The organism is Silanimonas lenta DSM 16282, assembly GCF_000429065.1.
GTDB classification, from domain to species: Bacteria; Pseudomonadota; Gammaproteobacteria; order Xanthomonadales; family Xanthomonadaceae; genus Silanimonas; species Silanimonas lenta.
In genome coordinates this window covers 166973-221112 of record NZ_AUBD01000008.1, presented here as the reverse complement: position 1 = coordinate 221112, position 54140 = coordinate 166973, and the positions used below count along the sequence as shown (strand labels likewise).

Annotated in this window: 56 protein-coding genes and 3 tRNA genes (1 of these 59 cut by a window edge); 37 read left to right on the top strand and 22 right to left on the bottom strand. The window is 70.9% G+C overall.

The features are described 5' to 3' along the window. Together feoB and G408_RS0105180 are read left to right on the top strand one after the other, a co-directional pair. Positions 1 to 514, top strand: the final stretch of a protein-coding gene (feoB, locus tag G408_RS0105185; protein ID WP_037412302.1) for a ferrous iron transporter B. It extends 1355 nt beyond the left edge of the window; 514 of the gene's 1869 nt are visible here — the last part of the coding sequence; the start codon falls outside the window, past its left edge; the stop codon is at positions 512 to 514. Positions 515 to 542: 28 nt separating this feature from the next. Next, entirely contained in the window at positions 543 to 833 is a 291-nt protein-coding gene (locus G408_RS0105180) for a DUF6587 family protein (protein ID WP_084628079.1), read from the top strand. On the opposite strand, the gene G408_RS0105175 is transcribed toward G408_RS0105180, so the two are convergent. From G408_RS0105175 to G408_RS15045, 6 genes are all read right to left on the bottom strand, one after another. Beyond that, positions 812 to 2434: a carboxyl transferase domain-containing protein gene (locus G408_RS0105175; protein ID WP_028770229.1), complete on the bottom strand. Its 1623-nt coding sequence runs from the start codon at positions 2432 to 2434 to the stop codon at positions 812 to 814. The two genes, G408_RS0105180 and G408_RS0105175, sit on opposite strands and share 22 nt — an antisense overlap. Before the next feature lie 134 nt (positions 2435 to 2568). Beyond that, positions 2569 to 2853 (bottom strand): hypothetical protein, encoded by a 285-nt coding sequence (locus G408_RS0105170; protein WP_037412300.1) that lies wholly within the window; start codon positions 2851 to 2853, stop codon positions 2569 to 2571. 157 nt (positions 2854 to 3010) lie between these two features. Beyond that, a complete protein-coding gene (locus G408_RS0105165; RefSeq protein WP_028770227.1) occupies positions 3011 to 4186 on the bottom strand; it encodes a thiolase family protein in 1176 nt (391 codons plus the stop codon). Positions 4187 to 4284: 98 nt separating this feature from the next. Beyond that, a complete protein-coding gene (locus G408_RS0105160; RefSeq protein ID WP_028770226.1) occupies positions 4285 to 5442 on the bottom strand; it encodes an isovaleryl-CoA dehydrogenase in 1158 nt (385 codons plus the stop codon). Between the two features lie 74 nt (positions 5443 to 5516). Beyond that, positions 5517 to 6614, bottom strand: coding sequence for a Glu/Leu/Phe/Val dehydrogenase dimerization domain-containing protein (locus tag G408_RS0105155; protein ID WP_028770225.1), 1098 nt, complete (start codon positions 6612 to 6614; stop codon positions 5517 to 5519). A 135-nt stretch (positions 6615 to 6749) separates the two neighbouring features. Then, a complete protein-coding gene (locus G408_RS15045; protein WP_169719206.1) occupies positions 6750 to 7829 on the bottom strand; it encodes a 2OG-Fe(II) oxygenase in 1080 nt (359 codons plus the stop codon). Positions 7830 to 7977: 148 nt separating this feature from the next. On the opposite strand from G408_RS15045, the gene G408_RS0105145 reads away from it, so the two are divergent. Continuing rightward, entirely contained in the window at positions 7978 to 11430 is a 3453-nt protein-coding gene (locus G408_RS0105145; protein ID WP_028770224.1) for a methylmalonyl-CoA mutase family protein, read from the top strand. A 51-nt stretch (positions 11431 to 11481) separates the two neighbouring features. Here G408_RS0105145 and G408_RS15255 read toward each other — a convergent pair whose 3' ends face one another. The 4 genes from G408_RS15255 to G408_RS14735 form a co-directional block, all read right to left on the bottom strand. Next, positions 11482 to 11832: a hypothetical protein gene (locus tag G408_RS15255; RefSeq protein WP_156890058.1), complete on the bottom strand. Its 351-nt coding sequence runs from the start codon at positions 11830 to 11832 to the stop codon at positions 11482 to 11484. Between the two features lie 65 nt (positions 11833 to 11897). Beyond that, a complete protein-coding gene (locus G408_RS0105135) occupies positions 11898 to 12578 on the bottom strand; it encodes a hypothetical protein (RefSeq protein ID WP_028770223.1) in 681 nt (226 codons plus the stop codon). A 345-nt stretch (positions 12579 to 12923) separates the two neighbouring features. Then, the gene (locus tag G408_RS0105130) at positions 12924 to 13424 is read right to left on the bottom strand and encodes a DUF456 domain-containing protein (protein ID WP_028770222.1); all 501 of its coding nucleotides are present in this window, start codon (positions 13422 to 13424) and stop codon (positions 12924 to 12926) included. A gap of 11 nt (positions 13425 to 13435) precedes the next feature. Further along, positions 13436 to 14587 carry an HD-GYP domain-containing protein gene (locus tag G408_RS14735; protein WP_028770221.1) on the bottom strand — a complete coding sequence of 384 codons (1152 nt, stop codon included), beginning with the start codon at positions 14585 to 14587 and terminating at the stop codon, positions 13436 to 13438. A 141-nt stretch (positions 14588 to 14728) separates the two neighbouring features. Between G408_RS14735 and G408_RS13265 the strand changes: the two genes are divergently transcribed. After that, on the top strand, positions 14729 to 15586 hold the full coding sequence (locus tag G408_RS13265) for an alpha/beta hydrolase family protein (protein ID WP_051282637.1): 858 nt from the start codon (positions 14729 to 14731) through the stop codon (positions 15584 to 15586). Here the strand turns inward: G408_RS13265 and G408_RS13260 are convergent. Both G408_RS13260 and G408_RS13255 read right to left on the bottom strand, forming a co-directional pair. Beyond that, positions 15568 to 15966, bottom strand: coding sequence for a cytochrome c (locus G408_RS13260; RefSeq protein WP_037412293.1), 399 nt, complete (start codon positions 15964 to 15966; stop codon positions 15568 to 15570). The two genes, G408_RS13265 and G408_RS13260, sit on opposite strands and share 19 nt — an antisense overlap. A 2-nt stretch (positions 15967 to 15968) precedes the next feature. After that, on the bottom strand, positions 15969 to 16451 hold the full coding sequence (locus G408_RS13255) for a YMGG-like glycine zipper-containing protein (protein ID WP_051282636.1): 483 nt from the start codon (positions 16449 to 16451) through the stop codon (positions 15969 to 15971). A gap of 75 nt (positions 16452 to 16526) precedes the next feature. On the opposite strand from G408_RS13255, the gene G408_RS0105105 reads away from it, so the two are divergent. Further along, positions 16527 to 17327 carry a tRNA threonylcarbamoyladenosine dehydratase gene (locus tag G408_RS0105105; protein WP_028770220.1) on the top strand — a complete coding sequence of 267 codons (801 nt, stop codon included), beginning with the start codon at positions 16527 to 16529 and terminating at the stop codon, positions 17325 to 17327. A gap of 24 nt (positions 17328 to 17351) precedes the next feature. Here G408_RS0105105 and G408_RS0105100 read toward each other — a convergent pair whose 3' ends face one another. Next, positions 17352 to 18113 carry a TatD family hydrolase gene (locus tag G408_RS0105100; protein ID WP_028770219.1) on the bottom strand — a complete coding sequence of 254 codons (762 nt, stop codon included), beginning with the start codon at positions 18111 to 18113 and terminating at the stop codon, positions 17352 to 17354. Beyond that, positions 18114 to 18413 carry a DUF6116 family protein gene (locus tag G408_RS13250; protein ID WP_245584260.1) on the bottom strand — a complete coding sequence of 100 codons (300 nt, stop codon included), beginning with the start codon at positions 18411 to 18413 and terminating at the stop codon, positions 18114 to 18116. Between the two features lie 145 nt (positions 18414 to 18558). On the opposite strand from G408_RS13250, the gene G408_RS0105090 reads away from it, so the two are divergent. The 4 genes from G408_RS0105090 (at position 18559) to G408_RS0105075 (ending at position 23758) form a co-directional block, all read left to right on the top strand. Then, on the top strand, positions 18559 to 19248 hold the full coding sequence (locus G408_RS0105090) for a glycine zipper 2TM domain-containing protein (RefSeq protein WP_028770218.1): 690 nt from the start codon (positions 18559 to 18561) through the stop codon (positions 19246 to 19248). A 78-nt stretch (positions 19249 to 19326) separates the two neighbouring features. Further along, the gene (locus tag G408_RS0105085) at positions 19327 to 20490 is read left to right on the top strand and encodes an acyl-CoA dehydrogenase family protein (RefSeq protein ID WP_028770217.1); all 1164 of its coding nucleotides are present in this window, start codon (positions 19327 to 19329) and stop codon (positions 20488 to 20490) included. A gap of 116 nt (positions 20491 to 20606) precedes the next feature. Continuing rightward, the gene (locus G408_RS0105080; RefSeq protein ID WP_245584259.1) at positions 20607 to 22838 is read left to right on the top strand and encodes a thiamine pyrophosphate-dependent enzyme; all 2232 of its coding nucleotides are present in this window, start codon (positions 20607 to 20609) and stop codon (positions 22836 to 22838) included. A gap of 29 nt (positions 22839 to 22867) precedes the next feature. Continuing rightward, entirely contained in the window at positions 22868 to 23758 is an 891-nt protein-coding gene (locus G408_RS0105075) for an adenylate/guanylate cyclase domain-containing protein (RefSeq protein WP_028770215.1), read from the top strand. 7 nt (positions 23759 to 23765) lie between these two features. On the opposite strand, the gene G408_RS0105070 is transcribed toward G408_RS0105075, so the two are convergent. Together G408_RS0105070 and ygfZ are read right to left on the bottom strand one after the other, a co-directional pair. Then, positions 23766 to 24629, bottom strand: a complete 864-nt coding sequence (locus G408_RS0105070) for a phosphate/phosphite/phosphonate ABC transporter substrate-binding protein (RefSeq protein WP_028770214.1) — start codon at positions 24627 to 24629, stop codon at positions 23766 to 23768. Positions 24630 to 24707: 78 nt separating this feature from the next. Then, positions 24708 to 25607, bottom strand: a complete 900-nt coding sequence (ygfZ, locus tag G408_RS13245) for a CAF17-like 4Fe-4S cluster assembly/insertion protein YgfZ (protein ID WP_051282635.1) — start codon at positions 25605 to 25607, stop codon at positions 24708 to 24710. 6 nt (positions 25608 to 25613) lie between these two features. Between ygfZ and G408_RS15040 the strand changes: the two genes are divergently transcribed. The 24 genes from G408_RS15040 to G408_RS13220 all read left to right on the top strand — a co-directional run bounded on the left by G408_RS15040 (position 25614) and on the right by G408_RS13220 (position 47430). Further along, the gene (locus tag G408_RS15040) at positions 25614 to 25793 is read left to right on the top strand and encodes a DUF1674 domain-containing protein (protein ID WP_037412289.1); all 180 of its coding nucleotides are present in this window, start codon (positions 25614 to 25616) and stop codon (positions 25791 to 25793) included. Between the two features lie 46 nt (positions 25794 to 25839). Then, positions 25840 to 26241: a succinate dehydrogenase, cytochrome b556 subunit gene (gene sdhC, locus G408_RS0105055; RefSeq protein WP_028770213.1), complete on the top strand. Its 402-nt coding sequence runs from the start codon at positions 25840 to 25842 to the stop codon at positions 26239 to 26241. Next, positions 26238 to 26621 carry a succinate dehydrogenase, hydrophobic membrane anchor protein gene (gene sdhD, locus G408_RS0105050; protein ID WP_028770212.1) on the top strand — a complete coding sequence of 128 codons (384 nt, stop codon included), beginning with the start codon at positions 26238 to 26240 and terminating at the stop codon, positions 26619 to 26621. Before sdhC ends, sdhD begins: the two co-directional genes overlap by 4 nt. A gap of 7 nt (positions 26622 to 26628) precedes the next feature. Then, positions 26629 to 28422 carry a succinate dehydrogenase flavoprotein subunit gene (sdhA, locus tag G408_RS0105045; protein WP_028770211.1) on the top strand — a complete coding sequence of 598 codons (1794 nt, stop codon included), beginning with the start codon at positions 26629 to 26631 and terminating at the stop codon, positions 28420 to 28422. A 15-nt stretch (positions 28423 to 28437) separates the two neighbouring features. Next, complete coding sequence (locus G408_RS0105040; RefSeq protein WP_028770210.1) at positions 28438 to 29226, top strand: succinate dehydrogenase iron-sulfur subunit; 789 nt, start codon at positions 28438 to 28440, stop codon at positions 29224 to 29226. Next, positions 29226 to 29651 carry an MAPEG family protein gene (locus G408_RS0105035; protein ID WP_037412286.1) on the top strand — a complete coding sequence of 142 codons (426 nt, stop codon included), beginning with the start codon at positions 29226 to 29228 and terminating at the stop codon, positions 29649 to 29651. Before G408_RS0105040 ends, G408_RS0105035 begins: the two co-directional genes overlap by 1 nt. An 83-nt stretch (positions 29652 to 29734) precedes the next feature. Continuing rightward, entirely contained in the window at positions 29735 to 29932 is a 198-nt protein-coding gene (locus G408_RS15250; protein WP_051282651.1) for an FAD assembly factor SdhE, read from the top strand. Then, on the top strand, positions 29892 to 30308 hold the full coding sequence (locus G408_RS0105025; RefSeq protein WP_156890056.1) for a hypothetical protein: 417 nt from the start codon (positions 29892 to 29894) through the stop codon (positions 30306 to 30308). The genes G408_RS15250 and G408_RS0105025 overlap by 41 nt, the downstream gene beginning before the upstream one ends. Positions 30309 to 30310: 2 nt before the next feature. Continuing rightward, entirely contained in the window at positions 30311 to 31555 is a 1245-nt protein-coding gene (locus G408_RS0105020) for a lipoprotein-releasing ABC transporter permease subunit (RefSeq protein WP_028770206.1), read from the top strand. 4 nt (positions 31556 to 31559) lie between these two features. Beyond that, entirely contained in the window at positions 31560 to 32246 is a 687-nt protein-coding gene (gene lolD, locus G408_RS0105015) for a lipoprotein-releasing ABC transporter ATP-binding protein LolD (protein WP_037412283.1), read from the top strand. Between the two features lie 4 nt (positions 32247 to 32250). After that, entirely contained in the window at positions 32251 to 34563 is a 2313-nt protein-coding gene (locus tag G408_RS13235; RefSeq protein WP_051282634.1) for a ComEC/Rec2 family competence protein, read from the top strand. A gap of 38 nt (positions 34564 to 34601) precedes the next feature. Then, complete coding sequence (locus tag G408_RS0105005; RefSeq protein WP_028770204.1) at positions 34602 to 35243, top strand: MotA/TolQ/ExbB proton channel family protein; 642 nt, start codon at positions 34602 to 34604, stop codon at positions 35241 to 35243. A gap of 2 nt (positions 35244 to 35245) precedes the next feature. Further along, complete coding sequence (locus G408_RS0105000; RefSeq protein ID WP_425423337.1) at positions 35246 to 35659, top strand: ExbD/TolR family protein; 414 nt, start codon at positions 35246 to 35248, stop codon at positions 35657 to 35659. Beyond that, complete coding sequence (gene msbA, locus G408_RS0104995; RefSeq protein ID WP_028770202.1) at positions 35656 to 37416, top strand: lipid A export permease/ATP-binding protein MsbA; 1761 nt, start codon at positions 35656 to 35658, stop codon at positions 37414 to 37416. The genes G408_RS0105000 and msbA overlap by 4 nt, the downstream gene beginning before the upstream one ends. Positions 37417 to 37420: 4 nt before the next feature. Continuing rightward, complete coding sequence (lpxK, locus tag G408_RS13225) at positions 37421 to 38425, top strand: tetraacyldisaccharide 4'-kinase (protein WP_037412280.1); 1005 nt, start codon at positions 37421 to 37423, stop codon at positions 38423 to 38425. Then, entirely contained in the window at positions 38412 to 39176 is a 765-nt protein-coding gene (gene kdsB, locus G408_RS0104985) for a 3-deoxy-manno-octulosonate cytidylyltransferase (RefSeq protein WP_028770201.1), read from the top strand. Before lpxK ends, kdsB begins: the two co-directional genes overlap by 14 nt. Positions 39177 to 39204: 28 nt before the next feature. Beyond that, positions 39205 to 40644 carry a hypothetical protein gene (locus tag G408_RS0104980; protein ID WP_028770200.1) on the top strand — a complete coding sequence of 480 codons (1440 nt, stop codon included), beginning with the start codon at positions 39205 to 39207 and terminating at the stop codon, positions 40642 to 40644. Next, entirely contained in the window at positions 40641 to 42512 is a 1872-nt protein-coding gene (gene uvrC, locus G408_RS0104975; protein ID WP_028770199.1) for an excinuclease ABC subunit UvrC, read from the top strand. The genes G408_RS0104980 and uvrC overlap by 4 nt, the downstream gene beginning before the upstream one ends. Further along, complete coding sequence (gene pgsA, locus G408_RS0104970) at positions 42509 to 43093, top strand: CDP-diacylglycerol--glycerol-3-phosphate 3-phosphatidyltransferase (RefSeq protein WP_028770198.1); 585 nt, start codon at positions 42509 to 42511, stop codon at positions 43091 to 43093. Before uvrC ends, pgsA begins: the two co-directional genes overlap by 4 nt. Positions 43094 to 43168: 75 nt before the next feature. After that, positions 43169 to 43244, top strand: a tRNA-Gly gene (locus G408_RS0104965). Between the two features lie 46 nt (positions 43245 to 43290). Further along, positions 43291 to 43364, top strand: a tRNA-Cys gene (locus G408_RS0104960). Positions 43365 to 43415: 51 nt separating this feature from the next. After that, positions 43416 to 43502 (top strand) — tRNA-Leu (locus G408_RS0104955). A gap of 116 nt (positions 43503 to 43618) precedes the next feature. Further along, complete coding sequence (locus G408_RS0104950; protein ID WP_028770197.1) at positions 43619 to 45010, top strand: cyclic di-GMP phosphodiesterase; 1392 nt, start codon at positions 43619 to 43621, stop codon at positions 45008 to 45010. Then, complete coding sequence (locus tag G408_RS13220; RefSeq protein ID WP_051282633.1) at positions 45007 to 47430, top strand: sensor domain-containing protein; 2424 nt, start codon at positions 45007 to 45009, stop codon at positions 47428 to 47430. Before G408_RS0104950 ends, G408_RS13220 begins: the two co-directional genes overlap by 4 nt. Here the strand turns inward: G408_RS13220 and G408_RS13215 are convergent. Continuing rightward, entirely contained in the window at positions 47391 to 48389 is a 999-nt protein-coding gene (locus G408_RS13215) for a bile acid:sodium symporter (RefSeq protein WP_051282632.1), read from the bottom strand. The genes G408_RS13220 and G408_RS13215 overlap by 40 nt on opposite strands. Positions 48390 to 48502: 113 nt before the next feature. Here G408_RS13215 and G408_RS0104935 point away from each other — a divergent pair, with 113 nt between their 5' ends. From G408_RS0104935 to G408_RS13210, 3 genes are all read left to right on the top strand, one after another. Beyond that, entirely contained in the window at positions 48503 to 49060 is a 558-nt protein-coding gene (locus G408_RS0104935; RefSeq protein WP_028770196.1) for a DUF3228 family protein, read from the top strand. Positions 49061 to 49171: 111 nt separating this feature from the next. Then, positions 49172 to 49477 (top strand): hypothetical protein, encoded by a 306-nt coding sequence (locus tag G408_RS0104930; protein WP_028770195.1) that lies wholly within the window; start codon positions 49172 to 49174, stop codon positions 49475 to 49477. Further along, entirely contained in the window at positions 49474 to 50421 is a 948-nt protein-coding gene (locus G408_RS13210) for a M14 family metallopeptidase (protein WP_051282631.1), read from the top strand. The genes G408_RS0104930 and G408_RS13210 overlap by 4 nt, the downstream gene beginning before the upstream one ends. Here the strand turns inward: G408_RS13210 and G408_RS13205 are convergent. The 4 genes from G408_RS13205 to G408_RS0104905 form a co-directional block, all read right to left on the bottom strand. After that, a complete protein-coding gene (locus G408_RS13205) occupies positions 50381 to 51325 on the bottom strand; it encodes a patatin-like phospholipase family protein (RefSeq protein WP_051282630.1) in 945 nt (314 codons plus the stop codon). The two genes, G408_RS13210 and G408_RS13205, sit on opposite strands and share 41 nt — an antisense overlap. Positions 51326 to 51405: 80 nt before the next feature. Continuing rightward, positions 51406 to 52266, bottom strand: coding sequence for a class I SAM-dependent methyltransferase (locus G408_RS0104915; protein ID WP_028770194.1), 861 nt, complete (start codon positions 52264 to 52266; stop codon positions 51406 to 51408). Positions 52267 to 52270: 4 nt separating this feature from the next. Then, positions 52271 to 52507 carry a DUF3297 family protein gene (locus tag G408_RS0104910; RefSeq protein WP_028770193.1) on the bottom strand — a complete coding sequence of 79 codons (237 nt, stop codon included), beginning with the start codon at positions 52505 to 52507 and terminating at the stop codon, positions 52271 to 52273. Between the two features lie 13 nt (positions 52508 to 52520). After that, positions 52521 to 53090, bottom strand: coding sequence for a hypothetical protein (locus G408_RS0104905; protein WP_028770192.1), 570 nt, complete (start codon positions 53088 to 53090; stop codon positions 52521 to 52523). A 75-nt stretch (positions 53091 to 53165) separates the two neighbouring features. Between G408_RS0104905 and G408_RS0104900 the strand changes: the two genes are divergently transcribed. Beyond that, positions 53166 to 53444 (top strand): SemiSWEET family sugar transporter, encoded by a 279-nt coding sequence (locus tag G408_RS0104900; protein ID WP_028770191.1) that lies wholly within the window; start codon positions 53166 to 53168, stop codon positions 53442 to 53444. Here G408_RS0104900 and G408_RS13200 read toward each other — a convergent pair. Then, the gene (locus tag G408_RS13200; RefSeq protein WP_084628069.1) at positions 53368 to 53985 is read right to left on the bottom strand and encodes a lipocalin family protein; all 618 of its coding nucleotides are present in this window, start codon (positions 53983 to 53985) and stop codon (positions 53368 to 53370) included. The two genes, G408_RS0104900 and G408_RS13200, sit on opposite strands and share 77 nt — an antisense overlap. Positions 53986 to 54140 lie beyond the last annotated feature (155 nt).

Below are 54140 nucleotides of genomic sequence, written 5' to 3'. Positions count from 1 at the left end.
TGCCGAGCGGGCCACGATCTTCCTGCGCCGCGTCGGCGGGATCCTGCTGGCCCTCACCGTGCTGCTCTGGTTCCTCGCCAGTTATCCCGCGCCCCCCGAAGGCGCGGCGACGGCGATCGACCACAGCTTCGCCGGCCGCATCGGCCACTTCATCGCCCCGCTGTTCGCCCCGCTCGGCTTTCCCTGGCAGGTCTGCGTGGCCCTGGTGCCCGCCATGGCGGCGCGCGAGGTGGCGGTCTCGGCCCTGGCCACGGTCTATGCCCTCTCCGCCACGGACGCGGATGCCGCCGGCGCCCTGGCGCCGCTGATCGCCCACGACTGGTCGCTGGCCACCGCCCTCGCCCTGCTGGTCTGGTTCATCTATGCCCCGCAGTGCATCAGCACCCTTGCCACCCTGCGGCGCGAAACCGGCAGCTGGCGCAAGACCGCGTTCGCGGCGGGCTACCTGTTCGCCCTGGCCTATCTCGCCGCCCTGCTCACCTACCAGCTGGCCGTGGCGCTCGGGGCCGGGTGAGGGCGGGGGGATGCCGGACGGACATGCCATGATCGCCACCGCCCCGGCCTCCGGGCCCCTGTGGCAACAGGTCCTGGTGGCGCTGGCGGTATTCGCCGCGGCGCTCCATGTGCTGCACGACCGCGCCCCCGGGCTGCTGCGGCGCCTGCGCCTCGGGCTGGCCCGCCGCCTGCTGGCAGGGCGCGCTCCCTTCGTGCGGATGCTGGGCCGCTGGGTGGCCCCCCCGCCGCCCGCCGGCAGCGGCGGGACTGCCTGCGGTGCCTGCCAGAAGGCCGGCTGCGCCCCGCGCCCCGCGGATCACATGCGGAACACGCCGTAGCGCTGCTCGGTGGTGGTGGTGCGCTCGATCGGGGCATTGAGCGCGGCAGAGAGGGCAAGTCCCAGCACGCGCCGCGTATCGGCAGGATCGATGATGCCGTCGTCCCACAGTCGCGCCGTGGCGTAATACGGATTGCCCTGGGTCTCGTACTGCTCGCGGATCGGCGCCTTGAAGGCCTCCTCCTCCTCGGCGCTCCAGGTCTTGCCGGCGGCCTCGAGGCCGTCGCGCTTCACCGTGGCGAGCACGCTGGCGGCCTGCTCGCCGCCCATCACGCTGATGCGGGCGTTCGGCCACATCCACAGGAAGCGGGCGCCATAGGCGCGGCCGCACATGGCGTAATTGCCGGCGCCGAAGCTGCCGCCGATCACCACGGTGAACTTCGGCACGTGCGAGCAGGCCACGGCGGTGACCATCTTCGCCCCGTCCTTGGCGATGCCGGCATTCTCGTACTTCCGGCCCACCATGAAGCCGGTGATGTTCTGCAGGAACACCAGCGGGATGTTGCGCTGGTTGCAAAGCTCGATGAAGTGCGCCCCTTTCAGCGCGCTTTCGGCGAACAGGATGCCGTTGTTGGCGACGATGCCCACGGGGTAGCCGTGCAGGTGGGCGAAGCCGCAGACCAGGGTGGTGCCGTAGCGCGCCTTGAATTCCTGGAACTCGCTGCCGTCCACGAGGCGGGCGATCACCTCGCGGATGTCGAAGGGCCTGCGGGTGTCCTTCGGCACCACGCCGTAGAGCTGCTCGGCCGGGTAGAGGGGTTCGCGCACCGGCTGCACCGCCACCGAGGGCGATTTCCTGCGGTTCAGGTGGAACAGCACGTCGCGGGCGATGGAGAGCGCATGGCGGTCGTCTTCGGCGTAGTGGTCGGCCACGCCGGAGATGCGGGTATGCACATCGGCGCCGCCCAGCGCCTCGGCATCCACCACTTCGCCGGTGGCGGCCTTCACCAGCGGCGGGCCGCCGAGGAAGATCGTGCCCTGCTCCCTGACGATGATCGACTCGTCGCACATTGCTGGCACATAGGCTCCGCCGGCCGTGCAGCTGCCCATCACCACCGCCACCTGCGGGATGCCAAGCCCGCTCATCCGCGCCTGGTTGTAGAAGATGCGGCCGAAGTGTTCCTTGTCCGGGAACACCTCGTCCTGCAGCGGCAGGAAGGCGCCACCGGAATCGACGAGGTAGACGCAGGGCAGGCGGTTCTCCAGCGCCACCTCCTGCGCCCGCAGGTGCTTTTTCACCGTCATCGGGAAGTAGGTGCCGCCCTTCACCGTGGCGTCGTTGGCCACCACCATCACCTGCTGGCCATGCACGTTGCCGATGCCGCAGATGATCCCGGCCGCCGGCGCCGCGCCCTCGTACAGGCCCTCGGCGGCCAGCGGTGCGATCTCGAGGAAGGGCGAGCCAGGGTCGAGCAGGGCCTCGATGCGCTCGCGCGGCAGCAGCTTGCCGCGCTCGGTGTGTTTCGCCCGTGCCTTCTCGCCGCCGCCTCGGGCCGCACGGGCCAGGCGCTGTTCGAGCTCGGCGACCAGGCCGCGCAGATGGGCGTCGTTGGCGAGGAAGTCCCCGGAGCGGGGATCGATCTGGCTTCGCAGCAGGGGCATGGGGCAGGGACCGGCGCGAGGGAAAGCGCCGATGGTAGCTGCTCGCGCCCCGCAGGGTCGTGGGCAGGGAGGCCGCAAAAACGAAACCGCCGGGTTTCCCCGGCGGTTTCGGGTGCAGCGTGATCGCGTGGCGATCAGGCAGCCGGGGTCTCCTCCGGCTTCGGCTCCTCGGCCGGAGCGGCCTCGGCGGGGGCAGCCTCGCCTTCGACCGGCGCGGCTTCTTCGGCCGGAGCCATCTCGCCCTCGGCGGGGGCAGCGGCCTCTTCGGCCGGGGCAGCCGGAGCAGCCTCGGCCGGCGCAGCTTCGGCCGGGGCGGCAGCGGGGGCGGCCTCGGCGGCCGGGGCCTCTTCGGCCGGCTTGGAGCAGGCGGCCAGGGCCAGGGCAACGGCCAGGGCGAGCAGCGACTTGTTCAGCGACATGGGAGTGCGTCCTCGTCAACAACAGGGTTGGGGAATACGAAAAACGTGCGGCGACCGCCACACGTTCCCGCCAATGATGACAAGAACGCGAAGGCAGTCAAGCCCCGTTCACCCCTGCCGACCGCCGGGCGGGGAAGCTGGGGGTTTGCTGGCGGCCTCAGGCCAGTTCCACCGCCACCGCCGTGGCCTCGCCGCCGCCGATGCAGAGGGCCGCCACGCCGCGCTTGCCGCCGGTTTTCGCCAGCGCGTTCAGCAGGGTGACGATCAGCCGGGCGCCGGTAGCACCGATCGGATGGCCGAGCGCACAGGCGCCGCCGTGGATATTCAGCCTGGCGTGCGCGATGCCCAGTTCGCGCATCGGCGCCATGGCCACCACCGCGAAGGCCTCGTTCACCTCGAACAGGTCGACCGAGTCCACCGTCCAGCCGGCCTTGTCCAGCACCTTCTGGATGGCGCCCACCGGGGCGGTGGTGAACCACTCCGGCGCCTGCGAATGGGTGGCGTGGGCCACGATGCGGGCCAGCGGCTTCGCGCCGAGGGCCTTGGCCTTCCCGGTCGAGGCCAGCACCAGAGCGGCGGCGCCGTCGTTGATCGAGGAAGACGCGGCGGCGGTGATCGTGCCGTCCTTCTTGAAGGCGGGCTTCAGCGTAGGGATCTTCTCGATGTTGCAGCGGCCCGGCTGCTCGTCCTGGTCGATGGCAACCTCGCCCTTCTTGCCGGCGACGATGACGGGGACGATCTCGTCCTTGAAGATGCCCGCCGCCTGCGCGCTCTGGGCGCGGCGCACCGACTCGGCGGCGTAGGCGTCCTGCTCCTCGCGGGTGAAGCCGTACTTCGCAGCGCACAGCTCGCCAAAGCCGCCCATGGGTTGCCGGTCGTAGGGGTTGGTCAGGCCGTCCCAGGCCATGTGGTCGAGCATCTCGGCGCTGCCGTAGCGGATGCCGGTGCGCGAGCCGTTCAGCAGATGCGGGGCGTTGGTCATGCTCTCCATGCCGCCGGCCACCACGACCTCGGCCGAGCCGGCGGTGATGAGATCGGCACCCAGCATCACGGCCTTCATGCCCGAGCCGCAGACCTTGTTGATCGTGGTGGCGCCCGCGGCGGCAGGAATGCCGGCCGCGAGCATGGCCTGCCGCGCCGGGGCCTGGCCGAGGCCGGCCGGCAGCACGCAGCCCATGATCACTTCGGAGACGGCATCGGCCGCCACGCCGCTCTGCTCGAGCGCGCCCTTGATCGCCGCCGCGCCGAGCGTGGGCGCCGGAACGCCGGTGAACTGGCCGAGGAGGGCGCCGAGGGCGGTGCGCTTGGCGCCGAGGATGACGATGTCCGACATGGTGGGGAGTCCCGGGGAGGAAAGGCCCGATTATCCGCCCCGGGTGGTTTGGGCTGCAAACGTATGCAGCCCCTGCGCCGGGGCTTCGGGCAGGGCGATCAGGCCTTGCCGGCGAACAGCTCGCGGCCGATCAGCATGCGGCGGATCTCGTTGGTGCCGGCACCGATGGCATAGAGCTTGGCGTCGCGCAGGATGCGGCCGGTGGGGTATTCGTTGATGTAGCCGTTGCCGCCGAGGGCCTGGATGGCCTCCAGCGCCACCTGCACGGCGGCTTCCGAGGCATGCAGCAGGCAGGCGGCGGCGTCGACACGGCTCTTGTGACCGGCGTCGTAGTCGCGGCCCACCTGGTAGGCGAAGGCGCGGCTGCTCTGCAGCGCGGTGTACATGTCGGCGATCTTGGCCTGCATGATGCCGAAGCTGCCGACCGGAGCATCGAATTGCCTGCGTTCGCGCACGTAGGGCAGGGCGATGTCGAGGGCCGCCTGCATCAGGCCGAGCGGGCCGCCGGTGAGCACGAGGCGCTCGGTGTTGAGACCGCTCATCAGCACCTTCACGCCCTGGTTCACCTCGCCCAGCACGTTTTCGTCCGGGATCTCGCAGTCCTCGAACACCAGCTCGCAGGTATTGCTGCCGCGCATGCCGAGCTTGTCGAGCTTCTGCGCGGTGGAGAAGCCCTTCATGCCCTTCTCGACGAGGAAGGCGGTCATGCACTGGCTGCCTGCTTCCTTGCCTGCGGTGCGCATGTAGACGATCAGCACATCGGCCTCGGGGCCGTTGGTGATCCACATCTTGTTGCCGTTGGCCACCCAGCGGTCGCCTTTCTTCTCGGCGCGGCAGGCCATCGAGCCCACCACGTCGGAACCGGCGCCCGGCTCGCTCATGGCCAGCGCGCCCACCCACTCGCCGCTGCACAGCTTCGGCAGGTACTTCGCCCGCTGCGCTTCGTTGCCATTGGCGTAGAGGTTGCTCACGCACAGGTTGGAGTGCGCGCCGTAGCTCAAGCCCACCGAGCCCGAGGCGCGGCTGATCTCCTCCATCGCCACGAGATGGGCAAGGTAGCCCATGCCGCTGCCGCCGAATTCGGGCGGCACGGTGATGCCGAGCAGGCCCATTTCGCCCAGCTTGCGCCACAGGTCGGCCGGGAACAGGTTGTCGTGGTCGATCTGCGCGGCGCGCGGCGCGATCTCGCTTTCGGCGAAGCGGCGCACGGCGTCGCGGAGGGCGTCGATGTCGTCGGAGAGCGGGAAGGGGCGCATGGGGATCTCGTTCGGGGAGCCGGAAACGACGGACCCGGCGAAGATGCCGGGTCCGGGGTGAAGCGCGGGTGGGGTCAGCCCTTGCGGCCCATGAACTGCGGGCGGGCCGAGCCGAGGTGCGGCAGCTTGAGCTTGCCGATGGCGTTGATGCGCTCCTCGGCCATGCGGTCGGCGGCGCGGAAGGTGGGGATGCCCTCGCGCTTGCTGATCTCGAAGATGCGGCCGAGGTTGTAGTAGATCGTCCGCATCATGCGCATGGCGCGTTCACGGTTGTAGCCGTCGATCTCCAGCGAGACGTTCATCAGGCCGCCGGCATTCACCGCGTAGTCCGGGGCGTAGAGGATGCCGCGCTTCTCCACCTCGAGGCCGATCTCGTCGTTCGCCAGCTGGTTGTTGGCGGCGCCGCAGATGATCTTGCACTTCAGGCGCGGCAGGGTATTGGCGTTCACCGTGCCGCCCAGGGCGGTGGGCGAGTACACGTCGCAGTCCACGTCGTAGATCTCGTCGAGACCCACGGCCTCGCAGCCGAACTCGTCCACGGCACGCTGCACGGCGTCCTTGTTGATGTCGGTGACGAAGACCTTGGCGCCACGCTCGCGCAGCAGCTTCACGAACTCCATGCCGACATGGCCCACGCCCTGCACGGCATAGCTGTACTTGCCCACCTCCTCGTTGCCGAACTTCACGTTCAGCGCCGCCATCAGGCCCTGCACGGTGCCATAGGCGGTGAACGGCGAGGGGTCGCCCGAGCCGCCGTGCACCTGGTGCACGCCGGTGACGAACTCGGTCTCGCGGAACACGTATTCCATGTCGTTGACGTCGATGCCGACGTCCTCGGCGGTGATGTAGCGGCCGCCCAGCGAGTTCACGAAGCGGCCGAAGGCGCGGAACAGGGCCTCGCTCTTGTCCTTGTTCGGATCGCCGATGATGACCGCCTTGCCGCCGCCGAGGTTGAGGCCGGACACCGCCGCCTTGTAGGTCATGCCGCGCGAGAGGCGCAGCACGTCGTTCAGCGCATCCTGCTCGGTGGCGTAGGGCCACATGCGCGTACCGCCCAGGGCCGGGCCCAGCACGGTGTTGTGGATGGCGATGATGGCCTTCAGGCCGGCATCCGGGTTGTGGCAGAACACCACTTCCTCGTGGCCGGACTTGGCAAGGGTTTCGAAGATCATGCGGAGGCTCCGGAGGGGACCGGCAGGCCCGGAGGGCGCGGTCCGGGAAACAGGAAAACCGCCGGGTGGGCCGGCGGCGGCGCGCATTGTAAAGCAATTGCTCTAGTCCGGCCCTTGGGCCGGAGGTCATGGGCGCTAGAAGGCGCGCAGCGGACGCTGGCGTAGCCAGAAGGTGGCGATCCATTTCTCGCCACGGAGCACCGGGAGGCCGGCGTGCAGGCTGTCTTCGTCGATGCTTCCGTCCCCGGTCAGGTTGCGGAAGGCCAGTGCAGCACCGGGAACTGGAGTGATGCGCAGGCCACGACGCGGGAATGCCGTTTCTCCGCCTTCCGTCACGGCGTTGAGGTAAGCCACCACCGTGGCTACGCGTTGGCCGCCACGTCCCTGTTCTGGATCGGCGAGCAGGGATGGGGGAAGGGTGTCGCGGTGCAGGCGGTACTCCTGCCCCGGCCGGTAGCGCAGTACGACCAGGGGTTCGGCGTTTTCCGGTGGCGTGTCGGCCAGGGCACATAGCCGGGTACGCAGCAGCACCAGGGCGAGATCCTCGATCAAAGGATCCAGGGTGGCGTCATCACTGGTGCGGATGGGGAGGCGCAGCCCTGCGCCGGAGGCCGGATCGATGGCCTGGGAGGGAGTCAGTTGCCCGGCTGCGAGCAGGCGGATGGCAAGGCATTCATCCTCACTGAGCATGCCTTCCGCGAGCTGCCAGTGCCGGTTGCCAAGCCCCTCGGGGCGGCGGGTGAACGTGCCGGGATCGACTGCCGGCATTTCGGGGCTTGTGTCCGTGCCCCTTCGGGCAGTACGGGCATGCGCCAGTGCCCCGGCAAGCCCATCGCCGCGGCGGGCGGCCCGGAGGAGAGCGTATTGCGCGAAGGCCTGTGCGTCATTTCCTGGCAGGCGTCCGAATAGCAGTCCGAGCGATCGCCAGGCAAGCGGCAGGTCTGCGGCATGGGCAGCGCTGAGCAGATCGGCCCACCAGACCTCCTGCCGTGAGCGCGTGGCCGTAGCCAAGGCCCGCATGTAACGCGCTTCGCCGAGTCCGGTCTCGGCAGCCGTATCGAGATGTCCCAGGGCACGGACGGCGTCAGGCTGTGGTGCCAGGCCGTAAAGGTGCAGTCGCGCCCATTGCAGCAGGGCGTGTGCGGAGCCGGCGGCAGCGAGTTGCTCGAGCCGCTGTTCACCTTCGGCGATCCGGCCCTCGCTGATCTCGCCCATGGCGAGAAGGACTTCTGGTTCCGGAGGCTGGGCGGGATGCATCTTCCCAGTGTGCCCGGGGGCGTGGCGGGCGCCAATGCCTGTCTCCGCGCCGGCGGGCCCAAGCCCGTACAATCGAGCATTCACTCGAAACCGGACCGAGGGCGCCATGAGCACTCCCGCCAATTCCCTCCCCGAGGCCGCTGCCGAGGCCTCGCCGCTGCGCTTCGTCACCGCCGCCTCGCTGTTCGACGGCCACGATGCCGCCATCAACGTGATGCGCCGGCTGATCCAGGCCCAGGGCGCCGAGGTCATCCACCTCGGGCACAACCGTTCGGTGGAGGAGGTGGTGCGTGCCGCGCTGCAGGAGGATGCCGACGGCATCGCCCTGTCCAGCTACCAGGGCGGCCACATCGAGTACTTCAAGTACATGGTGGACATGCTGAAAGCGCGCGGCGCCGGCCATGTCCGCGTGTTTGGCGGTGGCGGCGGCACCATCACACCCGAAGAGATCGCCGAGTTGCAGGCCTACGGGGTGGAGCGCATCTACCACCCGAACGACGGCATGCAGATGGGGCTCCTCGGCATGATCGAGGATCTCATCGCCCGCACCCGCAGGGCCCGGCAGGAGACGCGCCGGCCCCCGGCCGTGGCGGCAGAGGACGAGAGTGCCGTGGGCCGCATGCTCTCGGCCATCGAGGATGGCGTGATCCCCGAGGCCGAGCTCGCCACCCTGCGCAAGGAGTGGCAGCTGGCTGGCGGCAAGACCCCGGTGGTGGGACTCACCGGCACCGGCGGCGCGGGCAAGAGCTCGGTCACCGACGAGATCATCAACCGCTTCCTCCAGCATTTCCCGGCCATGCGCATCGCCGTGGTCTCGGTGGACCCCACCCGCCGCCGCACCGGCGGCGCGCTGCTCGGCGACCGCATCCGCATGAACTCGCTGCGCAGTCCGCGCGTGTTCATGCGCTCGATGGCCACCCGCCGCCAGCACGTGGCGACGAATGCCGTCCTGAAGGACTGCATCGCCTTCCTGCGGGCCCTGAGCTACGATCTCGTGCTGGTGGAAACCGCCGGCATCGGCCAGTCCGACTCCGAGATCGTCGATCTCGTCGACTTCCCGGTCTATGTGATGACCAGCGACTACGGCGCGGCCAGCCAGCTCGAGAAGATCGACATGCTGGATTACGCCGAGCTCGTCATCCTCAACAAGTTCGACCGCCGCGGCGCCGAGGATGCCCTGCGCGACGTACGCAAGCAGTGGAAGCGCAACCGCGCCGCCTTCCAGATGCCGGATGATGAAGTGCCCGTCTACCCGACGATCGCCAGCCAGTTCAACGATCCCGGCGTGAGCTGGATGTTCGCCAACCTGTGCCGGCGCCTGAAGGCCAGGCTGGGCGATGCCATCGTGAGCGCCGCCTGCGATTTTGCCCCGGCCATCGATACCCGCCTCAAGGAACCCCGCGCCACCGTGCTGATCCCCGGGGCGCGCATCCGTTATCTGGCCGAGATCGCGGAACAGGGCCGCCGCATCAATGCCGACATCGAGCGCCAGCGCGAGGCGGCCGAGCGTGCCCAGGCCTGCTGGGCGGCGCTGCAGGAGCTGAGTGATCCGAAGCTGCCCAGGGCGCTGGAACTCTATCCCTCGGAGGCGCTCACTGAAACGAATGACCGCTCGCTTTCCATCCTGCGCCAGCGCTACAACGACGCATTGAACTCGCTCAGCACCGAAAGCCTTTCCCTGCTGCGCGCCTGGCCGGAGCGGCTGAAGGCGGTCACCGACGAGTTCAACGAATACAGGGTGCGCGACAAGGTGATCCGCGTCGAGAACTACCGCGAAAGCCTGAGCCACCAGAAAATCCCGAAGATTGCCGCGCCGAAATGGCGCAGCTGGGGCGAGCTGCTGGTGTTCCTCTCCAAGGAGAACCTGCCCGGCCACTACCCCTACACCGGCGGCGTCTATCCCTACCGTCGCAGCGGCGAAGACCCCATCCGCATGTTCGCGGGCGAGGGCACGCCGGAACGCACCAACCGCCGCTTCCATTACCTCAGCCTCGGCCAGCCGGCCGCGCGCCTCTCCACCGCCTTCGATTCCGTGACGCTGTACGGCGAAGACCCGGCCGAGCGCCCGGACATCCACGGCAAGATCGGCAACAGCGGGGTGTCCATCGCCACGCTGGACGACATGAAGAAGCTGTACTCCGGCTTCGACCTGTGCGCGCCCAGCACCTCGGTGAGCATGACCATCAATGGCCCGGCGCCGATCATTCTCGCGATGTTCATGAACACCGCCATCGACCAGCAGGTGGAGAAGTACCTGAAGGCCGATCCGCTGCGCTGGGCCGAGGCCGAGAAGACCATTGCCCGGCTCTACGCGGGGCGCGAGCGCCCGCGTTATGAAGGATTGCTGCCCGAGGGCAACGACGGCCTCGGCCTGGGCCTGCTCGGCGTGACCGGCGACCAGGTGCTGGATGCCGAGACCTACGCCCGCATCAAGGCCGAAACCCTGAGCATCGTGCGCGGCACGGTGCAGGCCGACATCCTGAAGGAAGACCAGGCGCAGAACACCTGCATCTTCAGCACCGAGTTCGCGCTCAGGATGATGGGCGACATCCAGCAGTACTTCGTCGAGCAGAAGGTGCGCAACTTCTACTCGGTGAGCATCTCCGGCTACCACATCGCCGAAGCCGGGGCGAATCCGATCTCGCAGCTCGCCTTCACGCTCAGCAATGGCTTCACCATCGTCGAGTACTACCTCGCGCGTGGGATGAAGATCGACGATTTCGCGCCCAACCTGTCGTTCTTCTTCAGCAACGGCATGGACCCGGAGTACACGGTGATCGGCCGCGTGGCGCGCCGCATCTGGGCCCGCGCCATGCGCGAGCGCTACGGCGCCAACGAGCGCAGCCAGATGCTGAAGTACCACATCCAGACTTCCGGCCGCTCCCTGCATGCGCAGGAGATCCAGTTCAACGACATCCGCACCACGCTGCAGGCCCTGTACGCGCTGTTCGACAACTGCAACAGCCTGCATACCAATGCCTTCGATGAGGCCATCACCACGCCGACGGAAGAAAGCGTGCGCCGCGCCGTGGCCATCCAGATGATCATCAACAAGGAACTGGGGCTCAACTTCAACGAGAATCCCTGGCAGGGCAGTTTCATCGTCGAGCAGCTCACCGATCTCGTGGAGGAGGCCGTATACAGGGAGTTCGAGGCATTGAGCGAGCGCGGCGGCGTGCTCGGCGCCATGGACACCATGTACCAGCGCGGCAAGATCCAGGAAGAATCGCTCTACTACGAGCAGAAGAAGCACGACGGCAGCCTGCCCCTGGTGGGGGTGAACACCTTCCTCGGCAAGGACCACGGCGGCGAGATCACCACCACCATCGAGCTGATCCGCTCCACCCCGGAGGAGAAGGCCCAGCAGATCGCCAACGTGCGCGCCTACCAGGCGGCCCGCAATCCGCTTGCCAGCGAGGGCTTGAAGCCCCTGCAGCAGACCGCGCGGCGGCGCGAGAACCTGTTTGCCGCCCTGATGGAGGCGGTGAAGACCCACAGCCTCGGACAGATCAGCCACGCGCTGTACGAGGTGGGAGGGGAGTACCGGAGGAATATGTGATTCCCGCTTCCTCCTGGTCGGTGCCACGGCATTCTTGGCGGCCGGTTTCGATCAGGTCGCCGAGCGTGTGCCGGGTTCCGCCATCCGCATCAGGCGGAAAACCCCGGCATTGAAGCGTTCGAGGAGGACCTTCGGGGCTCTGGCGTAGATCAGTGAGCCGCTCCAGCTCAGGCCGGGTGCGGAGGAGATCTCGCCGTCTTCTTCCACCCGGTCGAACAATTCATCCATCGGAATCGCGGCGAGCTCGTCGTACAGGCTGGTCCATTCCTCGGGCCAGTCGGCAGGGGGCTTGCGTCCGCTCAGGCGCAGGGCCTCGATCGCCTCGCGGAGTGCTTCCTCCAGGCCTCCTCCTCTCCGTAAAGTGTGCCGCCGGTGATGCCCTCGTCGGCGTCGGTCGCTCATGTTCGGTCTCGCAATGGATCCTTGAATCCGGGATTCGATCGGTGGTCGGTCGCGTCTCTGCCGCCTCATGGCGATGAAGCGATGAGGCTGTGGCGGTTCGTGTCTGGCCGTCCGGTGCAACGCGGCCATTCGCGGTCATCGGGGGGCGGGCCGTCCAGGTCAACAGGGATGTCCGGGGACTCGGGGAAAGGCTCGCCCTTCCAGTCGAGGCGCACGGGGCCGGCCGGGGTGTGCAGGTCGTGCCGGTAGCCGCCGGCATGGAAGGTATAGGTGCAGCGTCCCAGGTCGGCGATCGGCACATCGATCTCGAGGCGATCATTCGCCTCGAGGATGGACTGGAGTGTCCACGGCAGGCTCAGGTAGAGCCGCCCCGGGTCTCCGATCGGGCGGGCGTGCAGGGCTTGCCATGGGCCGTCTTCGGTGCGGACATACAGGAAGCAACCTCGCGCCGGGCAGTCGCCAGTGTAGGTGGCTCCCGCCAGATCGACGACGATGCGCAGCTGCCCATCGGCGTGGAGATCCGAGAAGAGGGCGACGACCGGCCCGAGGCTTTCGGCCCCGCTCCAGCCTTCCTGGCTGAGCAATACCGCGGTGCGGAACGCCGGGCGGTCGGCGCCGTGGTCGACCTCGAAATAGGCCCAGAGATGGGGGCCGCCGTCCGGGTCCTCATCGCCTCCGCCGTCGGCCTGGCAGGCGGCCAGCAGCAGGGCGAAGGCCATCAGAAGCAGCAGGTGGGCGCGTGTCATGGCGGCGATCCTTCGGTGCGGTGGCCCGGGCTTCGTCAGCGTGGCCCGGGACCGTCTCACCGTCTGAGACGCACCTCCAGGATCGGCCTGCTGCTCTCGCTGTCCGGCGGCATCGGGTTATGGCCCCGCCCCGCTCGATGCCGGCCTCGGCATTGCCATTCGCACGGGCGCTGGCACGGGCCGAGCTTTCCTGCCGGGACGGGGACGAGTGGAGGGGGGAGGTGCTGGCCGAGACGGTGCTGCCGGAAGGGGAACTGCCGCTGGCGTTGAGCCGCGGGGATGGCACTTCCCGCAGCGTCCTGCCCTGCCTGGCTGGCGGAAGGCAGCAGCATGGCCGCCGCCCGCTCACAGCCAGAGATCGAGCGCGAACACCGCCACCATGGCAAGGGCCATGCCGAGCTTGAACACCGCCCCCACGGCAAGGCCGATCCAGGTGGCGGCGCCCACCCGGGCCGCCGAGCCGAGGCTCTGCCGGTCGTAGGCCCTTCGGTGCAGCATCTCGCCGAGCACGGCGCCGGCGAAGGGGCCGAGGATCAGGCCGAGCGGGAAGAAGGGCAGCCCGGCCAGGGTGCCGATGGCCGCGCCCCAGACGGCCTTGGATGAGGCGCCGAGCTTCTTCGCGCCGAGTGCCGAGGCGAGGAAATCCACTGCCAGGGCGACGAGGGCCATCAGGCCGAGCAGGGCCAGGGTCCAGCCGCCCACCTGCTGGAAGTCGCCAATCCAGGCGGCGAGCAGCATGCCGGCGAACATCAGCGGGATGCCGGGCAGCACCGGCAGCACGGTGCCGAGCAGGCCGGCCAGCACCATCAGGCCGGCGAGTGCGTAGAGCAGCAGCTGGGGATCCATTCCGGGGGCTTTCAGAGCGTGGAGGGACTGCGGGCCCAGAGGGCGTTGAGGCTGCCCAGCCCGGCCTTGTACTGCGAGGCGGAGACGATCTCGACGATGGCGGTTTCCGGGTTGCGGCTGTCGCGGATCTGCGGGTAGGCGAGCGGCATGCCGTCCTTGCCGATCACGCAGCGCAGCTGCGGGTGGGCGCCATCGGTGGTGCGGCGGATCGCCACCGCGATCTCGCCGTTCGCCAGCCGCACCATGGTGCCCGGGGGATAGACCCCGAGTTCCTTGATGAACAGGAGGGCGAGCCGCTCGTCGATGCGCTGGCCGCGCTCGAGGAAGATGTCGCGCAGGGCGATGCGCGAGGGCTGGGCGTCACGGTAGGCGCGTGGCCGGATCATCGCGCTGTAGATGTCGACGATGCCGAGGATGCGCGCCTCGACCGATACCGCCTCGCCGCGCAGGCCGCGCGGGTAGCCGGTGCCATCCATGCGCTCGTGGTGGTCGCGCACCGCCTCCAGCCACACCGGGTCGTCCACCCCGGCGCGCCGCAGGAGCTCCACGCCGCTCAGGCTGTGCTCCTGGATCAGCTTCCACTGGGCTTCCGAGAGGGGCGTGGTCTGGGCCGCGAGCTGCTCGCTCATCGGCGAGAGCGCCACGTCGAAGGTCAGCGCCGCGCACATCAGGCTCAGGCGGTGATCGGCGGGCAGGCCGCTCGGCAGGGCCAGCACCTGGGTGAGCACGGCGGCATGCATCAGGCGCCGCGAGAGGCGGTGGTCGGTGGCCTCCAGCTGCAGCAGGCCCATGGCCTGGTCGGGATCCTGCTCGTAGGCATCGCGCAGCTGCGCGGCCAGGGCAGAGACGCGGGCCGTGGTGTCGCGGGCGGTGCCGGCGAGCAGGTCGCGGTGGATCAGGGTGAGCTCGTCCTGGGCATCGCGCAGGCGCACGGTCGGGCGTTCCTTCACCGGACGCGGCGGCAGGTCCTCGGGGCGCGGCTCGGTACGCAGGCTGCCCGGGGCGTCCTCCACCATGCCGCGCTCCTGCAGCCGGGCCAGCATCAGTTCGCTGTCGATCACATGGCCCTTCACCAGCAGCGGCATGCCGCTGCGGTCGAACACGGTGAAGGGCAGGGCATCGCCCACCTGGATCGGTACGTCCGGGATTGGCCTCAGCCGCATCGCATGCTCTCCCAAGTCCATCCCACAGCCTAGCCGCTGCTCCGCCGCTGCGGTACGGGGCGGTCTGTCAAGCCTCGTCCACGCCGGCGTGAAGGCCGTCGCAGCTTGCCAGCCATGTGTCCTGCCGCCGATGCTCCGGCCATGCCTGGCCCCACGCCCCCGCTTCTCGTCGAACTGGCCGCCCCGCCGCGGGCGGCCCTGCTCTGGCTGCCTGCATTGGGCGTGCCAGCGCGCAAATACCGGCCTCTGGCCGAGGCCCTGGCGGCCCATGGAGTCCTGTGCGCCGTGCATGAATGGCGCGGCACCGGCGATTGCCCGCAGCGCCCCGGACGGGGTCGGGACTGGGGCTACCGGGAGTGGCTGGAGGAGGACATTCCGGCCAGCGTCGCCGCGCTGGCCGCCCGGGCACCGGGGCTGCCGCGCCTCCTCGGCGGCCACAGCATCGGTGGGCAGATGGCGCTGCTTGCCGCGGCCCTCGGCAGCCCGGCGGCAGGGCTGGTGGTGGCAGCGAGCGGCGTGCCGGACTGGCGCTGTTTCCCGCGCTGGAGCGAGCGGCTCGCGGTGGCCGGCTTCGCGCTCGCCCTGCCCCTGCTCACCCGGCTGTTCGGCCATTACCCCGGCGACCGCCTCGGTTTCGCCGGCCGCGAGGCAGGCCAGCTGATGCGCGACTGGGCGCGGACGGTGCGCACTGGCCGCTATGCCGGCCTGCGCGGCCTGCCGGAGGACCTCGAGGCGCGGCTTGCCCGGCTCGATGCCCCGCTGCTCGGCCTCGGGTTCTGCGACGACTGGCTGGTGCCCGAGGCCTCGTGGGCGGCACTGGTCGGGAAGACCCGGGCCCGGACGGTGACACTCCAGTGGTTCGATGCCGAAAGCCTCGGCGTGGCGCCCGACCACTTCGCCTGGCTGCGGGCGCCCGCCGCGCCTGCGGCAGCCATCGCCGACTGGTGGCAGCGCCAGCCGGCGGCGGGGGCGGCGCCGGTTCAGCCCTTGAACTGCTGATGGCAGGCCTTGCAGGTGGCGCTGATGGCATTCAGCCGTGCGCCGGCCTCGCCGCAGTCGCGCGGGGCCTCGGCCAGGGCCCGGCCCACCGCGGCGCGGTAGTCGCCGGCGAAGCGGCTGAACTGGGCATCGTCGGCGGTCGGCAGGAAGGCGGGCTCGAGGTCGTTGCCGAGGGCCTGCAGGGTGGCGAGATGGCCACCGAGGTCCTCGGCGGTGCAGGCCCCGGCCTTGATGCCACGGTCGAGATGGCCCATCTGCGCGGCCATCACCGCCATCACGCCGTTCGGATAGGCCGTGCCCCTGCGCAGGCTGTTCATCGCCACCACGGTGAGCAGGGCGCCCAGGCCCAGGCCCACCGCCAGCATCACGAGCGCGCGCATGCTCAGCGCACCGGCACGAGGCGGCGGCCGTCCCAGCGCACGTAGGCGCCAGTGCCCACGCCCGCCGGCAGGCTGGTGACGTTGATGGTCAGGCGCCGGCCGTCGTCCATGCGGATGGTGACGTCGAAGGTCTCGGCATTCATCCGGTTCTCGATGGCATTGCCGGCCACGGCGCCGGCGGCGGCGCCGACCACGGTGGCGGTGTTGCGACGGCCGCGGCTCTCGTCCTCGGCCACCTGGTTGCCGACGATGCCGCCGATCACGCCGCCCAGCACCGCGCCGGTGCGGGTGTTCTCACGGCCGTTGAGCACGCGCACGATGCTCTCCACCGTGCCGCAGTCATGGCAGCGCACGGGGTAGTTCTGCGGCGCCGGCTCGTAGGTGGCGTAGCGGCGGGTGGTGGGCTGGGTGCTGCAGGCGGAGACGAATACCGCCACCAGGGCGGCGCCGAGGGCGAGCTTGGTGGATGGATGGAACGTCGTCATGACCTCTCCTCCGTGGGGCTTGCGGCGAACCTAAACGTTCCTTCCTGAACACGCACCATCGATAGAATCCGCGCGATGAATCCTTCCGCAACCCCGGTCGATCCCCGCTTCGCCGGCATCGACCGCCTCTATGGCGCCGGCGCCGCCGCCCGCCTCGCCCGCTGTCACGTCGCCGTGGTGGGCCTGGGCGGCGTGGGCTCCTGGGCGGTGGAGGCCCTGGCCCGCAGCGGGGTGGGGCAGCTCACCCTGGTGGACGCCGACGATCTTTGCATCTCCAACACCAATCGCCAGCTCCACGCCCTGGAGGGCGAGTACGGACGCAACAAGGCCGAGGTGCTGGCCGAGCGCCTCAGGCGCATCAATCCGGCGATCGGGCTGCGGGTGGTGCCGGAGTTCCTCACCCCGTCCAACCTCGAGGCTCTGCTCGATCCGGGCTTCGACCTGGTGCTGGACGCCTTCGACAGCTTCCGTGCCAAGGTGGAGACCATCGCCTTCTGCCGCCGCCGCAAGCAGCCGATCGTGGTGGTGGGCTCGGCCGGCGGGCGCACCGACCCTACCCTGGTGCGGGTGCGCGACCTCTCGCGCACCGAGCACGACGCCCTGCTGGCCCTGGTGCGCAAGAAGCTGCGCGCCGAGTTCCGTTTCCCGCGCAACCCCGACCGCTACTTCGGCGTGCCGGCGGTCTACTCGCTGGAGAACGTGCGCTACCCGCAGCCGGACGGTTCGGTCTGCGGCCTGCGCCCGGCGCTCGAGGGCGAGGCGGCGCTCAAGCTCGACTGCGGCCTTGGCCTAGGCGCTGCCACCCATGTCACCGGCAGCTTCGCCTTCGCCGCCGCCGGCAAGGCCATCGAGCTGCTGCTGAAGCGCCGCGACTGATGTCGCTTTGGGGGCGGCTTGCCCTCAGGCCCCGAACAGGGCCTCGGCATTGCGGCGGGTGGCCTCGGCCAGCCGCGCCTCGTCCTCGCCGCGCAGCCGGGCCACGGTGCGCAGCACGTCCACGAGGAAGGCCGGCTCGTTGCGCTGGCCGCGGCGCGAGGCATCGGGCTGGTCCGGGCTGTCGGTCTCGAGCAGCAGGTGCTCGAGGGGCATGGTCGCCACGGTGCGGCGCAGGCGCTGCGCGCGCTCGAAGCTCACCGGCCCGCCGATGCCGAGGTGGAAGCCGAGGCGGAAGAGCTGCGCGGCCTGTTCCTCGCTGCCCGACCAGCTGTGCACCACCCCGCGCAGCCCGCCGATGCGCCGGAGCATGGCGATCACCTCGTCCACCGCGCGGCGGGCGTGCAGCACCACCGGCAGGCCGAAGTCGCGGGCGATCTCGAGCTGGCGCCGGAAGTAGTGACGCTGCAGGTCCGGGTCGAGGCCGGGCACGAAGAAGTCCAGCCCGCATTCGCCCACCGCGGCGGGGCGCTCGCGCTCGATCCAGACCGGCAGGGCCTCGAGGTGCTCCGGGCGGTGCGCCTCGAGGTACATCGGGTGCAGGCCGTAGGCGGCCTTCAGCCCCGGGCGCAGGCCGCAGGTGGCCTTCAGCCCCGGCCAGGCGGCGAAGGCCACCGCCGGCACCAGCTGCTGCGCCACCCCCGCCGCCTCGGCCCGCGCCAGCACCGCTTCGCGGTCGGCGTCGAACTCGGGGGCATCGAGGTGGCTGTGGCTGTCGTAGAGACGCATTCAGCCCTCGCGGCGTACCTGGTCGGGCGGCAGGTCGATCACCGGCCTGCCGGAGGGCGTCCGCCCCGGTGTGCCGGTGCCGCGCGCGCCGTCGATCGCCTCCTCCGGCGCCTTGCGCTTCTTCCACTGCGAGAGCAGCAGGGTGGCGAGGCCGAGCAGCACCTCGTCCAGGAAGGGCAGCGGATCGGGGAAGAGCAGGCTTGCCACGAACAGCGCCGCGGTGAGGAAGAACAGGGTGCGAAAGCGCAGTCCGCCAGCGAACTGCAGGAGCGGGGCGATCAGGATCGGGCGCGGGCGCATGGCGGCTTCCTTGGAAGGCGGGCCCGCCCACCTTACACGGGGCGGCTGAACGGGGCGGTTGACGGTTTTTGTCAATGTTCAGAATCGGCGTAGCATGGTTTTCCCACACCGCGCCCCGTGCGCCAACCGAAGGGGGAATCCCGCCATGAACAACAAGACGCTCATCATTGCCGGTGTCGTGCTCGCCGCCGGTGCCGCCGTTGGCGGCTACCGCGTGTTCGGCCCGACCTATGCCGACGTCGTCTCGGCCGACCCGATCGTGGTCAAGGAGCCGATCCTCGCCGACGTGCTGGCCGCCACCCCGGTGCGTGAAACCGTGGCCGGCAGCCGCGAGGTCTGCGAGGACCGTGAGGTCGAGCGCCGCGCCCCCGAGCGCTTCGGCGACAAGGACGGCATGGTGGTGGGGGCCGTGGTCGGCGGCCTGGTCGGCAACCAGGTCGGCAAGGGCCGGGGCCGGGACCTCGCCACCGTGGCCGGCGCCGTGGCCGGCGGCTATGCCGGCCGCGAGATCGACCGCCGCCACGAGGGCGGCCGCCGCTACACCGAGACGGTGCGCGACTGTCGTATGGTGGAGGACAACCGCGAGCGCGTGGTCGGCTATGACGTGCAGTACGCCATCGGCGGCGAGGTGAAGACCATGCGCATGGACAAGAAGCCGGGCAGCACCGTGCAGCTGGGCGAGCGCGAGGTCGTCGTCGGCTATGACGTGCGCTGGACCTACCAGGGCCAGAGCGGCACCGTGCGCATGAGCGAGAAGCCGGGCAGCCGGCTGCCGATCAAGGACGGCGTGATCGTGCAGGCCCAGGCCCCGGCGCCGGCCGGCCCCACGGGCTGAACTCCGCTACAATCGGGCGCCCCGCGAAGAGGCCGGTTTCCCCGGCCTCTTCCCTTTCACGGAAGCCGAGCCCCCGCCATGCCCCTGAATCCCACCGATCTCTTCGACATCCGCTCCCTGCTCAGCGAGGAAGAGCGCGCCGTCCAGGACACCGTCGCCCGATTCACCGACGAGAAGGTGCTGCCGATCATCGGCGAATGCTTCGACCAGGGGCGCTTCCCGAAGGAACTGATCCCGGAGATCGCCTCGCTCGGCCTGCTCGGCTCCTCGCTGCCGGAGCAGTACGGCTGCGCCGGCCTCAATGCCGTGAGCTACGGGCTCATCTGCCAGGAGCTGGAGCGCGGCGATTCGGGTATCCGCAGCTTCGTCTCGGTGCAAAGCTCGCTGTGCATGTATCCCATCTATGCCTATGGCAGCGAGGAGCAGCGCCAGCGCTACCTGCCGGGCATGGCCCGTGGCGAGATCATCGGCTGCTTTGGCCTGACCGAGCCGCATGGCGGCTCGGACCCGGCGAACATGAAGACCACCGCCAGGAAGGACGGCGGCGACTGGGTGATCAACGGCGCCAAGATGTGGATCACCAACGGCAACCTGGCGCACATCGCCATCGTCTGGGCGCAGACCGAGGACGGCATCCAGGGCTTCATCGTGCCGACCGACACCAAGGGCTTCACCGCCCAGGAGATCCACCGCAAGATGAGCCTGCGCGCCTCGGTGACGAGTGCGCTGTTCTTCGATGGCGTGCGCATCCCGGACAGCCAGCGCCTGCCGAACGTGAAAGGCCTGAAAGGGCCGCTCGGCTGCCTCACCCAGGCGCGCTACGGCATCACCTGGGGGCCGATCGGCTCGGCCCAGGCCTGCCTCACCGAGGCGCTCAACTACACCCGCGAGCGGGTGCTGTTCGGGCGCCCGGTGGCGGCCAACCAGAGCGCCCAGATCCGGCTTGCCGACATGGCCCGCCGCATCACCCTGGCGCAGCTGCTCTCGCTGCAGCTCGGCCGCCTGAAGGATGCCGGCACCCTGCAGCCCACGCAGGTCTCGCTCGCCAAGTGGAACAACGTGCGCATGGCGCTCGACATCGCCCGCGAGGCCCGCGACCTGCTGGGCGGCTCGGGCATCACCACCGAGTACTGCCCGATCCGCCACGCCCTGAATCTCGAATCGGTCATCACCTACGAGGGCACCGAGACGGTGCACCAGCTGGTGGTGGGCCGCGAGCTCACCGGCATCAACGCCTTCTGAGGCCGGCCCCAGCCCCGTTCCCGGCGGCGCCCTCGGGCGCCGCTTCCGTATCCGCTTCCCGCGCCCGCATGTCCGCCCAGTACGCCCCCCCGATCCCGCATCTGCTTCCGGCCCGCATGAAGGGCCTCAACCGCGCCGAGGTCTGCGACCGCAATTTCAGCGAGTTCGTCGAGGCCTGGGACGGGCCGGTGCATGCCGCGCCGGCCGCCGATGCCCCGGTACTGCCCGGCGCCACGCTCACGGCTGCCGACTTCCTGCACCTGTTCGAATCGCAGCTCATCAGCCGCCACCTCGACCTGATGGCGCGGGTGCTCAGGGTGCAGAACAAGGTCTTCTACACCATCGGTTCCTCCGGCCACGAAGGCAATGCGATGGTGGCGCGGCTCACCCGCCATACCGATCCGGCCTTCCTGCACTACCGCTCCGGCGGCTTCATGGCCGAACGCTTCCGCAAGCTGCCGGGCATGGACCCGATCATGGATTCGGCGCTCTCCTTCGCCGCCAGCAAGGACGATCCGGCCTCGGGAGGGCGGCACAAGGTCTGGGGCAGCAAGCCGCTGTGGGTGCTGCCGCAGACCTCGACGATCGCCAGCCACTTGCCGAAGGCGCTCGGCACCGCCATCGCCATCGGGCAGGCGCGGCGCATCGGCCATGCCCTGCCGATCCCCGAGGATTCGATCGCGATCTGCTCCTTCGGTGATGCCTCGGCCAACCACGCCACGGCGCAGACGGCCTTCAATGCCGCGGCCTGGACGGCGCACCAGAGCCTGCCGGCGCCGGTGCTGTTCGTCTGCGAGGACAATGGCATCGGCATCTCGGTGAAGACGCCCGCGGGCTGGATCGCCGAGCGCTTCCGCGCCATGCACGGCCTCGACTACTTCTTCGCCGACGGCCTCGATCTCGCCGCCGGCTACGGGCAGGTGGCCGCCGCCGTCGAGCACTGCCGGCGCACGCGGCGCCCGACCTTCCTGCATCTCAAGACCACCCGGATCATGGGCCACGCCGGCACCGACTTCGAGATCGAATGGCGGCCCATCGAGGAACTGGTGCGGGTGGAGGCCAGCGACCCCTTGCTGCGCTCGGCGGAGATCGCGCTGATGTCTGGCCTGATGTCGAAGACCGGGGTGCTGGAGCTCTACGAATCGATCCGCACCAGGTGCTTCGCCGCCGCCGAGGAAGCCGATCGCCGGCCGAAGCTCGCCACGCTGGACGAGGTGATGGCGCCGCTGGCGCCCTGCCATGCCGATATCGTCCACCGCGAGGCCACCCGCAACGACTATGCCGAGGCCCGCCTGAAGGCCTTCGGCGGCGAGGCGAAGCTGCCCGAGAAGCAGCCGCCGCGCCATCTCGCCATCCAGATCAACCAGGCCCTGCACGACCTGTTCGCCAAGTACCCGGAAGCCCTGCTGTTCGGCGAGGACGTGGCGCAGAAGGGCGGCGTCTACACGGTGACGAAGGGCCTGCACAAGGCCTTCGGCCCGGCGCGGGTGTTCAACACCCTGCTCGACGAGACCATGATCCTCGGTCTTGCCCAGGGCTATGCCAACCTCGGCATGCTGCCGCTGCCGGAGATCCAGTACCTCGCCTACTTCCACAACGCCTGCGACCAGATCCGCGGCGAGGCCTGCTCGCTGCAGTTCTTCTCCAACGGCCAGTACCGCAATCCGATGGTGGTGCGCATCGCCGGCCTGGGCTACCAGCGCGGTTTCGGCGGCCATTTCCACAACGACAACTCCGTTACGGCGCTCCGCGACATTCCGGGCCTGGTGCTCGGCTGCCCCAGCCGCGGCGACGACGCGGTGATGATGCTGCGCACGATGATGGCGCTCGCCCGTGTGGACGGCCGGGTCTGCGCCTTCCTCGAGCCGATCGCCACCTACATGACCAAGGACCTGTACGAGCCCGGCGACGGCCTCTGGCTCACCGAGTACCCGGCGCCCGACCGCGCCATCCCGCTGGGCGAGGGCAAGGTCTACGGCGAGGGCGACGACCTCGTCGTCTTCACCTTCGGCAACGGCGTGCCGATGAGCCTCAAGGCGGCGCGCCGGATCGAGGCCGAAACCGGCTGGAAGGTCCGCGTGGTCGACCTGCGCTGGCTGCTGCCGCTCAACGAGGCCTTCCTCCGCGAACAGGCCGCGGCGGCGAAGCGCATCCTCGTCGTCGACGAGGGCCGGCGCAGCGCCGGGGTGGGGGAGGGCATCCTCACCGCCCTGGTCGAGGGCGGTTTCGGCGCCACCCCGCTGGCGCGGGTCTGCGGGGCCGATACCTACACCCCGCTGGCCGGGGCCGCCTTCCTGGTGCTGCCCGCCGAGGAGGACATCATGGCGGCCGCCCGCGGCCTGGCCTGAGGTAGACTTCCCGGGCGCAAGGAGCCGCCATGCCCACCTCCCAGCCCCTGACCCTGATGTTCGCCGATGTCAGCGGCAGCACCCGCCTGTTCGAGCAGCGCGGCGACGTGGAGGCCCGCACCCTGATCGCCGGCCTGCTGGAGGCCCTGACGGCGATCTGCCGGCGCCACCAGGGGCGGGTGGTGAAGACCATCGGCGACGAGATCATGTGCGTCTATCCCGGTGGCCGCGAGGGCGTGGACGCCGCCGTGGCCATGCAGCGCCATGTGGCCGCCGACCCGACCTGCATCGCCAACCATCTCGCCATCCGCATCGGCCTGCACCATGGCGAATGCCTGCTCGAGGACGATGGCGACGTCTACGGCGATGCCGTCAACACGGCCGCCCGCATGGCGAAGCTGGCGGGCCGCGAGCAGATCGTCACCACCGCCTCGACCGTGGCCGGGATCCGGCACCAGCCCTTCCGCTCCCTGGGCACCACGCAGGTGGCCGGGAAGCTGCAGGCGCTGGAGATCGTGGACATCATCTGGCAGGAAAACCCGGCCGGCATGACCATGGTGCAAAGCGCCCTCAGCCTCGGCAATGCCCCGGGCCTGGACCAGCGCCTGCTGCTCGAGTACCGCGGCCGGGCCATCGAGCTTTCCCCCGCCTCGCCGCCGCTCACCCTGGGCCGCGAGGCCGGCAATGGCCTGGTGGTGGACCTCGACTGCGTGAGCCGCAGCCATGCCGTGATCGAGTTCCAGCGCGGCCACTGGGTGCTCACCGACCGCTCGACCAACGGCAGCTATTTCCGCATCGAGGGCGACGAGGAGCAGCGCCTGCACCGCGACGAGACCAAGCTGCGCCGCTCCGGGGTGATCAGCCTGGGCCGTGGCATCGCCGCGAGCGGCGATGCGCTGATCTATTTCCGCTGCCCCTGAGCCCGTCTCAGGGCGTGGCCGCGGCCGGGCTGGCCGGCGCGGCGGCCGGGGCCGGCGGGGCGTAGCCGAAGGTATTCACGAGGAGGCGCTCCATGCCGTCGTAGGGGGCAGCCTCGGCGGGCACGAAACGCTCGGTGCGCAGTTCGGTGAGCACCGCGTAAGCCTCGGGGTCTTCGTGCAGCCTGGCCAGCGCCTCGGCCACCGCCTGGCGCACCTCCTGCGGCAGCTCTGGCGAGGCCGAGAACACCCGCCCCGGCACCTCGCGGCTGCGCCAGACCTCGGTGAGTGCGGGGTTTTCGCCGGCCATGTAGAGCGGCAGCACGGTGCCTTCGGCATCGCCGGAGAACACGAGGTCGGGGCCGTCCGACCACTTGCTGCTGATGGCGCGCAGTTCCGGCTGGGCCAGCGGGTTGCGGAAGGCATCGAACACCAGCACGTAGCCGAGGCTGGGGGCGCCCAGGCTGGCCACGGTGCGGCCGACGATGCCATTGCGGCCTTCGCGGGCGATCTCCGGGTCGGCCACGGCGATGACGAAGCCCGAGTTCTCCGCCGTGCGCACGAGCGGCAGGGCGCCGTTCTGCTTGTGCCGGTAGTCGAAGAAGTGGCCCTCCTCGAACACGAAGTCATACTTGGCGCCGGCGCGCAGTTCGCGCCAGTGCTGGTTGAAGTTGGCCGCGCTGCGCACGCTGAAGCGGTGGCCGGTGCTGCGGTTGAGGTATTGCAGCAGGGGGCCGTAGACCTCGCGGATCTGCGCCGGCGGGAAGTTCGGCTCGACGGTGAGGGTGTAGTCGGCGGCCCCGGCCTGGCCGGCTGGACCAAGGGCCAGGACGAGCAGCAGGGCCCCCAGGGGGGAACGGAACGGGTTCGACATCGCAGCTCCTCGACAGGGACGGTCCTCGAAGGCGGCGGCCGGAAGGCCCCGCCATGTGAAGGAGTCTAGAGCTTTTCCTCAGGTGGGGCGCGCCAGCCCCGGCAGTGGAACCGAGGCGGTGGCCACGCTTCCTGCCACCCGCACGGTGCCCGGCGCCTCGAGCGCGGCCACGGCGAGCGCGCCCCGGCCGTCGGCCGTGGCCTCCAGCACCTCGCCGAGCAGGCGCGCCTGCGCATCCTCGACGGCGGCGCCGGCCTTCAGACCCTCGCCTTCCAGCCACCAGGCCTGGCGCTTGCTGCGGCCGAGGAAATGGGTGCGGGCCACGATCTCCTGGCCGGGGTAGCAGCCTTTTTTCACGCTGAAGGCGCGCAGCCGGTCGAGCGAGAGCATGTGCGGGGTCCAGGCATGCTCGCGTCCGGCCGGCCAGCGCGGCAGTCCGTGGCGCAGGTCGGCCTCGCGCCAGCGGGCCCCGGCCCCCGGGTCGGGACGGGCCTCGCCGCGCGGCTGCACCCAGAGCCGCCGCGACACTGCCGGAGTGGAGAGGTCGAGCCCGCACTCCGCGCCCGGGCGGGCGAGCAGGGCATCGGCGGGCGCGGTGGAAGCTGCCGTGGCGACCCCGAACTCGGCGAAGGCGCCGAGATCCTCGCGCACCACGATCGCCACCCGGCTGCGGAGCACGAAGCGCCGCAGGGCCTCGGCGAAGGCGGCTGCCGGCTCGTCGGGCAGCAGCAGCCAGAGCCGTTCCGGCGCGACCCTGGCCAGCGCGAACAGGGCCTGCACCCGACCCTTGGCATCGAGCCAGCCATTCCAGTGCCAGTGCCCGTCGGGCAGGGCGGCGACGTCGTTCATCGTCTGGGCCTGGGCAAAGGCGCTGGCATCACGGCCTTCGAGCAGGATCACGGCGATGTCGGGGAGCAGGGCGGGGGCCTCGGATTTCACGGATTCCAGCTTGAACGTCAGGGAACGGCTGCTTAACATGCCGGGATGCTTCCCGAGCCGGACATTCTAGGCGAGCCTTCCCGCGAGACGCAGGCTCCCGAGGCGATGCGGCCCGACGCGGGCGGCGATGCCGCGGCCCGGCCGCGGGAATACGGTGGACGCGACGGCCCCGAGCCCACCCGCTTCGGCGACTGGGAAAAAAACGGCCGCTGCATCGACTTCTGACCGCAGGACGCGGCCCCCAACCGACACACCAGCACGAGCGCAGCCCATGGCCACGCCCAAACGACCCCTGTCTCCCTTCATGATCGGGCCGTATTACCGGCCGCAGATCACCTCGATGATGTCGATCCTGCACCGTGCCACCGGCGTGGCCAATGCGGTCGGCGCGCTCCTGGTGGCCTGGTGGCTGATGGCGCTCGCCGGTGGCGAGGAGCACTACGCGGCCTTCCTCGCGGTGGCCGGTTCGCTGCCCGGCAAGGCCTTGCTGTTCGTCTTCTGCGCCACCCTCGTCTATCACCTCCTGAACGGCGTGCGCCACCTGTTCTGGGACATGGGCTGGGGCTTCGAGATCCCGCAGGTCTACCGCTCCGGCTACACCGTGGTGGCCCTGGCGGTGCTGCTCACCGGCCTGCTCTGGTATGCCGGCCTCTCGGCGGGAGGTGGGGCATGAGCCGCCTGCGCCATCCCTGGGCCGTGGCCCGCGGCCTTGGCAGCGCCAAGGAGGGCGTGGCCCACTGGTGGGCCCAGCGCGTCTCCGCCGTGGCCCTGCTGTTCCTCGTGCCCTGGTTCGTGGTGACGGCGGTGTCGCTCATCGGCGCCGACCACGCCAATGCCCGCGCCTTCCTCGCCGAGCCGCTCAACGCCACCCTGATGCTGGCCTTCGTGCTGGCGGTGATGTGGCATGCCCGCCTCGGGCTGCAGGTGGTGATCGAGGACTACATCCACACCCCGTGGCTGGAGATCGCGCTGCAGCTCCTCGTGAAGTACGCCTACGCGCTCGCCGCCATCGCCTCCGTCGTGGCCATCGGCCGCATCGCCTTCACCGCCTGACACCGCCATGACCACTGCCTACAAGATCACCGAACACCACTACGACGTGGTCGTGGTGGGAGCCGGCGGCGCCGGCCTGCGTGCCACCTTCGGCCTTGCCGCCAAGGGCCTGCAGACCGCCTGCATCACCAAGGTCTTTCCGACCCGCTCGCACACCGTGGCGGCGCAGGGCGGCATCTCGGCCGCGCTCGCCAACATGGGCGAGGACGACTGGCGCTACCACTTCTTCGACACCGTGAAGGGCTCGGACTGGCTGGGCGACCAGGATGCCATCGAGTACATGTGCCGCGAGGCCATCCCGGCCATCATCGAGCTCGAGCACTACGGCGTGCCGTTCTCGCGCACCGAAGACGGCAAGATCTACCAGCGCCCCTTCGGCGGCATGACCACCCGCTACGGCGAGGGTCCGCCGGCGCAGCGCACCTGTGCCGCCGCCGACCGCACCGGCCATGCCATCCTGCACACGCTCTACCAGCAGTCGCTGGCGCACGACGCCCGCTTCTTCATCGAGTACTTCGCCCTCGACCTGATCATGGACGAGGAGGGGGTGTGCCGCGGCGTGATCGCGCTCGACATGGCGGAAGGCACGATCCACGTGTTCCGCGCCCATGGCGTGGTGCTGGCCACCGGCGGCTACGGCCGCGCCTATTTCAGCGCCACCTCGGCGCACACCTGCACCGGCGACGGTGGCGGCATGGCGCTGCGTGCCGGCCTGCCGCTGCAGGACATGGAGTTCGTGCAGTTCCACCCGACCGGCATCTACGGCGCCGGCTGCCTGATCACCGAGGGCGTGCGCGGCGAGGGCGGCATCCTGCGCAACGCCCAGGGCGAGCGCTTCATGGAGCGCTATGCCCCGAGCGTGAAGGACCTCGCCCCGCGCGACATGGTCAGCCGCTCGATGACCATCGAGATCCGCGAAGGCCGCGGCGTGGGCCCGAACAAGGACCACATCCACCTCGACCTGACCCACCTCGACCCGAAGGTCATCCACGAGCGCCTGCCGGGCATCGCCGAGACGGCGAAGATCTTCGCCGGCGTCGACGTGACCAAGCAGCCGATCCCGGTGCTGCCCACCGTGCACTACAACATGGGCGGCTTGCAGACCAACTACCACGGCGAGGTGGTGACCCTGAAGGATGGCGATCCGGATGCCGTGGTGCCGGGCCTGTATGCCATCGGCGAGGCTGCCTGCGTCTCGGTGCATGGCGCCAACCGCCTCGGCTCGAACTCGCTGCTCGACCTCGTGGTGTTCGGCCGCGCGGTGGCCAACCGCTGCGCCGAGACCATCAGGCCCGGCCAGCCGCACAAGCGCCTTGCCTCCGATGCCCTCGACAAGTCGCTCGCCAACCTCGACCGCCTGCGCCATGCCAAGGGCAGCACGCCGACGGCCGAGATCCGCCTGAACATGCAGCGCATCATGCAGAACGATGCCGCCGTGTTCCGCACCGGCGAGTCGCTGCAGGCCGGGGTGAAGAAGATCCGCGAGGCCCACGCCTCCTTCGCCGACGTGCGGGTGAGCGACCGCTCGCTGGTGTGGAACTCCGACCTGATCGAGACCCTGGAGCTGCAGAACCTGCTCGCCCAGGCGGTGGTCACCATGGTGTCGGCGGAGAACCGCAAGGAATCGCGCGGCGCCCATGCCCGCGAGGACTACCCGGAGCGCAACGACGCCGAGTGGATGAAGCACACCCTCTGCTGGATCGACGAGAAGGGCGAGACCCGCATCGACTACCGCCCGGTGCACCTCTACACCCAGACCGACGCCGTGCAGCCCATTCCGCCCAAGGCGCGCAAGTACTGATCCCGAGGTCACACGATGGCTGAGTTCACCCTCCCGCAGAATTCGAAGGTCGGCAAGGGCAGGCACTTCCCGGCGCCGGCCGGGGCGAAGAACGTCCGCGTCTTCAAGGTCTACCGCTGGAACCCGGACGACGGCAGGAACCCCAGCGTGGACACCTACGAGGTCGATCTCGACAGCTGCGGGCCGATGGTCCTGGACGCGCTGATCAAGATCAAGAACGAGATCGACCCGACGCTGACCTTCCGCCGCTCCTGCCGCGAGGGCATCTGCGGCTCCTGCGCGATGAACATCGACGGCACCAACACGCTGGCCTGCACCAAGGCCATCGACGAGTGCATGAAGAAGGAAGTGCCGGTCTACCCGCTGCCGCACATGCCGGTGATCAAGGACCTGGTGCCGGACCTGACCCATTTCTACGCCCAGTACGCCTCGATCCGCCCCTGGCTGCGCACCCAGAGCGCGCCGCCGGCCAGCCGCGAGCGCCTGCAGAGCCCGGAAGACCGCAAGAAGCTCGACGGCCTTTACGAGTGCATCCTCTGCGCCTGCTGCAGCACCAGCTGCCCCTCCTACTGGTGGAACGGCGAGCGCTACCTGGGCCCGGCGATCCTGCTGCAGGCCTACCGCTGGATCGTCGATTCGCGTGACGAGGACACCGGGGCCCGGCTCGACGACCTCGAGGACCCGTTCAAGCTCTACCGCTGCCACACCATCATGAACTGTGCGCGGACCTGCCCGAAGGGCCTGAACCCGGCCCGGGCCATCGCCGAGATCAAGAAGCTGATGCTGGCGCGGCGGGGTGCCTGATGGCGGCCTCGCCCTGGGTGTGGCCGATGTTGGCGATGGTAGGCCTGGTGTTCGCCGTTGCCGCACGCCTTTTCCAGACTCGCATCGGCGAGATGAAGCGCCGCCGGATCCCTCCGCAGTCGGTGGCCTCGGCACGGCAGATGGCCGAGACCCTGGAGGACACCCGGGCGGCCGACCATTTCCGCAACCTGTTCGAGACGCCGGTGCTGTTCTTCGCTGGCTGCCTTGCCGCCATGCAGACCGGGGTCGAGGGCTTCGGCCCGCTCTCGATGGCCTGGGCCTTCGTCGGCGCCCGGGTGCTCATGGCCATCGAGGCCTGCGGCCGGAACAAGGTGATGCGCCGCTTCCGTGCCTTCCTCGCCGCCTGCACGGCACTGCTGTTCCTCTGGATCCAGCTCGGCCTGCACTGGGCCGGGGTGCTCTGACGGCTCGCTGGGGCAGGGCGCGCATCGTGGCCGAGATCGATCCGGTCGAACTCAGGCGCCTGAGGTGGCGCTGCCGCCGCGGCATGCGCGAGCTCGACCAGCTCATGGAGCGCTACCTCGACCGTGCTTTCGCGACGGCTTCCGACGCCGACCGGGGGCTTTTCCTCAGGCTGCTGGACACCGAAGACGACATCCTCTGGCGCTGGTGCATGGGCCGCGAGCGCCCCGGGGATGCCGACCTTGCCGATTTCGTCGACCGACTGCGGCAGCTTCCGCCTTGAGTGGCGGCCCTCGCGCTGGGAGGCCGGCCTGCGCCTCGTATTGCCGCCGCTGGCGGCCTTCGCCTTTTTCGCCAGCGCCCTCGGACCGGCCCTGCCCCGCGCCGTGCAGTTCGGTCTGGCGGCCGTGGCCTTTGCCTGGGGACTGTGGGAGGCGAGGCGGCACCTCGCCCGCCCCGGCGAATGGCTGACGATCGATGCCGAACGCCCCCCGGTGCTGCATGAACAGTGGCCGCTGCTGGTGCTGCATCCTGGCGGCGGACGCTCCACGCGGGTGTTCTGGCCGGATACCCTGTCGCCCGCGGCGCGGCGGGCCCTGAGGCTGGCGGCGCGACGGCCCCCGGCGCGACCGGGGCTTCCTCCCGACTGGATGGGCTAGGCATGTTCCAACCGCTCCCGCTGGCGATCGGCCTGCGCTACCTGCGCGCCAAGCGCCGCAACCGCTTCATCAGCTTCATCAGCGCCGCGTCCATCCTCGGCATCATCATCGGGGTGATCGCGCTCATCACCACCATCGCGGTGATGAGCGGCTTCCAGCGCGAGATCCGCGACCGCCTGCTCGGCTCGGTGGCCCATGTCACCGTGGAGGGGGCCGGGCGCGGCCTCGAGGACTGGGATTCGGTGCTGGCGGTGGCGCGGGCCGATGCCCGGGTGGTGGGCGCGGCGCCCTATGTGCGGCGCGAGGGCCTGCTGAGCGGCGCGCGCACCAGCGCCGCCCTGGTGATGGGCATCGTGCCGGGCGAGGAGCGCAGCGTCTCCGAGCTGGCGGCGCGGATGCGCGAGGGGCGGCTGGAGGACCTGCGCGAGGGCGAGTTCGGCATCGTGCTCGGCGACCAGCTGGCCCTGATGCTGGGCGTCCGCGTCGGCGACCGGGTGAACGCCACGCTCAACGAGTTCACCAGCACGCCGATGGGGGCGATGCCGCGCTCGCGGCGCTTCACCGTGGTCGGCATCTTCTCGATGGGCGAGCACACCGCCGACAGCAGCTTCGCCTTCGTCGCCCTGGGCGATGCCCAGCGCCTGCTGCGTCTCGGCGGGGCCGTGACCGGGGTGCGGGTGAAGGTGGCCGACCTCTGGCAGGCCGGCGAGGTGGCCCGGCACCTCGCGGTGCGCCTCGGGCCCGAGGCCCGGGTGAGCGACTGGATGCGCGACAACCGCAATTTCTTCTCGGCGCTCAGCATGGAACGCACGGTGATGTTCATCCTGCTCTCGCTGGTGATCGCCATCGCCGCCTTCAACCTCGTCTCCTCGCTGGTGATGCTGGTGCAGGACAAGCAGGCCGACATCGCCATCCTGCGCACCCTCGGCCTCACGCCCCGGCAGGTGATGGCCGTCTTCATCGTGCAGGGCAGCGTGATCGGTGTGGTCGGCACCCTGGCCGGCGTGCTGGGCGGCGTGCTGCTCAGCCTCAATCTCGGCGCCATCGTCCGCTTCATCGAGGGGCTGGTGGGCCATGAGCTGATGCCGGCCGATGTCTACTACATCACCGGCGTGCCGACCGCCGTCTATCCCGCCGACGTGGCCAGCGTGGCGGCCGTGGCGCTCTCGCTGTCCTTCCTCGCCACCCTGTACCCGGCCTGGCGTGCCTCACGCACCGACCCGGCCACGGCCCTGCGCTACGAGTGAGCCCATGAGCATCGTGCTGGAGGCCCGTGGCCTCGCCAAGACCTACCGCGAAGGATCGCTGGAAACCCCGGTGTTCGACGGTCTCGATCTCACCGTGGCGCGCGGCGAGACGGTGGCCATCATCGGGGCCTCGGGGGCCGGCAAGAGCACCCTGCTGCACCTGCTCGGCGGGCTCGATACGCCCACGGCCGGCGAAGTGTGGGTGGAAGGCGAGGCGATGAGCCGCCTCGGCGATGCGGCGCGTGGCCGCCTGCGCAACCGCGCGCTCGGCTTCATCTACCAGTTCCACCACCTGCTGCCGGAATTCACGGCCCTGGAGAACGTGATGCTGCCGCTGCTGGTACGCGGCGAGGCCGTGGCCGGCGCCGAGCCTCCGGCGCGGGCACTGCTGGAGGCGGTGGGCCTCGGCCACCGCCTCGGCCACAAGCCGGGCGAGCTCTCCGGCGGCGAGCGCCAGCGCTGCGCCGTGGCCCGCGCCCTGGTGACGCAACCGGCCTGCGTGCTGGGCGACGAGCCCACGGGCAACCTCGACGAGCATTCGGCCTCGGCGGTCTTCGACCTCCTGCTCTCGCTCAATCGCGCCCGCGGCACGGCGCTGGTGCTGGTGACCCACGACCGGCGCCTCGCCCGCCGGCTCGACCGGGTGCTGGAACTGCGCGGCGGCCGCCTGCAGCCCTGGGTGCCGGACTAGGCCCATGGACGACGGGCAAGGACGCCCCCTCCGCCTCGGCCCGCTGCCCGTCGCCGCCTTCTGCGGCGGCGTGCTCTGGCAGCTCCAGGCCGGCGCCCTGTTGCCACTGGCCGTGGCGATCGCCGTCCTCGGCCTTGCCGTGGGCGGCGCCGTTTTCCTCCGGCCGCGCCTGGCGTGGGCCGTCGCGCTGCTCGCCCTGGCCTCGGGCGCGGCGCTCGCTGCACTGCACGGCCACCGCGCCCTCGCGCAGCGCCTGCCCGCCACGCTGGCGGGCGAGGGCCTGCTGGTCGAGCTGCGTTTCGAGGGGCTGCCGGAGGCGGGCGAGCACGGCCTGCGCGGCCTGGCCCGGATCGAGCGCGTGTTGGCCGGGCCGCCCGGCGCGGCCGAGGCCCTCGACGGCCGCCGCGTGTCCCTGCGCTGGCATGGGCACGGTCAGGGCGTGCGCCCCGGCGAGCGCTGGCGGCTCTCGCTCGTGGCGGAGGTCCCCGAGGGGGCTCGCAACCCGGGGGGCTTCGATGCCGCGCGCCAGGCCCTCGCCCTGCGGGCGGTGGCCTCGGCCAGTATCAGCAGCGCCCAGATGCCGCTACGGCTCGCGCCGGCCTCGGGCATGGATGCCCTGCGCGACCGGATCGCAAGCGCCATTGCCACCGCGCTGGGCGAGGCCCGAGGGCGCTTCGTCGCCGCCCTCGCGGTGGGCGATACCCGCGGGCTCTCGGCTGCCGACTGGGAGCGGCTGCGGCAGTTTGGCCTCACCCACCTGATCGCCATTTCCGGTTTCCATGTCGGCCTCGTCGCCGGGCTCGGCGCCTGGGCGGTGCGCGGCCTGTGGTGGATCGCGCCCGGGCTTGCCCAGCGCTGGCGGCGACCCCAGGCCGCGGCGCTGGCCTGCCTGCTCGCCGGGCTGGGCTATGCAGCCCTGGCCGGCTTCAGCCTGCCCACGCTGCGCACGGTGGCGATGGTGGGCGTGGTGGCCCTGGTTTCCAGCCTGCGCAGCCATGTGGGGCCGATGCAGGCACTGGCACTCGCCGTGGCCTCGATCGCCGCCCTCGATCCCTTCGCCCTGCTGCTGCCGGGCTTCTGGCTCTCCTGCGGCGGCGTGGCCTGGCTGGCCTGGTCGCTGCCGGGCATCACCTCCGCCGTCGATCTCCGGGCCTTCCTGCGCGCGCAATGGGTGGCCAGCTTCGGCCTGCTGCCGATCACCGCGGCCTTCTTCCTGCAGGTGCCGCTCGCCGGGCCGCTGGCCAATCTCGTGGCCATCCCCTGGATCAGCCTGGTGGTGGTGCCGCTCGCGCTGCTCGGTACGCTGGCGCTCGCCTTCGCTCCCGGTCTGGCCGGCCTGCTCTGGGGCATGGCGGCGGCCGCCATGGACGCCCTCTGGTGGGGGCTGGGGCGCTGGCCGCCGGCCCTCGGCGGCGGCCTCTACTGGGTCGCCGAGCCTTCTCCCTGGGCCGTGGCGCTGGCCCTGCTGGGCGTGGCGGTGGTGCTGCCGCCGCTCGGCTGGCGTTGGCGGGGCATGGGGGCGGTGTTGCTGCTGCCCTTGCTGTTTCCATCGGTGTCGCGGCCACTCCAAGGCCGGGTCGAGGCCTGGGTGCTGGCCCTGCCGCGCGGCGAGGCGGTGCTGCTGCGCACGGCGCGGCACGAGGTGCTGGTGGATACCGGGCCGGCAGGCGGCGAGGCGGTGGCGGCGCTGCGCGCCCTCGGGGTGCGGGAGATCGCCCTGCGCATCGAGACCGCCGGCAATGCCGGGCGGCTCGGCGGCGTGGCGCGGGTCGAGGCGGCGTTCCCGGTGCGCGAACGCTGGCACGCGCCGGGTCAGGCGCCGGCCGGGGCGTTGCCTTGCGAGCGCGGGCGCAGCCTCGTGCTGGACGGCGTGCATATCGAGGCCTTGGCGCCCTTGCCGGTGGCCCGGCATGGCGTGGCATCGCCCTGCGTGCTGCGGGTGCGCGATGGCGAGGGGCGCGAGCTCTGGCATGCCTCGGAGGCTTCGGTCTGGACGGCGCGGCGGCTGCCGGGCGCAGACGTGCGGCAGGTGGGCGCCGACGCCTCCCGGAGCATGGAACGCGTGCCGGCACGCGCCGTCATCGGCGGTCCCGGGGCGGTGCTCGCCTGGCAGCAGGCGATGGAGGCCAGCCATGCCGTGGCCACCCGCCGCCCGGGTCCGGCCCGCCTGCGCCACTGGCCAGCAGATGCCTGGCATCCCGGGCGCGAGGGGGCGGTCTACCTCGCTGCCGCCGGCAGCGTGGAGGGCGAAAGCGGGTGGCGTCTCCGGTCCTGGCGCGCCCTGCAGGGCCACTGGTGGAACGGGCAGGGGGGCTGAGCCGCTATGCTGTTGGCCGGTCCATACAGGAAATCGACATGCTGGAACTGGTCATCGCCGGCGGATGGGTCATGGTGCCGATCCTGCTGCTCGCGGTGGGTGCCATTGGCATCGCCGTGGAGCGTGCCTGGACGCTGCGCCGCCGCGAAGTGCTGCCCCCGGGCCTTGGCGAGGAGGTGCGGCAATGGGCGAAGGGCCGCCAGCTCGATCCCCGGCACATCGAGGTGCTGCGCAGTAATTCGCCGCTCGGGGCCCTGCTGGCGGCAGCGCTGGACGTGCGCCACCGCTCGCGCGAAGTGATCAAGGAGCGCATCGAGGACACCGGCCGCCACGTGCTCCACGAGCTCGAGCGCTTCCTGCCGACCCTGGGCACCATCGCCGCCGTCGCGCCGCTGCTCGGCCTGCTCGGCACCGTGCTTGGCATGATCTCGATGTTCATGGCCATCCTCGATGCCGGGGTGGGCGATGCCAACCGCCTTGCCGGCGGCATCGGCCAGGCGCTGATCTCCACCGCGGCCGGCCTGATCGTGGCCATCCCGGCGCTGGTGCTCTACCGTTGGTTCCGCTCCCGCGTGGCCGGCTACGTGGTGGAGATGGAGAAGGAGGCGATCGCACTGGTCGACGCCATCGAGGACCATGCGGTGGCCGGCAAGGCCCGGGCCCGGGGAGCGGCGGCGTGAGGCTGGCCCGAGGCGGCGACGATGAGCCGGAGATCAGCCTGGTCTCGCTGATCGATGTCATCTTCTGCATCATCGTCTTTCTCGTGGTCACCACCACCTTCGACGTGCGCACCGCGCTGCGGCTGGAGCTGCCCACCGCCAGCGGCCCGGCGCTCGAAGCCTCCGGCGAGCCGCTGACCGTGGTCGTCGATGCCGAGGGGCGGCTCTACCTCGGCAACCGCGAGCTGCCGAAGGACGACCGCGCGGCGCTGGTGTCCGCCCTGAAGGGCGTGGAGGGCGAGCGTGCCGCGATCCGGGTGGTCATCCGCGCCGATGCCCGCGCCCCGCACCAGGCGGTGGTGACGGCCATGGATGCGCTCGGCCAGGCCGGTTTCAGCCGTATCGCCATCGCCACCCTTCCGGAGGCCGGCGGGTGAAGGACGGTCACGCCCCGGCCTCGGGCTGGGCGATCTACCGCCGCCTGCTGGGATGGTCGCGGCCCTATGCCGCCCTGCTGGCCCTGGCGGCCTTGGGCATGGTGGTGGAAGCCGGCGCGGCCGCTGCCTTCACCTGGCTGATGCAGCCGATGATCGACGACACGCTGGTGGCGCAGGATCCCGATGCCCGCTGGCAGCTGCCGCTCGCCATCGTCGCCATCTTCCTGCTGCGCGGGATTGCCACCTTCGCCACCGACTACGGCATGGCCCGGGCCGGCCGCGGGGTGGTGCGCGACCTGCGGGTGGCCATGCTCGACAAGCTGCTGCGCCTGCCCAGCGCCCGCTTCGACCGTGAGCCGGTGGCCTCGCTGGTCTCGCGGCTCAACTTCGATACCGAACAGGTGGCGCAGGCCAGCAGCGACGCACTGAAGGTGCTGGTCACCGACACCCTCACCGTGCTCGGTCTCGTCGGCGTGATGCTCTGGTACAGCCCCACCGTCACCGCCGCCATCGCCATCGTGGTGCCGCTGATCGCCCTCATCGCCGCCTACGTGAGCCGGCGCTACCGGCGGCTCAACCGGCGCATCCAGGAGGGCGTGGGCGAGCTTGCCGCCGGTGCCGAGGAGATCATCGCCGGGCAGCAGGACATCAAGGTCTATGGCCGCCGCGAGGCCGAGGTGCGGCGCTACACCGGCCTTGCCGACGCCAACCTGCGGCTGCACCTGAAGGTGGAGGCCACCCGGGCCGCGGCCTCGTCCATCATCCAGCTGCTGGCGGCGGTGGCGCTGGCGGTACTGCTGGCGGTGGCCGGCGCGCAGGCCGCCCGGGGGCGGCTCTCGCCCGGCGATTTCGTTGCCATCATGTCGGCGATGATGGCCCTGATCCCCTCGCTCAGGCGGCTTGCCAACGTGCAGTCGGCGGTGCAGCGCGGCATCGCTGCGGCCCAGCGCCTGTTCGCCGTGCTCGACGAGCCGGAGGAGCGCGATGGCGGCGGCCATGCCGTGCCGCGCGCCCGTGGCGAGCTGGTGTTCCGCGGCGTCGGCCTGCGCTATGAGGGGGCGGAGCATGCCGCGCTGGCGGAGGTCAGTTTCGAGGCAAGGCCGGGCACCGTCACCGCCATCGTCGGCCGCTCGGGCAGCGGCAAGAGCACCCTGGTGCGCCTGCTGCCGCGCTTCTACGAGCCGGACACGGGCGAGATCCTGCTCGATGGCATTCCGCTGCGCGACTGGTCGCTCCCGGCCCTGCGGCGGCAGATCGCCCTCGTCGGCCAGCGGGTGATGCTGTTCGACGACACCGTGGCCGCCAACATCGCCTATGGCGCCAGCGGGCCGGTGGACGAGGCCGCGATCGAACGCGCCGCCGAGGCCGCCAATGCAATGGAGTTCATCCGCCGCCTGCCGCAAGGCATGCAGACCCGCATCGGCGAGAACGGCAACCGGCTCTCCGGCGGCCAGCGCCAGCGCATCGCCATCGCCCGCGCGGTGCTCAAGGATGCGCCGCTGCTGATCCTCGACGAGGCCACCGCGGCGCTCGACAACCAGAGCGAGCGCCTCGTGCAGGCGGCGCTGGACCGCCTGATCCCGAACCACACCACGCTGGTCATCGCCCACCGCCTGTCCACCATCGAGCGGGCCGACCAGGTGCTGGTGATGGACCAGGGGCGCATCGTCGAGGCCGGCACCCATGCCGAACTGCTGGCCCGGGGGGGGCATTACGCCGGGCTCTACCGGGCGCAGTTCCGCGACGCCGCGGCCTAGCGCCATGCCGCGCGCCGCCCTCGAACGCTGGCTTCTGGCGCGCTGGTACGGCGGTGTATCGCCGGGTCTGCTGCTGCGTGGCATCGCTTGCCTCTGGGGTGCCGCGATGCGCCTGCGGCGCCGGGCCTACCGGCAGGGCTGGCGGCGCCAGCACCGGCTCCCGGTGCCGGTGCTGGTGGTGGGGAACCGGACCGTTGGCGGCGCCGGCAAGACGCCGCTGGTGATCGCCCTCGTCGAGGCCCTGCGCAGCCGCGGCTGGCGCCCGGGCGTGGTGAGCCGCGGCCATGGACGTACGGGCCGGGGCCAGCATGCCGTCGCGCCCGGCGACGACGCACGGCTGGTGGGCGACGAGCCGCTGCTGATCCGGCGTGAAGCCGGCTGCCCGGTGGTGGTGGACCGCGACCGCGTGGCCGGGGCCGAGGCCCTCGTGGCCCTGGGCTGCGACCTCGTGATCGCCGACGATGGCCTGCAGCATCTGCGGCTTGGCCGGAACCTCGAGATCGAGGTCGAGGATGCCCGCGGCCTTGGCAATGGCCGGGTGCTGCCGGCCGGCCCCCTGCGCGAGCCGCTGCCGGCCAGGCCAGCGGCCTTCCGCGTGGTGCAGGGCCGCGAGCCGCGCCCCGGCGAGTGGCCGATGCGGCTCGTGCCCGCCGCGCTGCGTGGCCTGGGGCGCCGGGCCGGCGAGACGCGTGCGCTGGCGGCGTTTGCCGGCCAGCGCGTGCATGCCGTGGCCGGCATCGGCCATCCGCCGCGCTTCTTCGCCACCCTGCGCGAGGCCGGGCTGGCGGTGGAGCCGCATCCCTTCCCCGACCACCATGCCTATGTCGAGGCCGATTTCCGAGGTCTGGACGACGCGCCGGTGCTGGTCACGTCCAAGGACGCGGTGAAGCTGCGCGGCATCGACCTTGCCGATGCCTGGGAGCTGCCGGTGCGCGCCGCGCTCCCGCCGGACCTGCCCGATGCCCTCGACTCGCTGCTGCGACAAGGAACGCCCCATGTCGATCCCTGAGTTCATCGTCGCCATCCCCGCCCGTTTCGCCGCCTCGCGCCTGCCGGGCAAGCCATTGCGCCTGCTCGGCGGCGAGCCAATTGTTCGCCACGTGGCGCGGCGGGCCCTGGCCGCGGGGGCGGTCGAGGTGGTGCTGGCCACCGACGACGCGCGCATCGCCGAGGCCGTTTCCGGCCTCGGCGTGGCGGTCTGCCTCACCCGCTCCGACCATCCCTCCGGCACCGACCGCCTCGCCGAGTGCGCGGCGCAGCGTGGCTGGCCACCCGGGGCCATCGTGGTGAACCTGCAGGGCGACGAACCCTTCGCTCCGGTCTCGGCCCTGCACACGGTGGCGGCGGCGCTGGCGGCCAGCCCGGCGCCCGTGGCCACCCTGGCCACGCCGATCACCGACAGCGCCACGCTGTTCGATCCGAACGCCGTGAAGGTGGTGGTGGACGGCACCGGGCATGCGCTGTACTTCAGCCGTGCGCCGATCCCCTGGCACCGCGACCGCTATGCCGTAGACCGTGTCAGTGCGCCCGAGGCGCCCTGCCTGCGGCACATCGGCATGTATGCCTACCGGGCGGGCTTCCTCGCCACCATCAGCGCCCTGCCGGTCTCGCCGCTGGAGCGGCTGGAGGCGCTGGAGCAGCTGCGCGTGCTCGAGGCCGGGCAGCGCATCGCCGTGGCCCTGGCGCCCGAGCCCTTCCCGCCGGGCATCGATACCGAGGAAGACCTGCGGCGTGCCGAAGCCGCATGGCACGCCGCATAATCCGGGCCTACCCCCACGCCGGCCCGCCATGGCTTCCACCTCGGCCCCACGCCCCCGCCTTGCCCCGGAACTCGATGCCAGCCTGAACTGGCTGAACACCCCGCCGCTGCGTCTCGCCGCCCTGCGCGGCCACCCCCTGCTGCTGGTGTTCTGGAATGCCGGCTCCGCGCATTGCCTGAACCTGCTGCAGGCCCTGGTGCCGCTGCAGGCGCGCTACCGCGAGACCGCCCATGTGCTGGCCGTGCACGTGCCGAAGTTCGATTACGAGCGCGACGGCGCCGTGGCCCTGCCGGCGCTGCGCCACAGCGGCCTTGCCGTGCCGCTCGCCAACGACGGCGACTGGGCGGCCTGGCAGCACTACGAGATCGGCGCCTGGCCCACCGTGGTGCTGCTCGATCCCGAGGGCAACGAGTGCGGTCGCTTCGTCGGCGACCGCGAGCTGGAGGCCCTGCATGCGGCGCTCGAGGCGCAGGTGGATGCCAACTTCCTGCGCTCCCCCGGGGTGGCGGAGATGCCGCGCCTCGATGCCGCCGGGGAGGGGTCGGCCCTCGACTCGCCCGCCGGCCTGCTCGCCACCCCCTCGCGGCTCTACGTGGCCGATACCGGCCATCACCGCATCCTCGAATGCACCCACGAGGGGCGGGTGCTGCGCCGCATCGGTACCGGCAACCGCGATTTCGTCGATGGCCTTGCCGACATCGCCGGCTTCAACGCCCCGACGGCCATGGTGCTGCTGCAGGACCGGCTCTATGTGGCCGATTCCGGCAACCACGCCATCCGCCGCATCAATGTGCGCACCGGCGAGGTCGAGACCCTGCTCGGCAATGGCCGCTGCGGCGATCCTGTGCCCGGCATCGTCCAGCAGCCCCGCGACACCGCGCTCGACCGCCCCCGGGGCCTGGCGTTCGCCGGCAATGCCCTCCTCATCACCATGGCCTCCGGCCACCAGCTCTGGGCCTTCGAGCTCGGACGCAACGAGCTGCGGCGCGTGGCCGGGCAGGGCAGTCTGGGCGAGGAGGATGGCGGCCCGGACGAGGCGCGCTTCGCCCAGCCCTCGGCCATCGTCGCCCAGGGCGATCTTGCCTGGGTGCTCGATGCCTCGGCCTCCGCCCTGCGCCAGGTGCGTCTCTCCGACGGCACGGTGCGCACCCTGTTCGGGCGCGGCCTGTTCGAGTTCGGACTGAAGGACGGCGGCAGCCGCACGGCGCTCATGCAGCACCCCGGCGGCCTTGCCCTGGCGGCCGACGGCCTCGGGCTGTGGATCGCCGACACCGGCAATGGCGTACTGCGCCGGCACGTCTTCCGCCACCATGTCCTGTCCACCGTCGAGCTGCCGATGCCGCTGCGCCGGCCGCTCGCGCTCGCCGCCCACGAGGACAGCCTGTGGATCGCCGATGCCGGCAGCCACCTCGTCTGGCGTTTCGATTCCGGCAGCGGCGAGTTGCGGCGGCTTGCGGTGGGGGAATGACCGGGGAGCCCGCGCCCGGATCCGCGGCGCCGGCGGCCGCGGCTTTCGATGGCCGTGCCTTTGCCCGCGGCCTCACCACCGAGCCCGGTGTCTACCGCATGTTCGATGCCGGGGGCGGCGTGCTCTATGTCGGCAAGGCCGCCAACCTGCGCAAGCGCGTCTCCAGCTACTTTTCCAAGCAGCACGGCCCGCGCATCGCCCTGATGGTGGCGCGCATCGCCCGCATCGAGGTCACCGCCACGCGCACCGCCGCCGAGGCCCTGATCCTCGAGAACCAGCTGATCAAGGCCCTGAAGCCGCGCTTCAACATCCTGATGCGCGACGACAAGAGCTACCCCTACCTGCTGCTGACGCAGGAGGCATGGCCGCGCCTGGTCTACCACCGCGGCGGGCGTTCCCGGCCCGGCCGCTACTTCGGCCCCTATCCCGGCACCTTCGCGGTACGCGACACCCTGGAGCTCATGTCCAAGCTGTTCCGCCTGCGCACCTGCGAGGACAGCGTGTTCCGCAACCGCACCCGGCCCTGCCTGCAGCACCAGATCGGCCGCTGCAGCGCACCCTGCGTCGGCCTGGTGGGGGAGGCGGAATACCGCGATGCCGTGCGCCGTGTGGCGCTGTTCCTCGAAGGGCGCAGCGACGAGGTGATGGGCGAGCTCGGCCAGGCCATGGATGCAGCGGCGCAGGCGCTCGATTTCGAGACCGCCGCCGCCCTGCGCGACCAGATCGCCGCCATCCGCAAGGTACAGGCGCGGCAGTACGTCGATGGCGACCGCGCCGAGCTCGACGTGGTGGCCTGCGTGCTCGGCGCCGGCCTCGCCGCCGTGGTGGTGCTGAGCTTCCGCGACGGCATGAACCTCGGCACCCAGGCGCACACCATGCGGGTCGAGCAGGGCGTGGACGAGGCCGAGGTGCTCGGCGCCTTCCTCGCCCAGCACTATGGCGGGCGCGGGGTGCCGCGCGAGCTGGTGCTGAGCCACGAGCCCGAGGAGCTCGACACGCTTGCCGAAGCCCTGTCGCAGCAGGCCGGCCATGCGGTGCAGATCCGGGTTCGGGTGCGCGGCGACCGCGCCCGCTATCTCGAGATCGCCCGCCGCAATGCCACGCTCGCCCTCGCCACCGAACAGGCCAGCCGCGCCAGCCAGCAGGCCCGGCTCGAGGACCTCGAGGCCCTGCTCGGCCTGCCCGCGCCGCCGGCGCGCATCGAGTGCTTCGACATCAGCCATACGCTCGGCGAGGCCACCGTCGCCAGCAACGTGGTGTTCGGCCCCGAGGGCGCCATCCCCGGGCAGTACCGGCGCTACAACATCAGTGGCATCGAGCCCGGCGACGACTACGCCGCCATGCACCAGGCCCTGTCGCGGCGCTTCCGTCGCGGGATGGAGGAGGGCGTGCTGCCCGACCTGCTGCTCATCGACGGTGGCAAGGGCCAGCTCGCCCGGGCGCTCGAAGTGCTGCGTGAGCTGGGCGTGGAGGGTATGACCGTCATCGGCGTGGCCAAGGGCGAGGCGCGCCGGGCCGGCGACGAGCGCCTCGTCTTCCCCGATGGCCGCGAACTGCGGCCCGGCGCCACTTCGCCAGGACTGCAGCTGATCCAGCAGATCCGCGACGAGGCCCACCGCTTCGCCATCACCGGCCATCGCCGGCGCCGGCAGAAGGCCCGCGACACCAGCCGGCTGGAAGACATCCCCGGCGTCGGTCCGCGCCGCCGCCAGGCCCTGCTCAAGCACTTCGGCGGCCTTGCCGGCCTCAAGGAGGCGGGCGTCGAGGAGATCGCCCGGGTCGAGGGCGTGAGTGCGGCCATCGCCCGGCGCATCTATGCTTTCCTGCATGGGCTGCCCGATGACGGCGGCGAAGGAGCCCGCGTTTGACCCTCACCATCCCCACTGTGCTCACCCTGTTCCGGATCGTGCTGATCCCGGTGATGGTGCTGGTGTTCTACGCCCCGCTCGAACACGCCAGGCTCTGGGCCGCCCTCGTCTTCACCGTCGGCGCCCTCACCGACTGGCTGGACGGCTGGATCGCCAGGCGCTGGAACATGTACTCCGCCTTCGGCGCCTTCCTCGACCCGGTGGCCGACAAGCTCGCCGTCACCGCGGCGCTGTTCATCGTCGTGCAGCGCGAGCCCACGCCCTGGCTCGCGCTGCTCTCGGCGATCATCGTCGGCCGCGAGATCACCATCTCCGCCCTGCGCGAGTGGATGGCCGGCATCGGTGCCCGTGGCCTGGTCGCCGTCGCCTGGGTGGGCAAGATCAAGACCATCGTGCAGATGGTGGCCATCGTCGGCCTCTTGATCGGCCCCACCCTGCCACTCGGATCCCGGCTGCCGCCGCTGCCGGCGCAGTGGATCGGCGAATGGCTGCTGGCGCTGGCCGCCGCGCTCACCCTGTGGTCGGGCTTCGACTACCTGCGTGCGGCCTGGCCTTCGCTGGCCCGCGAGGGCCGCCCGTGAGGGCAGGGCAGGCGCTGCGAGCGGCATCGAGGTGTTGACATCCTCCGTGAAATGCCCATAATGCGCGTCTCCGGTGCGGGAATAGCTCAGTTGGTAGAGCACGACCTTGCCAAGGTCGGGGTCGCGAGTTCGAGTCTCGTTTCCCGCTCCACCCGATTCCAAGACCTCGGTTCGCCGGGGTCTTGTCGTTTCGGCAGGGCCTGGTGGCAGAGTGGTCATGCAGCGGACTGCAAATCCGCGTACGCCGGTTCAATTCCGACCCAGGCCTCCATCGAAACCGCGCGCGAGCGCGGTTTTTTTTCGCCCGTAGAATGAGCGCCATGCCCGGGTGGTGAAACCGGTAGACACAGGGGACTTAAACTCCCCCGGCTGCGAGGCCGTGCGGGTTCGAGTCCCGCCCCGGGCACCAGGGAGGAGGCCGTCCGTTTCCTGAGAAACTGCGTGCAGCATCACGGGCAAGTGCATGCTGCACTTGCAACATGCGGGGCCAGCGTTCAGGCTTGGCGGGCCATCACGAGGACGGCCATGGCAGAGCCCACGCGAGCGCTGATCGAGCTAGGACAACTGCGCGTCGGCGTGTTCGTGCAGCTCGACGGGCACCACGACTTCCCGGGCCTGCCCGCCCGCGCCTTCCTCATCGAATCCGAAGCCCAGATCGAACGGCTCCGTGCCCTCGGCCTCGCCCGGGTGTGGTATTTGCCGGAGCGCAGCCATGCCCTGCCGCTTGCCCTGCCGGAGGCCGATGCCTCCTGGGCTGCCCTGGGCGTGCCGGTGCGCCCGGCACCGGAAGGACGGGACGATGCCGCGCCCGGTGCAGACGACGGGGCCCGGTCCGATGCCGGCACGGCGCCGGAATCCGCCGCGCCGGAGCAGGAAGAGGCGGCGGACGACGGGGCGCATGGCGCCGCTCCGAAGGATCGCAGGGCCCTGCTGGCTGCGCAGCAGGCCAGCCTCGAGCGCTGCGAGCAGCAGTACGGCGAGGCCTCGCGGCACATGCGCGGCGTGCTGCAGAACGCCCGCGCCAATCCGCAGCAGGCGCGCGAGCTCGCGATGGCCCAGGTGGAGACGATGGTGGGGCAGGTCGCCGGCCTGGAGGATGTCGCCATCCGTCTCCTCTCCGAGAAGGCGGGGCAGGAGACCACCCTGCATCCGATGAACGTCAGCGTGCTGTCGATCCTGCTCGGCCGGGCCCTGAAGTTCGACGAGGCCAGGCTCCGGCTGCTGGGCTTGGGGGCCATGCTGCACGACATCGGCAAGCTGGAACTGCCAGACCGCCTGCGCTGGCGCGACGACCATGCCCCGGCCGCCGAGCGCCGGCTGTTCCAGTCGCATGCCCAGCACGGTGTCGCCATCGGCAGGAAGATGCAGCTGCCGGACGAGGTGCTGGAGATCATCGCCCAGCACCACGAGTTCGCCGATGGCAGCGGCTATCCCAGGGGCCTGAAGGGGGAACAGATCAGCGCCCTGGCGCGGGTGGTGGCACTGGTGAACCAGTACGACAACCTCTGCAATGCCGGGAACCCCGCGCAGTCGCTCACCCCCCACGATGCCCTGGCCCTGATCTTCGCCCGCCAGCGCGAGGCCTTCGATGCCACCGTGCTCGCCGCCTTCATCCGCATGATGGGCGTCTATCCGCCGGGCTCGGTGCTGCAGCTCAACGACGGCCGTTATGCCATCGTCGCCTCGGTGAACTCCGACCGGCCGCTGAAGCCGCGCATCCTGGTGCACGATCCGGCCATCGCCCCCGAAGAGGCCCTGGTGCACGATCTCGAGGAGCATCCCGAGATTGGCATCCAGCGCGCGATCAAGCCGGTGCAGCTGCCGCGGGCGGTGTTCGACTGGCTCTCGCCGCGCAAGCGCATGTGCTACTTCTTCGAGCGTTCGCTCGCCGCCCCGCGCCGGGAGCCGCCGGCGTGAGGGCCGCACTGCCGCAGGCGCTGATCGAGAGCGTCCTCGAGGCCGTGTGGCTGGTGGATGCCGTCGACCTTCGCATCGTCGCCGTCAACCGTGCCGCCGAGGAGCTGCTCGGCCTGCCGCGTGCCGACATCGTCGGCCGTCCGGTGGTGGATTTCGCCTTCACCTCCCAGGACCTGTTCTTCTGGGAGGACGTGGCCGCCGGCCGTTCCCGTGCCATCCGCTCCGAAACCCTGGTGAAGCGCGGCGATGGCGAGATCCGCCACGTCGAGCGCCGTGTCAGCCTGGTGCAGATCGAGGGGGGCAGCGCCTGCTTCCTCGTCGCCCTCGTCGACCGTAGCGAGCAGCGCAGCGCCGAGCAGCAGCTGGAGAACATCATCGCCGAGCTGCGCGCCACGCTCGAATCGACCGCCGACGGCATCCTCGTGCTCGACATGGACGGCGGCATCCGCGGCTTCAACCAGCGCTTCGCCGAGCTGTGGGGCATTCCGGAAGACCTGCTCGGGCGCCGCGACGATCCGCGCCTGTTCGCCTGGATGCGCGAGCAGGTGGGTGATCCGGAGGGCTATGCCGAGCGCATGGGGGCGATCGCCCGCTCTCCCCTGCTGGAGGCCGCCGATACCCTGGTGCTGCGCTCCGGCCGGGTACTGGAGCGGGTGACCCTGCCGCAGTTCGCGCGCGGGCGGCCGATCGGCCGGGTGTTCTCCTTCCGCGACATCACCCAGCGGCTCGCCGACGAGGCCCGGCTGAAGCTCGCCGCCCAGGTGTTCGAGAGCAGCCTGGATGCCATCTTCGTCACCGATGCGCGCTTCCGCGTGGTGGCGGCGAATCCCACTTTCACCCGGCTCACCGGCTGGGAGGCCGCCGAGATCGAGGGCCGCCCGGCCTGGTCGCTGCTCTCCGGCACGGTGGCAGGCGGCGAGCTCAGGGCCATGCGCCGCGCCCTGATGCGCCAGGGCTACTGGCAGGGCGAGCTCTGGGCGCGCCGCCGCGAGGGCGAGCCCTATCCCTGCCTGCTCTCGATGGTGCGGGTGGCGGCGGAGGCCCGCAGCGAGGCCACCTACATCGGGTTTGCCAAGGACCTGAGCGAGGCCATGGCCGCCCGCCGGCGGATCGAGGAGCTGGCCTTCACCGATCCGCTCACCGGACTGCCGAACCGGGTGCTGCTGCGCGAGCGCTTCGAGATGGCGATCAACTACGCCCGGCGCGACCGCGCGAAATTCGCGGTGCTGTTCATCGATCTGGATCGCTTCAAGCAGATCAACGATTCGCTCGGCCATGCCTTCGGTGACCGGGTACTGGTGACGGTGGCCGAACGGCTGAAGGAATGCGTGCGCCAGATCGACACCGCCGCCCGGCTCGGCGGCGACGAGTTCATGGTGCTGCTCGCCAATGTCGATGCCGCCGGCGCCGAGATCGCGGCCCGCCGCATCCTCAGGGCGATCTCCGAACCGATCCCGGTGGATGACATGCGCTTCCAGCTCACCGTCTCGATCGGCATCGCCATGTATCCGGAGGACGGCACCGATGCCGAGGAGCTCACCCGCAACGCCGACAGCGCCATGTATGCGGTGAAGGAGCGCGGGCGGGCCGACATCCGCTTCTACCAGCGGCAGATGAACATCGGCCTGCTCTCGCGGGTGAAGCTCGACCACGCGCTGCGCCATGCCCTCGAGTCCGGCGCGCTCGAGGTGCATTTCCAGCCCAAGTTCCTGCTTTCCAGCGGCGAGATGATCGGCGGCGAGGCGCTGGTGCGCTGGAACGATCCGGAACTGGGCCAGGTCTCGCCGGCGAAGTTCATCCCGGTGGCCGAGGAGAGCGGCGCCATCATTCCGCTCGGGCGCTTCGTGCTGGAGACCACGCTGGCCCGGCTGAGCCGCTGGTGGCGTGCCGGGCTGTGCGTGCCGCTGGCGGTGAACGTCTCGGCCCTGCAGTTCCACCAGAGCGATTTCGTCGACTCGGTGGCCGAGGGACTGCGCCGCCATTCCCTGCCGGGCGAGGCGCTGGAACTGGAGCTCACCGAATCGATCCTGATCGCCGACGTGGAGGAGGCGATGCGCCGCCTCACCGCCCTGAGCGCGCTCGGCGTGCGGCTTGCCATCGACGACTTCGGCACCGGTTATTCCTCGCTCTCGTACCTGAAGCGCTTTCCCATCGAGCGGATCAAGATCGACCGCAGCTTCATCGCCGACCTGCCGGGAAGTGCCGAGAGCGAGGCCATCGTGGTGGCCATCATCCAGATGGGCCGCGCCCTGCGCCTGTCGGTCACCGCGGAAGGCGTGGAAACCGAGGCGCAGCGCCAGCTGCTGCTGGCCGCCGGCTGCCACGAGATGCAGGGCTGGCTGATGTCGCCGGCGCTCAGCGCCGCCGAGTTCGAGGGCCGCTACGGCCGCGGCCGGCCCCTGCCCGGTGGTGTGGCCTGAGTTGCCGGAAAGCCCCAGCGCGGCAGCCCCCACAGGTAGAGCAGCATTCCCAGCAGTTCCACCAGCGACTGCAGCACGATGACGAGGGCGGCGGCCTCCCAGCCCGCGGGCAGGGCGAGGGCGAAGGGCAGCACCACGAAGGAATTGCGGGTGCCAAGCCCGTAGGCGAGCGTGCGCCCCGCGGCTGGCCCCAGCCCGAACAGGCGGGCCAGCCCCCAGGCCAGCAGGGGAGCCGCGAGCAGGAAGCCGAGGAAGGCCGGCAGCACCGCGAGCAGGGCCGTGCCGGCGCCGTGGACGGCATCGGCCTGGGCCGCGGCGATCAGGAACACCACCAGGGCCAGGAGCGGCACCGGCCAGGCGGCCAGCAGCACGCGCAGGGAAGCGCGTTCGGGACGGGCCTCGATCCAGCGCTCGGCGAGCAGGGCCGCCAGCAGTGGCAGGCCGAGCAGGGCCGCTGCTGCGGGCAGCAGGCGCAGCGGCTCGAAGGCCGCCGCCAGCCCGGCCTCCGGCAGCAGCCACCAGAGGTAGAGCGGCAGTAGCAGGAGCTGCAGCACCAGATTGAGCGGCGAGATGGCAATGGCTCGCGCGGCATCGCCGCCGCCCAGGCGGGTGAAGGTGATGAACCAGTCGGTGCAGGGCACCAGCAGCACCAGGGCGACGCCGAGCCGGAGCGCCGGTTCGGGCGGCAGCAGGCCGAGCAGGCCCCAGACCAGCAATGGCAGCAGCAGGAAGTTGCCGAGCAGGTTGGCGAGAGCGAAGCGCCGGTCGGCGAAGGCCTCACGCAGATGCAGCAATGGCACCTGCACGAAGGTGGCGAACAGCAGCAGTGCGATTGCCGGCCAGAGCAGGGCCTCGAATACCGCAGCGGCCGCCGCCAGCCCATGGCCGGTGCCGAGCCCGGCGAGGATGGCGGCGAGATAGATCCAGACCTGGTGGCGCTCGATGCGGTCGCTGGCCATCACTGCTCCGGGCTCAGCGCGCCGGCGCGGAAGGGGTGGGCCGGGGGGCGGGAGGAGCCGGGGTGTCAGGGCCGCTATCCTTCGCCATCCAGCGTTTCTTCCGATGCCGTTGCATGTCCATCGTCCTCACCGAATTCGCCCGCCCCCGTCTGTTCCCGCGCGAGCCGCGCCGTAACACGATCCAGGACATCACGCCCGAGGCCTTCGTCGAGCACCTGAATCGGGTGCCGCCGCTCAGGGTACTCGATGGCTATGCTCCTTTCTGCAAGCTGCACGTGCACCGCAACTGGACCAGCACCCGCTGCCTCGTGGTGCCGATCACCGAGGAGAACCGGCACCTGCTGCGCTCGGGCTACGAGGCGCGCAGCAAGGCCGAGCTGCCGGTGCTGGTGCGCTGGTTCGAGGGCGTGGAGCCGCCGGTGGCCAATTACCTCATCGCCATCCTCTACAGCGCCGAACAACTGGCGAAGGAGGGCTCGCCGATCGACGGCGACTGGGGCGTGGTGGGCTGCATGTACACCGCCGAGCCGGAGGAGATCCCGATGGCCCCGATCACCATGATGCGCAATGCCCTCGGGGTGGAGGAGGGCGGCAGCGGGGTGCCGATCGACCGCGAGGCGTATGCTCGCAGCGTGGCGTTCTGGGAGCGCCATGCCAACTGGCGCGGCTGAGTGCCTGCCTGCAGACGGCCCGGAACGGCCCGCACCTGGCGATGATGCTGCCTCGTCCTTGCCCCCTGCGCCCCCGATGCTTTCCGCTCCTCTACTGCCCGGTTCCGTGACATGAGCGCCGACCTCCACGCCGACGATTTCGCCCTCGCCACCGTCCGCCGCTGGCGCCGCCTGCTCTGGGGCCTGGCCGGCCTGCTCCTGCTCCTGCCCTTCGTGGCCATGCAGTTCACCCGGGAGGTGCAGTGGTCGGGCGCCGATTTCCTCGTCTTCGGTGCCCTGCTCGCGCTGGCCGGAGCGGTCGTCGAAGTGGCGGTTCGGGTGAGCCGGCGTCGCGCCTTCGTGCTCGGCGTGCTGTGTGGCACCGGGCTGCTGTTCCTGCTCGTCTGGGCCGAACTGGCCGTGGGAGTCTTCTCGTGAGTACGCCATACCCCATCGGCACCCCGGGCCAGCCCTGGGGGCCGGCCGAGCGCGCGGCCTGGCGCTCGCGGCAGGTGAAGCAGCGCAGCCATGCCGAGGATGTGGTGGCGCGTATCGAGGCCCTGCGTGGCCGCTTCGATGTCATCGAGTACGGCCGCGTGGCCTATGGAGACGAGGCCTACCCGCTGCTCGCGCTCGCCAGCCCCGGCGGGCGAAGGGAGCGCCCGCTGCTTCTGGTGACGGGCGGGGTGCATGGCTACGAGACCAGTGGCGTGCATGGGGCGCTGGCCTTCGCCGAGCGCGAGGCCGCGCGCTTCTCCAGCGAGGCCGACTGGCTGGTGGTGCCCTGCGTCAGCCCCTGGGCCTACGAGCGCATCCAGCGCTGGAACGCCGAGGCCGTGGACCCCAACCGCAGTTTCCGCGAGCCCAGCCCGGCCGCGGAGTCGGCGGCATTGATGCATCTGGTGGCGCCATGGCAGGACCGCTTCCGCCTGCACATCGACCTGCACGAAACCACCGACAGCGACGAGGGCGAGTTCCGCCCGGCCCTGGCGGCACGCGACGGCAAGCCCTTCCAGCCCGGCCTCGTGCCCGATGGTTTCTACCTCGTGGGCGATACGGACCGGCCGGCGCTGGCCTTCCAGTCGCACATCATCGAGGCGGTGGCGCGGGTGACCCACATCGCTCCGCCGGATGCCGCGGGGCGGATCATCGGCGAGCCGGTGGTGGCGCCGGGGGTGATCCTCTACGACTGCCGGCCGCTCGGCCTCTGCGCCGGCCTCACCGAGGCCCCCTTCGTCACCACCACCGAGGTCTATCCCGACAGCCCGCGCACCACGCCCGCGGCCTGCATCGAGGCGCAGGTGGCGGCGGTGGTGGCCGCGGCGGAGTACGCGCTGGGCTTCACATCCAGAAGCGCTGCACCCAGTCGGCCACCCGGTTGACCTCGGCCACGCCGCGCTGGCGGCCGATCTGGTCGAACACCGGCAGGGCCGGCACGCGGTCCATCTGGTGCGGTTCGTCGGGCAGGATCGGCACCTGCAGCCGGCAGTAGTGCTCGCCCAGCAGCTGCGCGCACTGGAAGTCGGCGATGCCCATCACCCCGTCCATCAGCAGGGCACTCAGCTTCGGCGCCCACTGGGCATAGCCCCAGTCGTGCTTCACCCCCTTCACGTAGAGGCCCACCTTGCCGGTGCCGACGCTGAGCAGGCGGATATCGTCCAGCGCCGGGCGCAGGCGGGCAGCGTTGCGGCGGTCCAGGGCCTGGGCCAGTCCCACCATGGCCGGGTTGTTGGCGAACACGCCGCCGTCCACGTAGCCCTTGTGCGAGGGGAAGTAGGTGGGCGCGGCGGCGGTGGCAAGGCCCACGTCCACCACCCGCTCGCCGCGGTCCTTGGTGTCGCTGCCCGGCAGGTTGTGGAAGATCTTCGGCTTCCAGGTGCGCTCGGCCTCCTCCGCAGCCTCGTTGTCGAGGTCGAAGGCGGTGATGGCTACGTGGCGCCCGAGATCGCCCAGGGTGCTGTCGCCGAACAGCCGCCGCAGCACGGCGGCAAGGCCCTTCGAGTCGTAGTCGGCGCCGCGCACCTTCCCGAGGTCGCGCACATTGTCCCACCATGCATCCTTGAAGATGTCCTTGCCGTACTGCAGGTAGAGGCCGGCCATCTCCTCGAGGTCTCTGCCGCTGGCCAGGCCCAGGGCGAGCAGGCCGCCGGTGGAGGTGCCGACGATCAGGTCGGCGCGGTCGATGAAGCGGGCAAGGCCCTGGCGCTGGGCCACGCGCTGCAGCAGGCGCACGGTGATCAGGCCGCGCAGGCCGCCGCCGTCGAGGGAAAGGATGCGGAAGGGCATGGCCGGGCTCCGGGGGGGAGGCCACCCGACGCTAGGCCGGAATCCGCCGTGGCGGTGTAGGAAAACGCCGCGACGGGGCGTCAGCGGCGGTGCGGCCCGAGGCGCCGGGCGAACACCCCGTCGAGCCGGCGTTCGGCGCGGAAGCCGGCCTGCTCCAGCCGGCGCAGCACCTCGCCCGGCACGTCGCGGCCGCTGGTCTTGGCATTCGGGCTGCCGGTGTAGTGGAACAGCGGGGCGCCGGGCTTCAGCACCCGCGCAAGCTGGCGGTAGAAGGCGAGCGAATAGAGCTCGCCGGCGATGCCGAAGCGCGGCGGGTCGTGCAGGGCGGCATCGAAGTGGCCGTCGGGCAGGGTGGTGATCGCCGAGGCGATGTCGCCTCGGGTGAGGACGAGGCGGCCGGCGGCGGCGGGCTCGTCCGGGTCCGGCGACCAGGGGTTCAGGCGCCGCAGCCAGAGCACGTCGGGATTCTTCTCGAAGCTCCGCACCTCGGCGGCCCCGGCGGCGAGGGCGTGGGCGGCGTAGTAGCCAAGACCGCCGCAGCAGTCGAGCAGGCGCCGGCCGCGCGGCTCGACGAGCGCGACTTTCGCCGCGGCATCGTCCCAGGGCGAGACCCGGGCGGTGGGCAGCATCTTGATGCCGTCGATCTCGAAGGTGGGCGGGCCCCACGCGCTGGGAACGAGCTTGATGAGGCTGCCCGAGAAGCGCTGCACCGGCGCCCAGCCTACGCCGTCGAAGTGGTAGAGGGTGCGCTCCTTCAGCGGGCCCTCCGGCCAGGGGCGGGGTTCGCCGCGCCAGAGGAAGCCGTCGTCCCGGAGCGCCACGGTCTCCTCGCTGCGGCCGAGGTCGAGCGAGCCCTGCCAGCTCGCCTCTCCGCGCCTCCGGGCGGCGTGCAGGGCCGCCGCGCTTTCGCGCGTCAGCAGGGGGCCGGGCAGGCGGGCCACGGCCTCAGGTCAGGAAGCGGGCTTCGACCGTGCCCTTGAGCTTGATGGTCATCGGCCGGCCGCGGCGGTCCAGGGCCTTGCCGGCCGGCACCAGGATCCAGCCCTCGCTGATGCAGTACTCCTCGACATCGCTGCGCTCGTTGCCGTTGAAGCGGATGCCGATGCCGCGCTCCAGCAGGGCTGGCTGGTGGAAGGGGCTGCGCGGGTCGTTGCTGAGGCGGTCGGGCGGGGTGTCGGTCATGGGCGGGAAGGCATCAGAGGGACTGGGCCAGCGCCAGGGCCTGGCGCAGCTTTTCTTCGGTCGGGGTGGGAATGTCGGAAACCCGGAGTTCCACGGTGCTGGGCCCGTGGACGAAATGCAGCAGCACCACCCCGGTATCGGTGGTCGAGAAGGCGTCGGTACCGAGCTGCGGCTGCAGGGCATAGCCGCGGGTGGTGGTGGCACTCTCGCGGCGCCAGGCCAGGTTGGCGCGGGCCTTGGCCTCGGAGACCGGCGTCGAGACGAAGAGCTCCACGGTATTCGTGGGGCCTTCGCCGGCCCAGTAGGTGCAGCGCGAATCCCAGGCATAGCCGCTCAGCTGGGGTTCCAGCGCCTGGTGCAGGCGGAAGTCGAGGCCCGGGAACACGGCCTCGACCTCGGCCTCGCTGAGCAGGCTGCAGGCCACCACCGGCGACAGGGCTTTCAGCTGTTCTAGTTCCGGATCGACCACGGTGGCAGAGGCCTTGGCGGGCGCGGCCTCCGGTTCCGCGGGCGCGGCGCGTTCGCCGCAGGCGGCCAGCAGCAGGGGGAGCAGGAGCGCAAGCGGAGCGGAGGACCGGGGCATGGGGGACTCCTTGGACGGTGGCGGGGGGAGAAGCCGGCGCTTGCCGGCCGGGGCCGCATTGTATACAGCGTTCCCATGGACCCGATCACCCTGCTCGGCCTCGTGGCCGCCTTCCTCACCAGCGTGGCCTTCGTGCCACAGGTGGTACGCAACTTCCGCCGCCGGCAGGTGGGCGATCTTAGCGTCGCCACCTTCGGCACCTTCACCCTCGGCGTGTTGCTGTGGCTGGCCTATGGCATCGCCATCGACAGCCTGCCGATCATCTTCGCCAATGTCTTCACGCTTTCGGTGCAGGTACTGAACCTCTGGCAGATGTGGCGTTACCGCCAGCGCCCGGGCGCGGCGCCACGATAAGCTCGTCCAGGGCATAGCCGCGCGCCTCGCTGCGCTGGCGCAGCCGCTCCAGCAGCGCAGGATCGATGTCGGGGCTGCGCGAGAGGATCCACAGTGCCTTGCGCTTCGGTCCGCCCACCACCGCCCACTGGTACGCCGGGTCGAGGTCGATCACCCAGTACGCCCCCCAGGCGGGCAGCCACGAGAGCCAGCCCGGCAGGAAGCTCACCTCCAGCGCGCCGCCTCCGCCGGCCGGCCGGGCGATGCCGCGCGCCTCCAGCGGCATGCCTTCGGTGGCGCAGCGGTTGAGCACCTCGATGCGGCCATCGGCCAGGCGGGTGTAGGTGGCGGTGGTCTCGCCGGTGCAGCGGCGCTGGAAGAACTGCGGCAGCCGCGCCACCTCGTACCAGCGGCCGGCATAGCGCTCGAGGTCGAGGCTGGCCACCGGCTGGTTCGGCGCGCCCGGCGGCAGGGGCGGCGGCAAAGGGGGACTGGCCTGGAGCCGCGGGGCGCCGGCGGCGAGCAGCAGGGCGAGCAGGGCGGCGGAGCGGAGCGTAGGCATGGTGGCGGGCGCACGGGCGGATGCGCGGCACGCTGCCACGGCGCCCGCGTGGGGCGCATGAAGGCCGCCTTGTGGGCGGCGCGGCGCACGGCGTACCGTGGTGCCCCATCGAAGCGCGGAGGGGCGGCAGGGTGTGGCGTCGGGGCAAGGAGCAG

Bases quoted from the DNA above. Each gene is read 5' to 3' on its own strand.
- G408_RS0105020 (WP_028770206.1), top strand. From the start codon at position 30,311: ATGTTCCAACCGCTCCCGCTGGCGATCGGCCTGCGCTACCTGCGCGCC.
- G408_RS0105105 (WP_028770220.1), top strand. From the start codon at position 16,527: ATGAATCCTTCCGCAACCCCGGTCGATCCCCGCTTCGCCGGCATCGAC.
- G408_RS14735 (WP_028770221.1), bottom strand. From the start codon at position 14,587: ATGCGGCTGAGGCCAATCCCGGACGTACCGATCCAGGTGGGCGATGCC.
- G408_RS0105035 (WP_037412286.1), top strand. From the start codon at position 29,226: ATGGCGGCCTCGCCCTGGGTGTGGCCGATGTTGGCGATGGTAGGCCTG.
- G408_RS0105135 (WP_028770223.1), bottom strand. From the start codon at position 12,578: ATGACACGCGCCCACCTGCTGCTTCTGATGGCCTTCGCCCTGCTGCTG.
- G408_RS0105005 (WP_028770204.1), top strand. From the start codon at position 34,602: ATGCTGGAACTGGTCATCGCCGGCGGATGGGTCATGGTGCCGATCCTG.
- G408_RS0105100 (WP_028770219.1), bottom strand. From the start codon at position 18,113: ATGCGTCTCTACGACAGCCACAGCCACCTCGATGCCCCCGAGTTCGAC.
- G408_RS13255 (WP_051282636.1), bottom strand. From the start codon at position 16,451: ATGACGACGTTCCATCCATCCACCAAGCTCGCCCTCGGCGCCGCCCTG.
- uvrC (WP_028770199.1), top strand. From the start codon at position 40,641: ATGACCGGGGAGCCCGCGCCCGGATCCGCGGCGCCGGCGGCCGCGGCT.
- G408_RS15045 (WP_169719206.1), bottom strand. From the start codon at position 7,829: ATGGGCGAGATCAGCGAGGGCCGGATCGCCGAAGGTGAACAGCGGCTC.
- G408_RS0105070 (WP_028770214.1), bottom strand. From the start codon at position 24,629: ATGTCGAACCCGTTCCGTTCCCCCCTGGGGGCCCTGCTGCTCGTCCTG.
- G408_RS0104950 (WP_028770197.1), top strand. From the start codon at position 43,619: ATGGCAGAGCCCACGCGAGCGCTGATCGAGCTAGGACAACTGCGCGTC.
- ygfZ (WP_051282635.1), bottom strand. From the start codon at position 25,607: ATGTTAAGCAGCCGTTCCCTGACGTTCAAGCTGGAATCCGTGAAATCC.
- G408_RS0105085 (WP_028770217.1), top strand. From the start codon at position 19,327: ATGCCCCTGAATCCCACCGATCTCTTCGACATCCGCTCCCTGCTCAGC.
- G408_RS0105145 (WP_028770224.1), top strand. From the start codon at position 7,978: ATGAGCACTCCCGCCAATTCCCTCCCCGAGGCCGCTGCCGAGGCCTCG.
- kdsB (WP_028770201.1), top strand. From the start codon at position 38,412: ATGTCGATCCCTGAGTTCATCGTCGCCATCCCCGCCCGTTTCGCCGCC.
- G408_RS0104980 (WP_028770200.1), top strand. From the start codon at position 39,205: ATGGCTTCCACCTCGGCCCCACGCCCCCGCCTTGCCCCGGAACTCGAT.
- G408_RS13250 (WP_245584260.1), bottom strand. From the start codon at position 18,413: ATGCGCCCGCGCCCGATCCTGATCGCCCCGCTCCTGCAGTTCGCTGGC.
- G408_RS0104905 (WP_028770192.1), bottom strand. From the start codon at position 53,090: ATGCCCCGGTCCTCCGCTCCGCTTGCGCTCCTGCTCCCCCTGCTGCTG.
- sdhA (WP_028770211.1), top strand. From the start codon at position 26,629: ATGACCACTGCCTACAAGATCACCGAACACCACTACGACGTGGTCGTG.
- G408_RS0105155 (WP_028770225.1), bottom strand. From the start codon at position 6,614: ATGATCTTCGAAACCCTTGCCAAGTCCGGCCACGAGGAAGTGGTGTTC.
- lpxK (WP_037412280.1), top strand. From the start codon at position 37,421: ATGCCGCGCGCCGCCCTCGAACGCTGGCTTCTGGCGCGCTGGTACGGC.
- G408_RS13260 (WP_037412293.1), bottom strand. From the start codon at position 15,966: ATGCGCGCGCTCGTGATGCTGGCGGTGGGCCTGGGCCTGGGCGCCCTG.
- sdhC (WP_028770213.1), top strand. From the start codon at position 25,840: ATGGCCACGCCCAAACGACCCCTGTCTCCCTTCATGATCGGGCCGTAT.
- G408_RS0105180 (WP_084628079.1), top strand. From the start codon at position 543: ATGATCGCCACCGCCCCGGCCTCCGGGCCCCTGTGGCAACAGGTCCTG.
- lolD (WP_037412283.1), top strand. From the start codon at position 31,560: ATGAGCATCGTGCTGGAGGCCCGTGGCCTCGCCAAGACCTACCGCGAA.
- G408_RS0105170 (WP_037412300.1), bottom strand. From the start codon at position 2,853: ATGTCGCTGAACAAGTCGCTGCTCGCCCTGGCCGTTGCCCTGGCCCTG.
- G408_RS13215 (WP_051282632.1), bottom strand. From the start codon at position 48,389: ATGGCCAGCGACCGCATCGAGCGCCACCAGGTCTGGATCTATCTCGCC.
- G408_RS0105130 (WP_028770222.1), bottom strand. From the start codon at position 13,424: ATGGATCCCCAGCTGCTGCTCTACGCACTCGCCGGCCTGATGGTGCTG.
- G408_RS15255 (WP_156890058.1), bottom strand. From the start codon at position 11,832: ATGAGCGACCGACGCCGACGAGGGCATCACCGGCGGCACACTTTACGG.
- G408_RS13200 (WP_084628069.1), bottom strand. From the start codon at position 53,985: ATGCCTACGCTCCGCTCCGCCGCCCTGCTCGCCCTGCTGCTCGCCGCC.
- G408_RS0104930 (WP_028770195.1), top strand. From the start codon at position 49,172: ATGAGCGCCGACCTCCACGCCGACGATTTCGCCCTCGCCACCGTCCGC.
- G408_RS0105090 (WP_028770218.1), top strand. From the start codon at position 18,559: ATGAACAACAAGACGCTCATCATTGCCGGTGTCGTGCTCGCCGCCGGT.
- G408_RS0105165 (WP_028770227.1), bottom strand. From the start codon at position 4,186: ATGTCGGACATCGTCATCCTCGGCGCCAAGCGCACCGCCCTCGGCGCC.
- G408_RS15040 (WP_037412289.1), top strand. From the start codon at position 25,614: ATGCTTCCCGAGCCGGACATTCTAGGCGAGCCTTCCCGCGAGACGCAG.
- G408_RS0105080 (WP_245584259.1), top strand. From the start codon at position 20,607: ATGAAGGGCCTCAACCGCGCCGAGGTCTGCGACCGCAATTTCAGCGAG.
- G408_RS13205 (WP_051282630.1), bottom strand. From the start codon at position 51,325: ATGCCCTTCCGCATCCTTTCCCTCGACGGCGGCGGCCTGCGCGGCCTG.
- G408_RS0105160 (WP_028770226.1), bottom strand. From the start codon at position 5,442: ATGCGCCCCTTCCCGCTCTCCGACGACATCGACGCCCTCCGCGACGCC.
- G408_RS0104910 (WP_028770193.1), bottom strand. From the start codon at position 52,507: ATGACCGACACCCCGCCCGACCGCCTCAGCAACGACCCGCGCAGCCCC.
- G408_RS0105175 (WP_028770229.1), bottom strand. From the start codon at position 2,434: ATGCCCCTGCTGCGAAGCCAGATCGATCCCCGCTCCGGGGACTTCCTC.
- G408_RS0105075 (WP_028770215.1), top strand. From the start codon at position 22,868: ATGCCCACCTCCCAGCCCCTGACCCTGATGTTCGCCGATGTCAGCGGC.
- G408_RS13235 (WP_051282634.1), top strand. From the start codon at position 32,251: ATGGACGACGGGCAAGGACGCCCCCTCCGCCTCGGCCCGCTGCCCGTC.
- G408_RS0104935 (WP_028770196.1), top strand. From the start codon at position 48,503: ATGTCCATCGTCCTCACCGAATTCGCCCGCCCCCGTCTGTTCCCGCGC.
- sdhD (WP_028770212.1), top strand. From the start codon at position 26,238: ATGAGCCGCCTGCGCCATCCCTGGGCCGTGGCCCGCGGCCTTGGCAGC.
- G408_RS0105040 (WP_028770210.1), top strand. From the start codon at position 28,438: ATGGCTGAGTTCACCCTCCCGCAGAATTCGAAGGTCGGCAAGGGCAGG.
- G408_RS0104900 (WP_028770191.1), top strand. From the start codon at position 53,166: ATGGACCCGATCACCCTGCTCGGCCTCGTGGCCGCCTTCCTCACCAGC.
- G408_RS15250 (WP_051282651.1), top strand. From the start codon at position 29,735: ATGCGCGAGCTCGACCAGCTCATGGAGCGCTACCTCGACCGTGCTTTC.
- G408_RS13265 (WP_051282637.1), top strand. From the start codon at position 14,729: ATGCCTGGCCCCACGCCCCCGCTTCTCGTCGAACTGGCCGCCCCGCCG.